This window comes from Candidatus Acidianus copahuensis (assembly GCF_000632495.1).
Lineage (GTDB): Archaea > Thermoproteota > Thermoprotei_A > Sulfolobales > Sulfolobaceae > Acidianus > Acidianus copahuensis.
Window position 1 is genome coordinate 57,672 of record NZ_JFZT01000017.1, and the last position, 57,671, is coordinate 115,342.

The window sequence follows — 57,671 nt, forward strand, 5'->3', positions numbered from 1 at the left end:
AATATTTAATAGACTAATTCCAAGTAAAATTAAATCATTCAACTCAATTCACTGAGAAATAGGAAATTATACTTTGTTCTATATATACTTTGCCATTAGTTTTTTATCAAGTAGTTAAAAATGAACATGTATAGTTTTCTTGAGTATTAAAGAAAAATTTATAATTGGTTTTAACGTGATATTCTTATGCTAGATCCTCTAGCTATACATGCAATAGAAGTAGGTCTTAGTCTCAATTTGGGCCTATTAATTCAAGGGCTCATATCGGGACTATTGAACCTACTTGCTGGTGTGGGAGGCCTCCTCCACGGCCTATTGGGGATACTCTAACCGAGTAGCCGGAAGGAGAACACTCCCTACAAGTTAATTCTTTTTTTAGATGAAAAATCTTTCTGACAATTATAACGATAATGTCCCTATCTGCTTAACCATATTACCCAACTAACTAAGGGAAAATTATATGTCAAGTTGAAGATATATTTTGTATTCTTATTGTTGTCATTAAGGTATATATCTATAACTTCGTAAAATAGATGCTACTTATATTTATGGAGATTAGAGGGTAAAGATTTAGTGGAGACTGATGGTCCTTAAGGTAAATAGTATCAATTTCGTAAAATAAATTGATACATATTGTATCTTTCATAATTCATACATGGTAGTGATGAAACTCTAAGGTTAATAACTTGGTTTAAGTTATTATGTGTGAGATATATAATATACTGCGTTAAGTATTTGTCTGCTTATATGAAAGAGATGGAATAAGCTAAACAAGATCAAACTAGACAATTAGTCTTAACAGCGGAAACTAGATTTTGCAACTTCTCTTTCAAGTTATTCAAAATATTCAAGTCAATGAGTTTACGGACTTAAGTCTCTTTGTTTCAGAATGAGGAATTACTTCATGTGTACGTGATAACAACAGCTGTTCATTGATTAGTTCGTAAAATTTTGTCTATATAGTTTTATATAAGATTTTTATAAAATTGTTTCCAGTTCCGAGGAGAAAGTTTTTAACGCAAAAGTTATCTTGGATTAATATATACTTAGTTACTAGGGAAAAATCGAAGCAAATGTTTAGCGATGTCTAATGTAAGATTTAATTTTGTATGTGTTGTATATGAATTGTATATTAAAATTAAAGTCTTTCCTTGTAAAATTTCTACTTCTACTCCATTACTAAAGTAAAAATTCTCTTCTTGATTTACTCCAAGGTAATTTGATTTATTGACGTATGTAGCATTTTGTTTTATTTTAGTATAGAAATTATTAAATAACATACATGCAACTTTTCTTGAGCTAACATTAAAAATGATTATTGTAATATTATTTGATGTATTCGAATATCTTGCATAGTAATAGTTAAGAAAAGTTGAATAATTTAAGATTTTAGTATAACCTGATTCGTTATTAGTACTGTTCAAGGTCAATCCGTAAAGATTTTTAGGAAATAGTTCTTTGTAATTTATAGCATTATTTTGCATTGTTGTAGAGAAATAGACCAATATCGAGGCTATTACTATAAGGATAATGCCTAAGGCTATAATTAATTTACGCATCATTTATGCCAGTTACGAAACACTACTAAAATTTTTTCTCATAATTTGTCTATTATATAGAACGTAAAACTATCTAAGAAATCTCTTTTACCATAATAAATTAATGTCGTTCTTGTAAGGTATATAGCACGGTTTAAACTTTATACGCATCAATTATTATACCAGAAATGAATTTAGATCTCCTACACGTGTTGAAATCATTAAATTTTAAACATCATTAAAACATCTTTCAGCCCTTTCACAAACCAATTATTTATAAATATTTTTAAACCTTGTGAATCAGTTAAATGATGAATGTATAAGAGAAGCTTGCTAATAGCTGTTTTAAGTATACTAATAATTATAGGCATTCTTATGGGAGGAATGAGACTAGTAGATGTTCATCACAGGATAGTAGGTGAAACGGTTGATAATACAGCGCGCGTTCTAATAGCCAAAATAGGAATATACAATTTTAGTGTACCTATAAATATTTCAGATACTCATGTATTATTGAATAAAAGTCTAATAATTATATATAACAATAGCGTAGAAGGGCTATCTAGAACTAATTATGGCGATTTATTACTTCTTTACTTATCAACTAAATTTCATTTAAAGGAGAGTGAGAATAATTCGGTTTTATATTTATATAATTCGTCTTTAGCTATTGGATATAATGGGAAGTATATTGGTTTCGTATTGGATAAGGAGAATTCTAGTAACTATACAATATCGCTTCTTCTAAATCTATTTAACTCGATTAATTCAAGTTTGTTCACTTCTCCATATAAACTGCAGGGAAACTTTTGGATAGAGATGCCTAGATTTAATATTTCTGGAGAGATATACAATAAAACAGTTATAATTGATATTCCAGGTAATATCACTGTTAAAATTCCTAGCTTCTTCTATTTATATGGTAAATTAGACGGTCATAGTTATATTTTAGAAAGTGATAATACCTTTTCGTTATTGCTTATTCATATTAATGGGACAACAGAGTTGATGTTTGGAAAAGAAACTATAGCGAATATTCTCTCATTAGCGAAAGCTATATTGTAAAGTTTAATATGATAATCTAGACTTAGATAGAAAAGTTTATTATTGTCAAAGCACAAATAGTAAGATTTGTGAATCAAGATGAGTGAAGTTATATGTTCACCAGACAAAGTTGTCTTTGACGAGGATCGTGGAGAGTACATATGCACAGAAACAGGAGAGGTTATAGAAGATAAAGTAGTAGATCAGGGACCAGAATGGAGAGCTTATACTGAGGAGGAGAATAGGGAAAGAAGTAGAGCTAGTACTATAAATATTGCTGTTCATGATATGGGATTATCAACGTTTATGGATGTGAAGGGAAAAGATAGAGCAAAGGCAATGAGATTAAGAAAACTTCAACTTAGGTCAAGAATTGGTACGTCAGAACAAAGAAACCTTGTAAAGGCAATGACAGTTCTCGAGAGAATCGCCAATCAATTAGGGCTTCCAAAATCAGTAAAAGAGGAAGCATCAATAATTTACAGGAAAGCACTAGATAAGAAGTTGATTAAGGGGAGGAGTATAGAGGAAGTAATGGCAGCGTCCGTTTACGCTGCATGTAGAAAGAATAAGATTCCAATAACTATAGACGAGATTGTTCGAACCACTTCAGTGAACAAAAAGGAAATAGCGAAGGCATACAGACTACTACTTAAGGAGAATGTAACTGATGTTCCTGCTAGCGATCCAAAGTATTATGTAGTGAAGATAGCCTCTTTACTTGGGCTAAGCGGTAAGACAATGTCAGCAGCCTTAGAAATAGTAGATAAGGCAAAGAATTCAGGGATCACTTCAGGGAAGGATCCTGCAAGTATAGCTGCAGCATCAATATATATTGCCTCTTCGCTTAATGGTGAAAGGAGATCGCAGAGAGAGATATCTGAAGTTTCTGGCGTAACACAAGTTACTATTAGGAATAGATATAGAGAAATTGCTAAAGAAGTAGGAGTAGAAGTAGAATCTATTAACTAAATTTTACTCTTCCTTATTATGGCTAAGAAAAAGCAAAGACAAAAAAAGAATAATAATTTAGTTAAATTATCCTCATTAATATTGGGTATTTCCACCTTTCTAATGGTAGGCGTATGGTTAAGTGCTTTTGGAAAGCTTTACGTTTCATTTGATTTTTTGTTTATTACCTTTTTTTATTTACGGTAGGATTATTTATTAGAGTGATATCGAAGCGTTGAAAAACTTTTTTCTTAAAAGGTTAGGTCTAATTTTTCATCAATTAAGTTAACTTTATTATATGGATAAGCTAACCACATAATATGAAATGGAATATTATCGGTATAGTTGTGGCTTTAATTATTATAGTAGGGCTAATTTCCTTTGAGCTTTACTCAAATATCCAAAAATCACCACCTTATGAATCATCAACTAATAGTGGCAGTAAAATTAACTTAAGAGTAATTTCATTGTCTCCAAGTGACACTCAAATCCTAGTTAGCTTGGGTTTAGGGAAATACGTGGTAGGAGTTGATTCGTACTCTTACTCCCTCCTAAAATCGTTAAACGATACATCACTTCTTCCCTATAATATAACTATTTTTAATCAGATATCTCCTCCTAATATTTCTGGGTTAGTTGAACTAAAACCATCTGTAATAATTGGCGAAGAAGGTTTAATAGGGAATTATTTTACTCAAATGAAAGAAGCTGGACTTAACGTTTATTTGACTAATGACGACTTTGCAAGCAATTACTATGAAATTGAACAAAGTATTATGAATGTGAGTAGGTTATTCAACTCGTCAAATGAAGGTAATCAATTGAACCAATGGATGAATCAGAAGTTACAAGAGTTCTCAACAACCGGCAATATTTCTGTAGCGGATATAATCTGGATATGTCCTAATTATGACTTTTTTACAGCTGGTGGTAATGTTTTTATTAATTCCATAATTTCCCTATCAGGTGGAATAAATGTTTTTGGCTCTCAATCCGGATATCCACTTCTTAATCCAGGTCAACTATTATTAGCAAATCCCGATGTGATATTTGTTCAAGTAATTTATAACTTAAGCTATACAGAATACTTAGTTAATCACATGCCTGGGATACAAAATGTATCAGCTTATAAAGATCATAGGATTTATTTTATTTCAGAAAATGCTATAAACCTCGTCAACGAACCTGGACCTCTATCAGTTTACGCTATACCGATGATTCATGACATAATTTACGGAGAAGCTCCAGAATACATTAACTGGACTTGGGTAAAACAGAATATAAATCCTACATTACCGGTGTACTAGATTGAAGGGAATAAATCTAATTTTTTTATCACTTCTTATTATCTCGTTTTTCCTATCTTTAGTTTACGGTCAAGTGTATGTTCCCTTTGATAAAATCTTCTCCCTTCATGGCGTATATAAGACAGTTATCTTGGATATAAAATTTCCAACTACGTTATCTACGTTATTGATAGGTATATGTTTGTCAATTTCTGGCGCAATAATGCAATTACTCTTGAGAAATCCTTTAATGGATCCCTACATTAGTGGGACTGCATCAGGAGGTGCATTTGGTGCGGTTTTAGCATATTATTTACTAGCATTTAATCTTCCGTTTTCATGGATAATCTACATTTCCCCAGTCATAGCATTCATGTTTTCTCTAATAGCCACAGGGTTAACGGTATTGATAGGCAGAAAAACGGGAGTATATGGGATTATCGTAGGGGGTGTGGTTATATCATATATCTTTAGTTCATTAATAACCGTCATGATAACTGAAATGTCAATAAGGTTCCCTCAAGTTCCTCCTCTTATATTTTGGTTACTTGGAAGTATACAGATAGTTGGTTATACGGACGTTGTTATCTTATCGTTGCTCGCTTTGGGATTAGTTCTAGTATCCCTAAGATACTCTAGGAAAATAGATCTTGTTTCAATAAGTGATGAAATGGCTTACTCAAAAAGAATAGACCCCAATAAGTTTAGAGTTTTCTGGATAGCTCTAGTTAGCGTTATCGTTGGATACGTGGTATCTCAAGTAGGTATAATAGGTTTTATAGGTATAATAGTTCCCCATATTTTGCGAAGATTTTATGGAGGTAACACTAAGTCATTGATTCTAGGATCTATAACATTGGGTTCAACAATTTTGCTTTTTAGCAATTTGATAGCTGATGGTTCTCTAGGTTTTGAAATACCCATCACTGCAATTACATCATTAATTGCCTCCCCCATCATAATTTATGTCTTGGTGAGACGAAATGCTCAGGAATATTAGCGTTGAAATAAATGGTAAAAGGATTTTAGATAATGTAAGCTTTGAACCTAACAGAGGAATTAATGTTATCCTTGGACCTAATGGTTCGGGGAAAACTACTTTGTTAAGAGTAATTATTGGAATGGTAAAAAAGACGGAAGGTAAAGTGAGCCTAAAAGGGAAAATATCTTACGTGCCAGCTGAGTTTTTTTCTGCTCAAATGAAAGTTTCTGATGTAATGTTGGCAGGATCTAGGATAGAATTAAATGAATATACGAAAGTTATGAAAAAAATGGAAATTCAAGGGCTAATTAATAGAGACTTTTCCACGTTAAGTAGCGGAGAGAAAAGATTGGTTTTGATAGTAAAGTCCCTAGTTGAAGGAGACGTCGTCCTTATGGATGAACCACTAGGAAATCTAGATCTGGCAAATAGGGCTAAAGTTTTAAGGATACTAAAAGAATATGATAAAACATTCATTATCACTTCTCATGAAATTGAGGTATTAGACTTTGCCTCGAAAGTCCTCCTTCTGAAGAATGGAAAAGTACTTTATTCTGGGAACCCAGCAGACGTTAATGAGAGTCTGTTGTCCGAACTATACAATGTTAAGCTAAGAAGAGGAAAAGATGGGTGGAGTAACTTTAGGTTTGACTTTTAGCCTTTAGTCTTTGAAACATAAGCCATGAGTAATATGAGGAAGAGTAAAGCGAATTAACTGTGGGGAATAGTTCCCACTCTACCTCACCGTGGGCTAAAAGATTTCTTACGTTTATAGCTAATCTAAAAGCAAGACTTGTTTTATTATCCATAAATCTTTCAGCCCATGACAGAAGGCTACCTTGAGAGAAGGGAAAAGCCTCTCCATTAACCTTAACCTTATATTTACTCCATCCTTTGTTATGGATAAGTAATTTTAGTCTTCTATAATCAATATCCTTTGCTTTAATTTTCTTCTTACCATATTTAATTTGAGTAACATCACCTAACCATAAGGAATAAAGGGATCTTAGGGCCATTTCAATTACAAGGTATATTTCTAAAGTAGCCAGTTCATTAAATCCTCCAATTTCCAATAGCTTTAATGCATCCCTTTGAACTTTTACTACTTTTTCTGGCAAGTCCCATTTGATCTCTCCTTCTCCTAAGATTATCAACGGTATATTAGCAAGTATCGCCCCTATAATATTTTCTTTCTTTTCTAATGGAATTTCAAAGTTATTAATTATCAATTTTTTACTTTTATATTCTACATTTTCTAGGGACTCTATCAGGACTTCTTCATCTCCTTTTTTGCCGTATTGGAAAAAGTCATTAATGATCTTAATGATTCTTTTTTCTAGGCTCTTCTTCACAAATCAAACTTATTTTAATTTAATTTAAAAAGACTCTATGCCGGGTGGAAGAGGTAGAATAGGTCTAATTGTACCGTCCAATAATGCTGCAATAGAGTACGATTTCTGGAAAATGCTTCCAGATGGAGTAACAGTGCATTCTACAAGAATGAGACCAACTAAAGGGTGCGAACCAGAAGATGTAGAACTGTTTACGAGAGAACTTAGAGAGGTTAGTCGTCTATTGCAAGAAGTGTCAGATGTTATAGTTTATGGAAGAACTTACGGAACTCATAAACATGCCTCGGTAATTAGGCAAACTATTCCGAATGTTATACTCCCTGGAGAAGCTGTTATTGAAGTTTTAAAGAAGCTTAATGCAAGAAAAATTTGGATAGGTACACCTTACATTAAGGAAAGAACATTAGAGGAGGTTCAATGGATGAAGTCTCAAGGTTTTGATGTAATTGGATTCGACGGGTTAAATAAAATAAAAGGAGTAGATATTTCAAATACGCCAGTTTTTACAATTTATAGATTAGTAAAGAGAAACCTTGAAAAAGTAGTTGAAGCTGATGCTATTTACTTAGCTTGTACTGCCCTATCTACGTTTGAAGTTTCTAATTACTTGACTGAAGATTTGGGAATTCCAGTAGTGTCAGAAAATGCTGCAGCTATGTGGAGAGCTTTAAGAACATTGAGGATAATACACAAGGTTCCAGGTTTCGAAATCTAATGAAATGATTTTATAATTGATGAAAGTAGTATACAGCTGTGGACATAAAGTTAATATCTGGGATATTGATAATGATAGTTGCTGTTGGATTGTTTGTAGACGTGCCAAGTCAACACCCAAAGTTGTTGGAGTTATCTCCTTATGATGGAAAAATAATTAAGTTAAATTATCCTATTTCATATTTAATTTTTAAGGCAAATTCCTCTTCTTTATCGTTAAATGTAATAAACGGTAGTTATACTAAAGTATTTAACTTGGATGATAAGACTATTTACCTTATAAAGCTAAATTCCACCAAAGGAGAAGCAATCATATTAAACAATGGTTCTTCAAATTCATTTGTCTATTATTCCTTAGATGAGCTCTACTCTCCTTTTCTGATTCATTTTATGTTATCAATTATTTTATTCATAGTAGGTGGAGTATTGGTATTATCTTTTATTAAAAGGAAAAACTAATAGGTGAGTTTTCTAGGTCTTGATATAATTTGTTTCTTTTTGAATATGTTTGGACGGAAACCTCATATTTTTACAAAAAGTTAAATTTAGTAATTCCGAATAAATTTAGATACTAGATTTAAAATGCCTACAAATAAGGCAAACCAATACTGAATTGACGGATAGCTCTCTATTAGCATCGTAATCTTATATTGATATTGAAAAGTTGCAATTTCTTTTCCTATTATGAAAAAATTATAATGAAAAGGTATAAAATAGGAAACTAAATAGTTAAAAGCAAAATACATTATAATAGGATCAAGAATGTAGAATATGGATGCCCAACTGATTAGTAGATAGCTAACCTTATTTCCTCTAATAGTCGAAATCAGGAGACTTATAGAAATCACTATTACATATACTCTAAAAGCGAAAAGTAACATGTTTATTACTTTAATTATCTCAATATTGTTGCCTAAAAGATTTATATTAAGGTAAAATAGCGAATCTTTTACAATTATTATATTTCCAACGGAGTAATACCACCAATATCCGGGCAATACAGCAACTATAATATTGAATAAAAGAGATATGATTGTAAAATATCTAATTGTCATTAAATCACCTGTTTAATAGATATGTTTGTATTAAATATCCCTAATTCAATACAAATTGAATAGTTATTAGATCTAATGTTTGATACTAAGTAAGTAGCGTTTGTCACTATTGCGGAAATGTTCTCAATCGAATTAGGCGGGATTACTTCTTTTTGTGGTAGATAATTATACTTTCCAGTTATATTGTATATAATAACCGGAAAATTATCAGTATTATTAATTGATATTATTAAAGTTGAACCACGAACAAATAATCTCATATTAGGAGAAGACAAATTGATATTATTAATCTGTCTCATTCCAGTCTCTAATATATCTCCTATATGATAGAAATATAATTCTAGTATTAGGGTCGATATAAACAATATAGCCGCTATAGTTTTAGCTTTCACAAATAATTAACTGATTGAAAAAGTAATAAGCTATATATTATCTTAATTAGATTAAGGTAGAATGTTCCTTATAGGACTGAGGATAGATGATTCCCTATGAGACATATAAAAACTAGATTTTCCTCAATAGTGTACTTGGTATCTAAAGGATTTGTTGTCATGGAACTCCCTAAAGCAGTAGTGGTCTTATAGAACATGGTATGTCTTAAGCTGTTGTCAACAGTTTAGCTTAAATCGTGACATTTTTACACATTTCATAATTTTTCATCTTCTAAAATTCTTAATTCCAAAAACAATATTAACTTGTCTCGCATGTGAGTAATGTAGACCTAAAGGGACTACAAAGGAGTGAAGGATTAGAAACTAAAGAGTAGTTTTCCCACAGCTTTGGTAGTGTAGGTTGGATTAGCCCGCTAAAGGATCGTGACGATCAGCTTTGTTCAGAACGTAGCGAACCTAAGGGTTTATAGACATGACAATAAATGTCCGTAAAGCCCAACCAGTATGTACTCTAGACTTTTGCCTTCACCCTATATAGTTTCAGAAAAAGTCTTACGAAGGAAAAACAACGTTCGTTAAGATTTGAAGTATTAACTTGAAGATCAAACCTAGATCTTGAGGGTATTTCACTAAATCATCTTATAGTTTAGGTTATTCAAATACAAGATTCTAGATTCCTAGGTAATAAAGATTTTACTGTTAACTTTTCATCAAATTATTAAGTGAAAAGTTTAGAAGAGAGATTGGATATGGTTAATCCTTTAGTAGTTTTCCAGCCATTAACTACACTAGAGGTAACTAATTTCATAGGTATAGTAGCCTTCTCAATAGCTGGGTCGATTAAAGGTATAGAAAAAAGGATGGATTTACTTGGAATTCTAACGTTAGGTTTTTCATCATCTTTAGCCGGAGGAATTATAGCGGATATCCTTTTAGGAATACATCCGCCTGTAAACCTAGTTTACATCCCGTACCCTACTGTAGCCTTTCTCTCGAGTTTATTTACTTTTTTCCTATACAGAAAAATTACAATAAAGAATCCTTTACTTTATGCTGATGCATTAGGTTTAGGAGCTTTTACTGCTTCTGGGGCATCATTAGCTTACTCTGTAGATCCACGACCTCTTCTTGTAATAATAGTTGGTACGGTTACTTCAGTCGGAGGAGGAGTTTTAAGAGATATTTTAGCTAATGAAATTCCACTAATTCTTACAAAGGAATTCTACGCTTCCGCTTCAATTGTGGGTTCTTCTGTCTACTTTTTGCTTATGTTAGTGAGATTCCCTCCGGGAGAAGCATCTATTTTAGTTTTATTTTTAACATTTTTGCTTAGAATTATAGCGATTAGGTTTAAGTGGGAATTACCTAGAATTAAATCGATATAATTATTATAGAAATTAATATAACCAGAGTACCCAGAATATCTCGAATGTTAAGTAATTGATCTAGAATAAAAAAGGCTAATAGTATAGTGAATACTGGCTCAAGTGCCGATATAATTGATGCAGTTAATGAATCAGATTTTCTCATTCCTTTATAGAAAAAATAATATGGAACAAATGTAGCGAATATCCCCATGTATAATCCACCTTCTATAGAGGGAATGGAAAAACTTCTAACGAATAACGCAGTAAAAGGTAAAGACCAAAAGGACTGTGAAGCTATTAACTCCCAGTCACGCACTCCATTGATCTGCAATTTTCTTGAAATTAAAATAACTCCGGCATATGATAATCCACAGGCTATACCTAGAAGGAATTTTAACAAATTAGGAAATCCAAGGTAAATAATGTATAAACCTATCACTACAAGGACAGACCCTAAAATTTTCCTTGAAGTAACTTTTTCTCTCTCCACAAAAGGTAAAACTAGTATTATCCAGACGGGAGCAGTATAAAGAAATACAGCGGAAAGGGAAGGTCCATCTATTGGTATTGTAATCAAGTAGATTTCATAAAATATAGAGGTAATAATTCCCAATAATAGCGCCCTTATGTTTATTATTTTTCTAAAATCTACTAAAGGAATACAAAGAAAAGTAGATATTAACGATCTTATGAACACGATCGAAAATACACTCCCTCCAATAGAGTAAGATATTTGATCTACTATCCCAATTGTCCCCCAGAAAAAGGAAGAAAGGACTAATTCTATGAAGCCCTCCCTTATTTTCACCTATATCCCCTAATCAAACCCCCTCTCTACCATTTTCTCCTCTACTTCAATCCAAAATTTTTTCATGAATAGGAATGGTAAAGCTAGGAATAACATAATCAATCCAGAAATAATAGACGTCTCTATCGTTGGGAGAAAAGCTGGAACGAATAAAAGTATCCATACAGGAAATGACAAGATAGCTACAATATATTGATCTAACGTATATGTAAAACCAGGCATATTTTCATCTTTTACCTGAAAGGGATTTACTCTTGCTTGAATCGCGGACAAGTATATGAAAGCTGAAGGTACTCCTATCATCATGCTTATTCCTATCCCTATACCACGAGGAATAAATAGGGAAGCTATTGCTATTGGAAGAAATATCAGAAAAGTTGAAATAGCCTTTCCTATTAAGTAATAGTCTGCATAACGAGCAGGTTCCATAATACCTAAAGATAACCAAAGTGGATCAGAGCTAAAAGTTGAATAAGCTAAATTAAACAAGGCTATTATTTCAGCGAGAGGAACATAAAATGATATTAATGAGAAAGGAACGTACTTGGATGCAATATAATATGCAATCGCTATAATCGTACTTACCGCTATTACTTTATATATTTTTATTCTTGCGGTCTTAAAAGTGGAGCTTCCCATATAATTAAATCTAGCCGCAAACTCGAGGAAAGATAATGACCTAGATAAAATAGCCATAAATGGGCTCATTCCAGAAAATGACATAGCGCTTTTAACGTAGCTACTTTTAGGTTGATCAAAGACTGCAAATCTAACATTGTTTAAATTCTTCAAAGCCAAGTAAGTTGCGCTTATAAACATTAAAATAAGGAAAACATAGCTAATGTAATTATCGAAAAACATACCAGTTGGCGAGTAGGTAAATCCAAAAAGAGGAGATATTGACCACAAGGCAATCAAAGAACCAAATAGTGCTCTAAATTTTATACCAACATTAGAGAGTGCAATTGACAGCGATACAGCTAATAGAGAAAAAAGAAAAAGGACTGCAACTCCTAGTAGACCTAAAATTTTTATTGCAAATATTCCGAAATATAGCGAAAAGAAACTACTTATTAAAAAATTGGCTAAATAGAGGGATATTGATATTTTTTCTTGATCTATAGGAATTGTTAAGAGAAAGTCTGCATCAGATTTTGTAACTACCATTCCTGCATTTATTGAATAAATAAGAATAGTTAATGAGAAAAATATTACAGTATCGTCAATAAATGAAGGATTTAGAGGTGCGGGAATTACTGCACTTATAATAAAGAGGATAATTAGAAAGTTTATGATAATTACACTTTTTCTTATTCTAGATAAGATAATGAACTTAATTAACTTACCTAACATTTGTCATCATCTTTGCTACTACGCTCTCAATAGGTTCGTTTTCTTCTCCCAATTTTTTAAGGTCAAATATAGTACCTTCCCAAATTACCGATCCGTGAGCAATGATTATTACGTGATCCGTTAGTCTTGTAGCTATAGACATAATATGTGTAGATACTAGAAACGTTGAATTCATAGAATTTAAAAGAGAGATAATTCTTTCCTGAGTAGGTATATCAAGGTAATTTAAGGGTTCATCCAAGAGAAGTATGCTTGGATCATGTATAATTGCCATTGCTAAAGCAAGTTTTTGTCTATTTCCCCTTGAGAGTTTGCCTGCCTGAACTCTATCATATTCCTTTAGATCTAACAAATCCATTAGTTTTTCTGCTCTCTCTTTAGAATCTATTAGTCCTCTTAATGAAGCTATATACTCAAGGTTTTCTCTAACAGACAATGTTCTATAAGGTAAAGGGTCCTCTGGTAGATAACCCATCATTTTTCTGGCCTCTTTACTCTCAGGAGGATGACCGCCTATATTCGCTCTTCCCTGATCCGGTCTTAATAAACCTGCTAAAATTTTCATTGTGGTCGACTTACCGGCTCCATTAGGACCTAGTAAAGCATATCTACCTTGACAAGGAACTGAAAAGGAAAGGTATTTAAGAGCCTCAAAGTTTCCGTATCTTTTGGTAACGTTCTGCAGGACTATACAATCCATATTTATGAATTGAAATGCGGATGTAATAAGTATTTTCAAGGATTTTCCTAATTTTGATACAGAACAGTTTTTAAGGGCTAAACATAAATTAAAAAATTAAATGACGGAGATTACAGAAGCAAAAAAAGAGTTTGAGAGTGGTAATCTGGGATATGCATTGAAATTGCTTGAGAAAGTTATTACTGTAACCCCCTCAAAAGAAGCTTACTCTTTAATGGGGAAAATCCTTCTTGAGATGGGTAAGGATGATGAAGCTTTAGAGAACTTCAAGAAGGCCGATGATAAGTTAAGCCAGGCTAAAATATTGTCTAATAAGGGTAAATACGAAGAAGCCTTACTTCTTATTGAAGATGAATCGACGGATGAGGCTAAAGTACTCAGGGCTATGATTCTTATGAGATTGGAAAGATATGCGCAAGTGAAATCAGAATTGGACAAGTGCCTTACATACTCTCCACTATTTTATAAGATAAGGGGAATTTCGGAATACTATTTAGGAGAGTACTATGAGGCGTTAAGAGATTTGTCGAGAGCTATAGACGAGTATCCGCTTGATGCAGAACTTTTTTACTATAGAGGTTTGACTAAAATAGCATTGGGTATGGATGTAGAAGGTGAAAATGATATAGATACAGCTATTAATCTCAATCCATACTATGCAGAAGCATATTTTAGTAAGGGTGTATTAAGGGAGAAAAGAGGTAATTTGACTGAAGCTGAAAGCTATTATACAAAGACAATTCAGATTAATCCAAATATAGTGGAAGCGTATGTTAGGAGAGCAAAAGTTTACATGAAGAGCGGAATGGAGGAGGAGGCATTTAACGATATAAAAATAGTTAAGGATTTAAAGAAGCCAAGGATTTCAAGCGCTGGACAACAGTAGCCATGTCTGGCCTTTTTTCTGGAGAGGGATCAGTTAATTCCTTAATAAGTAATTCCAAGTTACCCTTTACTTGAAGTGAATTATAGTATGATAAATATCTTAATCGCGCACTCTCAAGATATACTTTGAAAGGGGAGCCTTTAAGAAAACTTTCTACTGCCTTATCCATATAGCTCACTATTTCGCTAGGGTTAAATGTCCTTCCCTCCAACAGTTTGTAGATAGAAGCTCCAAGGGCATATACATCCATTTTAGGATTCGCTCCTTTCCCAACTAGCATTGCTTCAACTTGTTCTATTGAGCAGTACTCAGGAGTGTATTCCAGAAACCTTTCTCCAATCTTTCTCGATGAACCTAAATCACCAAGCTTGACTATAACTTTTCCAGATACCAGGTTTCTATAGACTTCGTCCCCAAATTTTCCCGGAAAATTTGAGAAAAATATATTCCTAGGTTTAACGTCCAGATGAACATAACCCTCAGCGTGAAGAACTTCAAGGGCTTGAGAGATCTGAAGAGCTATTAACGTGACTATATTTTTCCACTTATCCGATAGAAAAATATTTTGTTGGTTTAGCAGTTCCTCAGCTGTCCCACCTTCCATTAGTTCCATTACAATTGCAGGCGGAGAAGAATAATATAACTGTGTGTTACCGTTTGTTATTGATTTTATATTATTTACATCTATAAACATTCCAAATAGTTTTACCATATTTACTGATTTATCGGATATGTCTTGAAGTCTTGAAGATTCCTTTGACAAGTCTTCAAATGTTGAGAAGCTAGTTCTAGTTGAGTCATTAGTAGAAGAGGAAATTTTAGGTATCTTAATTGCAAATTTCTTGTTTTCCCTTTCTCCTTGTAGGACATACGACGTTCCACCTATTCCTAGAACTTTTGTTATATTATAACCGTAAAGTTGTTTAGAGATCCAAATATCAGGCTTCCAATCATTCATTCTAGGTAAATTCACAGTTTCTTCCTTTGCAACGTTTTTAGTATCTAGAAGCTGTATCAACCTAGTTTCGGCATTTTCCCTTATTATTTTATTTGGATTTTTCGATATTATGAAGCTAGCTAATCTCTTTGCGCTTTCTTTATCTCTTGAAGCTAAAATATCTAAAATCTCCAACACAGTAGTTGGAAATTGAGATGAAGAAATAATGCAGTCCGCTATTACACTCAAATTTTTACAGAACCCAAAGTCTATTTTATACTTGGAACTCAACCATAATGAGACGTCACATCTATGCTCATCTAGCGAATCGCAAAAGATTCTTGTCGGAGTATAACCGAGTTGAGAAAGACTTCTTACATAAAGCGTTGCCTCTCGAAATGTGCCTTCCTTTACTGTATCGTATAGCTTTTTTTCTAACATTCTTGCACTAATTATTCCGCGTGGTGAGGTAACGGAAGATAAAGATAAAAATAAAAATGCTACTGGTATGGATAAGAATTTTGTAACTAATATGAAATTTTGAAATAATATAAGAATAGCAGTTAAGAACGAAATAGATGAAATAAGTATACCAAACTGTGAAGCGTAACTTAAGTCCTTTTTACTTGATCTTAAAAAGTAACCAGTTAATAGAACTATAAAGCTGGAAATCTCTAAGTAAAATACGGGGTTAAAATTAATACTAATGTTTTTGAAACTGAAGCCGTTAACATCGCTAATAAATAAAGGACTTATACTGTGAAATCCAATTAGCAAGGAATATTCTAAAGGGATTAATGAGACTAGGAAAAAAGGTAATGATACATTCTTAAAAGGTAGGAAAAGTTCGGTTTTTCTTGTCCTGGAAGATAGAGTAATGAATCCTACAATACCCATAATTGAGGCAAAAAGCCCATATTCGTTAATTGGATTAGAAAGATTAGATATTAACGAAATATATGGTAATGGAATGGATGAAAAAGATTGAATGTTAATTATGGAATAATTCAATAACGGCATTAAAAATAATGCTGATATAATCCCTGAGGCTATTTTGGACTTTATGTTAGTATGAGTAAAAAAAATTAAAAAAAATACTGAAAATGAAGCTAAATATACTATGTAAAACACAAGAGAGATTGAAGGTGTTGATAAACCTATGATCGAATTAAAGTTACTGCTAAAGGGAAATATAAGAAATGGCACAACATCTATAGCGATTAAAGTACTTATTCCAAAAGCTTTAAGTGAAGGGCTTATACAGAATACTAATGCGTAAGCAAAGAGAGATTCTATCTCAATAAAATTGAGGAAATTAGACTCTGTAATGTTCAATGAGGGGAAAAAATAGGAGTGCAGGAGAAAATATCCTAGAATTACCGCAAGTATACCAGAAAGAGATCTTATTATAATACCAAATTTTCTAGGTATATCGGCATTCATCTCTATTTAAATTTTAATGTTATTTTATAAGTCTTTAGCCCATATGCTTTGTAAGTTAAATTTGGGCTATACACTCTTAGCAATAATTCATTACTGCACCCTGATATCCAGATCCCTTATAATCTTCGATTAATATTTTTCCTAGTCGATTATTTTAGATTAAATAACATAGTTAAAATATTTCCTCCCTTTTGGCAAAAAGGCACTTCATTAGTTTTTCTTCTGGTAAATCTCTCAAACTTTTTCCAAGTTCCTTTAGAATATAATCCCTCTCATCAAACGTTATATTTGTCAATCTAGCTATCCCTCCAATTACAGCCTGATATCCAAAATAAATTGGGACTCCTAACACTTCAAGTTTTTCTCTAATTACTTTTGATCTCATAACCCCACCAATTAGTGAAACTCTACCTCCTGTTGTACTTAATCTTCCAATAATCTTTCTAATGTAATCTGCAGTCTCTTCCATGATTTTTAGCGCTAAATCATCTCCTTCTACAGCTAAAGCGTCAACTCTAGCGGCAAAACTGGCTATTAGTCGTTTATCTTGTTTTTTAGAAAGATACGCTATAGTTTCTCTAAATGGGAGGCCAAAGAACCTTTCAACTTCTTCCGGGAGTTTACTATCTTTTTCTATTCCATCCTTGACTCTTGTAGAATAAGTAATAGCTGTTCTAGCTATCCATGAAGCTGAACCTTCATCACCAAAGAACCATCCCCATCCACCCAGTCTTTTCATTATTCCATTTTTCCTTATGAACCCTACGCTTCCTGTCCCTGGAGCAAAAATTCCACCATCAGAGTAAAGATTGGCAGCCATATATGCTCCTTCTCCATCGTTTATAACTACTGAAAAGGGAAATATTCTTTCAGCTATTTTTTTACCTGTTAGTGTGTCAATATTTGAGTCACCTATTCCAGCTAGAGCAAAAATTGCCTTATCTGGTATTTTTCCCCTAAGGGCCTCGTTTATTGCTTCCTTTAAATTCTCTTCTGCAATCTGTTCTCCTACTGCAGTGAAGTTCGATGATTCTGAAAGTCCTACGCCTAATACCTTAAGATTATTTTCATCAATTAGTAATGCAACAGTCTTTGTAGCTCCACCATCAACTGCGAGTATCATTAGACGTGTTATTTATATCTAATAAATAACTCTTTCACCAAACCGATAAGATTGTCTGTTACCATAATAACATCTTAGGTGCGTTTTAGATTTATGATAGCTAAAACTTGTTTGCCATGATTATTTTCTTTGTTTTAGAAGGATGTGCGTCAAAAATCCTTTACTGGGAGGGATAAATTGATGCAATGTTCTTAGGCTGTAGCGTAGAGATTAAGACAGTAATATTTTGATCTCAACCAAAGGTAAGATCTCTCTCCCAAAAGTAAGAAAGATCAATACTTGTTACCTTAATGTCATAAGCAAAAAAGTGCATAACTATTTTCTTACTCTAGTAATTCAATTTTTATTGAGAACTGGAACCGTGAATTAACGTTGATGGATAGTTCGAGTGCAAACAGGACTATCTACAACGAGAATCAAAGGGCTATCCCAAGGAGATCTTGGAATATACGATTAAACAATGGGTGGTTTTCTCTTAGTTATCGACGAGTATAGTACCCGTGTGTATGATCTAAGAGTGGTTATAGTCTCAAGAAAGTGTTACTGATATGTTTTCAATTTTAATTAATCTTTTTAATTAACTAAAAAAAGAAGAGTTTTTTTAAAATAATTATAAAAATTATAGGTCATTATTTAAGGACTTTTAAGCATTGCAATAATTGAATCTCCTAATGAAGTTAGATCTCCTTTTTGAAAGGTTAAATCCCCATTTTTAAATGTTAGTTCAACCATATTTTTCTCATCAGAGAGAATAAGAATGACTTCGCCCTCGGCGCTCTCTAGCATGGAGTTTTCTATAACCTCTTCTAGTTCACTTTTATTTATCTTTTTCACGAATAAAGTTTTCATCAGATATATTGGTTTTGCGTTGTTATTTACCACGATTTCCCTAGAATTTTCCAAAAGGACACTATTCTCACTCTCCTTATCTGGTATTTTCTTAAAGTTTTCTATATCTTTTGAAAATATATCTTTTCCTCTCTTATAAAAAAGGTCTGCTTGCTTCTTAGCTAATCTTTCAAAAGGTCCTTGATAGAAGAAGATTAACTTTAGTATAGTTTTCCTATTAGTAGGCAATATGATAAATCTTAAGTATGCATTTATTTTAATCAAACCTTTGACTTTCTTAATCAAATATGTGATTTCATCTCTAGTAGTTTGCAAATTTACCTCAAGTTTAATTGTAAATAACCATTTTACATCGAGCTCAAATTCATTGTTTATCTTCTTAAGATCTTTAAAATTTGGAACATATTTCATTAAATTTTTGGGATCTTGTAGGTACTCCTTTATCGTTTCTGGAGAGGCATAAGTTTCGAAATCGTAAGATGTTTCCATAATTATAAAATATATTAGAAGAAATTTAAAACATAATTGTTGGACTTTTACCATCTATGAATAATTAAAATCTAACATATAGGTAAAGTTAATTAACCCACATAAGAAGTTTTTAGATTACTTTTTAAATACTATATTATAGAATATAATTGAGTTATGAAATAGACATGAATTATTTATTTATTGTACTATTTTCTTTTTGTAGTAATTAAAAAATGAATAGAAATAAAATATTCCTAATCTTGGATATTAATTCTACTAAAGACTATCTAAAGAGATCACTTTCTTTGATGTGATGAGAGCACCATATATTAAGTGAGGACTACTCTAACATCAACCGCAAAAGCCCCTTGTTCATTAACGATTAATGGATTTATATCCATTTCTTTAACGTTTAAGTCCACGAGGAGCCTAGATACAGCGACTATAGTCCTTATCAACGAACCTTCATCATATCCTCTTTTTCTAGCCGTTAACATATCATGAACTTTACTGCCCTTAAGCATTTCCAGGGCCTCATCCTCATAAACTGGGGCAATCCCATAACTAACATTTTTCAGAACTTCTACATATATTCCTCCACTACCTACCACAACAGCATGTCCAAATGCAGGATCCTTAATTCCTCCTACAAAAATCTCTAGTCCAGATAGTTGTTGCTGTATCATAACTCTCTTTGATATTTGGCTTAATTGTTTATATACCTCTTTTATGTTCTCTTTTTCGACATTCATGATAACCCCTTTCAGCTCCGTTTTATGAACGGGTTTATCAGTTGAGATTTTCATAACTACCGGATACCCTATGTTGTCTGCAACCTTTTCTGCATCTTCCTCTGATTGAGCAATTCCCCATTTTGGTGTTCTTATTCCATAGATCTCCATCAGTTTTAATGCATCATAATCTGGTAGCTCTGATTTTTCTTTAACTAATTCTATTGCAGAATTTATTGGTTGTGAAACTCTTATCTTTTTCCTAGGGATAGGTCTAGATGTAAGATACTTGATAGCCTTTACAGCGCTTTCAGGAAAATTGAAAGCCGGAATTGAAGCAGACTCTAGAATTCTTAGTGCAGATTCCTCATCTATTCCCATTGTAACGCCGATGATCCCCTTTCCCTTAAAATTTAAAAGTACCTTAGCTACTTCGCTACAACTCACTACCGGAAGAGATTGCACTATAACCAGTTTAGTACAGTCAAGATCTTGAATTATTTTTAAAGCATCGTTATATCTATCTCTTTTAGCGTCTCCAGATAGGTCTAGTGGGTTTTTAGGCAAACTTGTTTGAGGTAGGATCTTGAGAAGATCATCCTTTATTCTAGAGGGCAACTCTATCATGTTTAGGTTAGATCTAGATATCGCATCGGAAGTAAGAACTCCATGACCACCTGAATTAGTTACTACTAAGATATCCTCTTTAATAGGTTCTGATGAGGTTACTAGCCTAGTCAAGTTTAGGAAATCGCTAAGATCGTCAACTAGTATCCCACCTCCAGTTCTGATAGCAGCCTTAAATACATCGTAAGAACCAGCTAAGCTTCCAGTATGAGTTTTAACGGCCTCTGCACCTTTTCCGGTCGTTCCCCCTTTTATGAAAATAACTGGCTTTCTTTGAACTACTTCAGGAAGAGTATCAAGTAATTTTTCCCCGTCCGAAACTCCTTCTAGATATACAAATATCGCTCTTGTTTCTGGATCTCTTGAAAGGTAATCTATGACTTCATATTCTTTTACGTCAGATTGATTGCCCATACTAACTAGGAAGCTAATTCCCGTCCTAGTTCTTTGAGCCCAATCTAGCATATAAGCTCCTATTCCTCCACTTTGAACTACTAGTGCAACCTCCCCTCTAGTTACATTTGCATAAGCAAATGTCCCATTATAGTCTGGAGAGATAAGCCCCATTGTATTTGGTCCCAATATCCTTATGTTTCCCTTTCTAGCTATAGATATTAGTTGTTCCTCAATCTTAGCCCCTTCTTCTCCTACTTCTTTAAATCCTGAAGTTATTACAATTGCTGTCTTAACACCTTTTTTTACCGCATCTTCCATTACCTCTATAACTCCTTGTCTAGGAACTGAAATTATGGCAAGGTCAACAGACCCCGCTATATCGTTTAGTGATTTGTAGGCTGTTAACCCCTCTATGCTATCTGCTTCTTTGTTAACTGGATATATCTTACCTCTGAACGTAGATATTAAATTCCTTACAATAATGTTTCCTATTTTTTCTCTATTTCTTGATGCTCCAATAACCGCTATAGAAGTCGGTCTAAAGAGTGTATCTAAGCTCATAGAGTTATTGTTAAATTATGGATTAAAATATCTTTGTCATGCTATAATATGTTTAGTCCATTAACAATGTTAATACCAACAGTTTATAGTTTTTTAATTTCTAACTATAAAATTATAAAGAAACTTAATTATCTTGTTATGTCAGTGAAAATCGTTGAATTTCCGAACATCTTTTAAACCTTATTGAGTATTATTGGATATGCCATGTAAAGGGATTCATGAAGTTCCAGCTGGGCCAGTAGAGTTCCCAGAGTTAGTTTACTCGTTTGTTATATGTGATGAGAAAACTGTAATGATAGATGCAGGAGTCGCTAATAGTGTAATGGATGTGAGTTTTTTAGACAAAATAGATTATATTGTCTTAACTCATATTCACCTAGATCATATAGGCCTTCTCCCAGACATTATATCTAATTATAAGCCTAAGATCATAATTAAAGAAGGATATACAAAATTCTTGGAGGAACCAAGAAAAATAAACGATGATGCTAGAAAAGTTCTAGGAGACTTGGTTGACATATATGGAGAAGTAAACCCTGTTAAAGGGGAATACTTAGAAGTAAAAGGAGGAGAAAAGATCAAGATTGGCAATAATACAATGGAAATAATATCTACGCCAGGTCACTCTAGACATCACATATCGGTTTTTGTAGACGGTGTTCTATATAGTGGAGACTCAGTAGGTGGAAGATATAACGGTGTTCCTTATGTTACTACCCCTCCACCACTAGATCTTCAAGAATATAGGAGAAGCCTTTCTCTACAGCTTTCATTAAGACCAAGACTAATTGGGCTGTCTCATGGAGGTTTTGTACAATCTAGTCATCTGGAAGAAGTTATGAAAATCCTAGAAAATGGTAAAAAGCCAAAGATAGAAATAGGTGGAATAGCAGAATCTATCCTTGAAAAACATTTAGACATAAACTATACTGAATTAGAGGAAAAAAGAAGGAAGAAAAATTAGATCTCTTTTGTTCTTTCTATTATATCTTCTATTGTATCCGTCCTAAACCCAGAAATGGTAGCAATATAGTGAAATATTAGTATGGCAATAGCAGCAACTAAAATATCCCATGGAAAAGCTATTATTGGCATAGGACCAAGAGATCCGAAATATGACAGAATAAATATCACAAAAATAAATACTAAAAGCCAGTAACTTGCTTTTATCTCTCTCTTAACAGTATCAATCTTTGAATAAATATTTAACATAAGAATATTAAATGCAATTAAAGATCCCATAATTAATAGATAAATTAATAATGCAATATTGTTTGCAGCAGAGAGACCAGACGTTCCTATATCAAAGAAGAATGCAACTGCTAATGTAATTGCCAGGTCTAGTATACCTAACAGATAGCTTATATTTTTCGGCATACCTAGTCTTATTGCATAATATCCAAAAAACAGAGGAAGTCCAAGAAATATCGCAGTAATTACGTAAAATAATGTGGGAAATCCAGCCCAATACACTATTAAGCCCGCTGCTAATGTAGCTAGCGGTGCAATGATTGCAGCACCTTTCACTTTATAGTTTCTTTTTAAATCTGGGGCAGTTCTTCTAAGAGTTGCTAATCCTATACCTCCCATTATATATGTAAATACTGTTGCTAGTGATATGAATCCTACAAGCGACTCCCAAGATGGGAAAGGAAGCATGAACAGTGCTGCAACAATTGTTCCAGCTATCAAGGAAAATATGGGAACTTTTGTTTTCCCTACTTTCAGAAATAGCTCTGGTATGTATCCGTTAGAGGCGAAACCATATAATGTTCGTCCTGCAGTTCCAGTATATATCCAACCAGTTCCACTAGGTGAAATAACGGCATCAATAAGGAGTATTAAACTCCATATGGAGAATAAGGCAAGTATCGGTCCTATAACGCTTGATTTAGTTAGCAACTCGTAGAAAGGTCCTTGAACTAAGTTAGATTCACCAAGTGCCGTCCAATTTCCTGGAATCACAGTTGCATTATTGACTCTCACTATGGCCCAGTTTATTCCCCCAGTGAATGCTACTTGAAGCAATGTATATATAATAATTCCGATTATTAAAGATCCCAATACTGCAAAGGGTATGTCCTTTTTTGGATTCTTTCCCTCACCGCCGTACTCTATTGCCTGTCTAAATCCTAAATAAGAGAAAATTACTCCAGTAACGGGTATGGCAAAAAGGACCGGGGCAAATCCACTGAGTCCAGAGGCGTTCATATTAGCTGATGGGAAGAATCCTCCACCTAGACTAAAGTTTGTAGGGTGAAAATAGAAAGCTAAAAATATTATAACAGTTATTGAAGGTATTACTAATTTCCACCATCCGGCGAAGTGAGTTACTTTTCCCATTATATTAACTCCTATATATTGTAAAAAGAAGAAAAATATCAATAAAAGATACGCCCCAAAAATTCCTAATGGAGTAAGCACGCCATTAGGGTATGTCAATCCTGGAACTAATGCAGCCAAATAGGTTATACTTGCAGTAGCTTCTATTGCCGGTACTGATGCTGCAGATAAGAAATAGTCCCATGTTATAATATAGCCTACTATTCCTCCATGCGTATAGTGAGGATATCTTACGATTCCACCTGTCTTAGGAATTGCTGATGAGATTTCTGCATATGCCAACGCAATAAATATTATTAGAATTCCAGCAATTATCCAAGAAAGTACTCCGGAACCCCCTGCATATGCAGCTGTATATAATGAACCGAAAAGCCAACCAGATCCTATAACTCCTCCTAGTGATAGAAACAGAAGTTCCCATTTTCCTAAGGATCTCCTTAATTGCTTATCTGAAGATTCCCCTAGATCTTTCATTTCTGGTGATCTATCAGCCATATTTAAATCAATTTCATGAAGTATTTAAAAATCTTTCGTTTATCCACACATTATATTTTATCATTGTATATATCTTAGGCAAACTTCTGTATAAAGAGGATAAAGTAAATGATAAATTATTTACTTTTTATAATATCATTGTTTAGATATATATAGAGGATGTAAAATGGATATTTTACAATAAAAAGCTCCATATTTTACGATCCTGCACTTAAAGTGCTCAAATAGATAAGGACCTAATTAAATTGTAAAGTATATAATTTTGAGTATAGAGTTATAAAATAATGATAATATTGTTTTATTTAATTTATCAATATCAATAAATTTTTTGCCTTTCCAAGCTTAAATGGTCTCACAGAGACATCTTCGCGGTAGTTATAGGAGACTAGTCTCAATTTGAACTAGAAAGTTCTAACCTAAAGGTCGTGATATTTCACCATTAGATCGCTCTATTAGACCTAGAGAATTTTCCATAATTGAACACGCAAATCTACAAGTTTCTGGTATTCTTATTATTTGAGCTATTATACAAATAATAAAATAGATTTTCTTAAAAAACTAATTTTCATGAATTAAGCAATTATTTTCTATCATTTTAACGATCGGTTTGTAAGATGGAACAGTAAACCTTAACTAAGAGATTAAGAGAGTATACTCTAATTCTTCATTGTGAGCTATTTTTAATACTTAGTGTCCAGGTTAATATTATGAAAGCAATTGTCGTAAAGCCTGGAACAAAAGGATTTGAGCTTAAGGATTATGATTTAAGGGAAAAACTTGGTGATCATCAGGTCATGATTAAAACATTATATAACGGCATTTGTGGTACAGATCGTGGAATAGTTTCATCTAAACTTAGTTTTTCTAGACCTCAAGACGGATTTTCGGAACTTATTTTAGGACATGAGGCGATTGGTATGGTAAAGGAAGTAGGGGATAATGTTGTATCATTTAGGAAGGGAGATTATGTTGTACCAATAGTAAGACGGGGCTGTGGTGAGTGTCTAAACTGTAAGGTAGGCAGATCGGACTTTTGCGAAACTGGTAAGTTCGTAGAGGCCGGAATAAGGGGAAAAAATGGTTTTATGAGAGAAGAATTTGTTGATGACGAGGCTTACCTAGTTAAAGTTCCTGAGGCCATAAAGGACATAGGAGTACTAACTGAACCATTATCTAATGTAGTAAAAGCAATTGATGAGCTATTTCAAGTCCAAAGAAGAATGATCTGGAACTGTGAAGACGGAGCTTATAGCTGTAGGAACGCTTTTGTTATTGGAACGGGACCAATAGGAATTTTCTTTTCTTTAATGTTGAAGACCTTTGGATTTAATGTTTATTTACTTAATAGAAGAGACCCTTCTCCCAAAGAGGAATATATATCTAGGAAGATTAACGCAACTTTTATAAACACGTCTAAAGGATTAAGCGACCTCCCTAAGGTTGATGTAATAGCGGACACTTCTGGATTTCCATCTGCCTTTATACCTTTATTAAATAAAATGAATAAGAATTCTGCGTTAATACTGTTTGGAACGCAGTCTGGAGACAAGACACAAATAGATGCAGACCTTATAACTTTCTTCGTAGAGAATAATATTGCTTTATTTGGTAGCGTAAATGCAAATAAGCTAGACTTTAAGGAAGCAATAAATTATCTTACAATGTGGAAGGAAAAGTATGGTGACGCACTTAGTTCCATGATAACTACTAGGGTAAAACCAGAAGAAGCATCAAAAATTCTTCTAGAAAAACCCAGTGGTGAAATAAAATCTGTAATTGAATGGTAGTTAATCCTCTTTTTCTTTATCTTCTACTATCTTAGACTTCTTCATTTGAGAATTAACAAATTCCGATATTATATTATCAGTGACTTCACCAATGGTCGCAACTAAATAGTCTCGCGACCACAGTTTACCCCCCATCACTTCTCTTAATTCAGGGAATTTCTTTAGAATAATTCTTGCAGATTTTCCCTTAAAATAATTTGCCATGTAAGAAGGTGCAAGTCTTGGTGGACATGAGACAATTAGATTAATTTTATTCTTTTCTATTTTAAGATCTATTAATTCGCATTCTAGCTCTTTACATATATTCTTTATAACGTCGCTAATATATTCTGAAATGCCCTCGTCTACTATTTCCTTTACCTTATACGTTGTCCAGACAAAATGATAATTACATAAATAAGTGGAGTGTCTACTATTCCTTAGTCTCATTATACTTTAGAGTGTTCTAAAAATTAAATATTCAACTGTTTACTATGAATTTTAATATAGTGTAGTTCTCTATCTAAACTATAGTGAGTGAGTAACACTTTTTAGTATAATATAAGTATACTTATATGGTTTGAGATGTCACAGGAATTCCAAGAGGGGCAACAGAATCTAGAGGAGAAAGTTGATTATAATTTAAGGTATTATAAATATCTTTATAAAAAAAGTGTAAGCGAACCAGCAAAATTTTGGGAAGAATATGCATCCAGCCTAATTTCATGGTTTAAGCCTTGGGAGCAGACAATAACGCAAGACGACCTGATCACTAAATGGTTTGTAGGAGGTAAGCTCAATGCATCTTTTAACGCTGTAGATAGGCATACAAGAGGAAACGCTAAGTTTAAGGCTGCAATAGTTTGGGAAAGCGAAAGAGGAGAGAGAAGGACAGTCACATATCAAGACTTATTTTATGAAGTGAATAAATGGGCTAATGCGTTAAAGGAATTAGGTATAACAAAAAATGATAGAGTAACAATTTATATGCCATTAACCCCAGAGGGGATTTTCGCTATGTTAGCTTGTGCAAGGATAGGAGCAATCCACAGTGTTGTATTTGCAGGTTTTGGATCTCAAGCCTTAGCTGACAGGATTGAGGATGCGGGGTCAAAACTTGTAATAACCGCTGACGCTTATATGAGAAGGGGAAAAGTAGTAGATCTCAAAAAGACAGTAGATGAGTCATTGGACATTTTAGGGAGTAGATCACCTGTATCACATGTCCTTATCTTTAGGAGGCTAGGAGTAGAGGTTCCAGTAAGAGAAGGGAGAGACGTTTTCCTGGAAGAAGTTGGGAAGTTTAAGTATATTGAGCCAGTGGAAGTGGAATCAAGCCATCCTCTATTCATTCTATATACTTCTGGTACTACTGGAAAGCCAAAAGGAATAGTACACTCTACAGGAGGATATATAACTGGAACTTCATTAATGCTGCTTTGGAGCTATGGTTTATCCCAAGAGAATGATGTATTATTCAATACATCAGATATAGGCTGGATTGTTGGGCACTCATATATCACATATGCTCCTCTTGTTATGGGAAGGACAATAGTCATTTACGAGAGTGCTCCAGACTATCCGTATCCCGATAAGTGGGCTGAAATTATAGAGAGATACAGAGCGACCACTTTTGGAACTTCTGCAACAGCTCTTCGGTATTTTATGAAATATGGGGACGATTACGTCAAGTCTCATGATTTATCCTCATTAAGAATAATTGTGACTAATGGAGAAGTCTTAAACTATGCTCCATGGAAGTGGGGATTGGAAGTTATTGGTGAAGGTAAGGTGTTTATGTCTCATCAATGGTGGCAAACAGAAACTGGTGCTCCTAACCTTGGATATATTCCTGGCCTGGTATACTTACCCATGAAGTCTGGCCCCGCTTCAGGATTCCCACTACCAGGGAATATAATAGAAGTTCTTGACGATAATGGAAATTTAGCTAAGCCAAAAGAAAGAGGATACTTAGTTATGAGACCGCCATTTCCTCCAAATATGATGATGGGAATGTGGAATGATGTAAACAGCGAAAGACTGAAGAAGACATATTTCGGAAAGTTTGCCGGCTTATACTATCCAGGGGACTATGCAATGATCGATGAAGATGGATACATATTCGTGTTGGGGAGGGCTGATGAAACAATCAAGGTAGCCGCTCATAGAATTGGAGCTGGAGAAGTGGAATCTGCAATAACCTCCTATCCTTCAGTCGCTGAAGCTGCAGTTATAGGTGTTCCAGATCCGATAAAAGGAGAAGAAGTTCACGCATTTGTTGTATTGAAACAAGGATATCAACAATCTGATGCTATGGCTAAGGAAATTCAATCTCACGTTAAAAAGATAATGGGGTCAATAGTTTCACCACAGATTCATTTTGTTGAGAAGTTACCTAAAACAAGATCTGGAAAGATAATGAGGAGAGTAATTAGAGCCGTTTTAACAGGCTCGAATACGGGCGATATTTCAACAATGGAAGATGAGGCATCTATGGATGAGATAAAGAAGGCAGTAGATGAGTTAAAGAAGGAGTTAAAGAGCTAGTAAATTTCCTTATATAAATATTGCTATATTGAACAAAATGATTTCCGTTTATAACTGAAAACTTCGCCTTTTAAGGCTAGGATGATAAAGTAGGATTAACAAAGTACTAACCTAGCCTACACTTCTAGGGCTTGTCCAAGTCGGAGTTACGCGAAAAGTGGGATTCCTCACAGAGGACTTTGCTTGTTAAATCTGTGGTTTCATTCAGACCTTAATTTAGTTGGTTCTCTTAACGTTTTTCCCCGCTGGGAGTCACCTTAGTGCATGTGGAGTTACCCATCTACCTTGGTTGAAACCAAGGCTAGGATTAACGATGAGGCAGGAACCTCACACTTCAGCGCATGTAGTTCACATTTACTTCTCTTGTAACCTTCAGGGTATAAACATCTTTAGGAAAAGGTTGAGAAAATGCTATGCAAGGAATTGAGGGCAAGCTCCCTATATTTTTCTTTGAAATCTGTTAGGTCATAACTACACTTTCTCTTGATGTAAGTTCTACGTTAATTATCCTTAGTATATATTCATGGAGAGGAATAGAGTTTTCCTCAGATACAACAATATCGTTAACTGTTTCTACTTCAGTCACTTTCCACTCTCTGCCTTTGAATTTAACTACAATAAGGGCTCTTCCCTTTAATGGGAACATGGTAATAAAATCAATTATTTTCTTTATCTGTAATTCTTTTACTTTTACTTTTTTCTCCCAGGTACTCTTTACTTCAATTGAAAGAAGGTTTTTTCCATATATTGCGAATACATCAGGTAAAGGATTTGATGAAGAATTAGATGTAGGAATTCTAACAGATTTAAATCCATAATTTCTAAGAATATTTACAAGTTCTCTCTCTGCCCTTCTCCCTATGTCTTTATTCATAGATTTTTGTTACTTAGATTATATTATTTAAGATAGATTGCGCTTTGTCTATAGGACACTCTGCTCTTTTAATCTGGGCGTCCTACTTTATATCAAACTGTTGCTATGCTAAGGTAAAGGAAGTCAGCTCCCACAAGATCTAAGGAGTTCCCCCTTGGTGCTATAAAGAAATATAGGGAGACTGTCTCCTATTAACTATTGACAAGAGGAACACTCCCATATTTGTAGCAAGGATCTGACTTAGAATGCCTTTGAAAGCAGTTTCGCTTAAACTGTTTACATATTTTATTATATTCCTCCTTTTCAAAATGCCCATATTTTAAAAACACAATATTAACTTGTCCCCGATGTGGGTAAGGTATACCCAAAGAAGAGACTGTAAAAGAGTAAGGGAGGAACTAAGGATGTGCGGTTTCCCACAGCTTCGATGGTGTAGGTTGGATTAGCCCGCTAATGAATCATGACGATGATCTTTGTTCAGAACGTGGTGAAGTCTAAGAGTTCTAGGGCAATAAGTGTCCGTAAAACCCAAACCCCAATTTTATTACTACAAAGCAATAAGGGACATCAATAGATCTTCTGGAATTAGAGATTAAACATAAAAAAAGTTCAACGAAAAAGGCAAGAATAGATCAGAACAAGTCTGAGGATCATCTATTTTTACTCAACTTTAATATCTGACTGGATACGGTTCATCAGATCTATCCAATCATACATTATTTTATGTATTGACTGGAGTAACTTTATCTATTAACCTCATCCTCGGTTGATAATCCAAAAAGATTGCTGTGTTGCTTTTAACTTAATGTAATTATTTTATCACATATACTAATTATATCTTCGTCATGTGTAGCTATTATAATTCCTCTCTTTTCCTCTCTGAGTAACTTTATCATCTTCACAAAGGAAACTAAGGCTTCTCCATCCATTCCTACGCTTGGTTCATCTAATGCAATAACCCTTTTCTTAGACGCATATGCAGCGGCTATTAAAACTCTCATCTTCTGTCCATAGCTAAGGGTATATGGGCTTCTTTCAGCCAAATCTCTGATTCCGAAAAGATCTAATACTCCTCTATCCTTTACCTCTTCCAGAACTGTAGGGAAAAAGAACTGTAGATCTGGATTTTGGAACACAACATACACTTTACCTACTAACTTCCTTAACGTAGTTGTCTTGCCTACGCCGTTTCTTCCTACAAGACAGAATACCTCTCCTTCTCTAACTCTTATATTCGTCTTTTCGGTATTGATGTTAATTATTTCCTCTCCTAACTTACTTTCTTCCCTTTGTATCGGGAATCCTCGTAGACCTTCCTTCTTGAGAAAATCAAAGTCAGTAAGTTTTTCTTTGCCCTCTTCTCGTATTTCTCCATCTGATATTATATAGATTCTATCTACTATATCTCGAAGTTCCTTTGTCCTATGTTCAGCAATTATAGATCTCTTAGGAATTACTTCTTTAACTTCTTTTACCGCCATCTGATCAAGGTTAGCGAATGGCTCATCTAAGAGTACATATTTGGGACAAGATGCTAGAATGGTAGCTATAGAAAATCTTCGCTTGAATCCATCGGATAATTTAAAGAAGTTCTTATCATAATAATCACCCATTATTTTCTTAGCTATCTCCTCATTTACCTCATGAAATCTACGAATGATTTTTATTTCTTCCTTAACTGTCTCACCAAGGATCTGAGAGTACGGTTCTTGTAAAACAATAGAGACCTTTGAATAATCTGCTTTGGCACAGAAGTTTGAGCTGTCTATTTCTACTGTATTATCAGATTCACACAATATCGAACGCAGTATTGTGGTTTTTCCACTTCCATTTTTACCTAGTAGACCAACTATCTCTCCTTCTTCTACCTCTATCCTACCAGAGGGAATTTTAGCAGTAATGACAAGCAAATTATGAGAACCCCCAAAACAATTAAAATTGAATCAGATATATTGGGCTTTAATTTTCTTTGCCAAGAGTACTTTCCAAATAGCTTAACAGTGTATGCTACGTAAAGGTTTTCTGCCACTTTTACCATTTCAACGAGAATTGGTCTACTAAGCTTTAAAACGTTGAATCGTATACCTCTTGATCTCGCGTAGAATGCCACTTCGGTAGAAAGAGAGTAAAAGTACGGATAATAAGAAAGAGCAATAACTACAGGTACCCCCTTTTCACCTAAAAGATCGAGGATAGTTGACTTGTCTACCATTGAAGAAACTATAAAGTAAAGATTAATGTATGTTAGAGCTCTAACAGTAAAAACGTAGAGGTAGGGTTTTCCAGCGTAGATAAGTAGGATCATAGATATTGTGGCTATGATAACCTCTGTAATTATCATTGTCTTCCTTCTCAGAAGGACTATGGTCAAAATCATTGCATAAATTCCCAGAGATATGTACGTTGATAAAACTATAAAAATAGAAAAAATCATAGAATATAAAAAAGATGTTTTCATTTCTTTTCACTTTCATTATTTTCTTTCATACTAAACGAGCTTTTATTTTCTTTTTTAGGATTTTCTTCTTTTTTTTCTCCTACATCTTTTATTACTCCTGATTTAATTAAGTAGGAACCAAGATAATACGATATACCACCCATTATTGTACTTTCTACTAAATAAATCCCGGAAAATGCAGAGAGGAGAATAACAAATGTGGAGAATGGAAGTGCCTTGGGAGGTATAAATAAAACTCCAAAAACGACGCTAAAAATACCTGCTAAACTCCCAGCTAGGATCGTGTTTATCATCACGGCCTTAAAACTCCTATATCCAATCAACCTTGAAACAAGTTCAACTACTATTCCTGCTATCATAAATGTAGGGACTAGAAATATGAGTCCGGAGACAAGATATAGTAATGCACTTATAAGTAGTATTAGAAGAGGCCCGTTTTTCTTATTTATTGCTTGTACGCCTATTGAAATAATTATTAGAGGAATTGTTAATGTAACAATTGGATCAGTGAAAACGCTTATAGCGTAAGCAGCAAATGCTAGTGCTAATCCGGCAGCCACTGCATAGGATGCGACAGAGAAAATTACAGCATAGATTATTGTTCTTCTACTCATAAGACTCTATAGTAAAACCCAAAAAATAAAGAGTTCTAGAATTTAGTCATTAAGGAAGCAAAAAGAATTTATTAAAGACAATATAATAATTTATCTTCTGAAATCAATGGAAAGTTACGTCTGAGAGCCTTGCAATTTATTGGATTTTTAGCAGGTAGTTTTAAGAGTATCCTTATCTAACATTTATATTATTATTTCGTTTTTTAAGGATATTATAATTATAGCTTAAGTGAAACTACTATCAACAGTAACAAAAAATCAATAATAATTAAATAGATTCCTTATAAATACGTTAAAATCTCTCTTAATTAGTAATTCCTTAGTAGTTAACTTTCTTCTACTCTGAAAGTCATTAGATATCCTACGTAGGCCAAGAAAGAGAAGAAAACCATTATTATAATAAAATTTATTATTTTAATTAAATATGAGGATAAATCTGTTCCAAATATATTTATTTTTAGATTCATGAAAAATATTTCAAATGACATTATTATAATTATTATAGAAAACAGTATTAGTGCTATGCCGATTACCTTATACTTTAGCATTTAGGACATCCCTTACAGCCATTCTTACTGAATCATTAGAAGAATATTTTGGTATCCAACCTAATGAGTTTAGCTTTGAGCAATCGAGTAACATAAATCTTACATCACCTGGCCATCCTCTTCCTTCTCCCGTATCTATATAAACATGCTTCGGTTTAACTGCCATTTCTTCCTCTATTATATTAGCTATTTCATTTACAGTAGTCCAATCATTATTACCTACGTTAAAGACTTCATATTTTCCTTTGAATTTTATTACTGTGTCTACGGCGTTTAAAAGGTCTGTAATATATAAGTAACTTTTTCTCTGTTTTCCATTACCTAATATTTCAAGAGTTTCAGGATTTTTTTTAAGCTTCTTAATAAAATCAATAACAACTCCATGAGACACTCTACCTCCAGTTATATTTGCTAACCTTAATGACACAGAATTTATATTATAGACATTAGAATAATAATGAGTCATTTCTTCGCCAATTAGTTTGAATAACCCGTAGTTAGAAATTGGAGAAAGTTGAGTATTCTCTGGTGTTGGTATCTTAGCTTCTCCGTAAACTGTGGATGATGAAAAAAATATGAATTTATTGGCATCGTACTTTCTTGCCATTTCTAGTACATTTAATGTAATTTTTACATCTCTATCAAAGTGATCTTCTAAGTCTTGCATAGAGGTTCTTACATCTGGGTTTGCAGCTAGATGGAGAATTGTTGAATTCTTAGGTATTTCTGGGATTTCTCTTCTTAAATCTGCTCTTATTACTCTTGACTTTTGATTGATATATTTTCCATAGCTAAAATCGTCTATAGATAATACATCTTCTCCTATTTCTACAAAATGATCTATGACATGTCCACCAATATATCCTGCTCCTCCTGTAACGATCATTACCATTAAGAAGTAAATAACACGAAAAGATATAATGAGATTTTCTATAGCATAAATTAACGCTAAGGTTTCTCTTCTTATGGAACGAATTAGTTAGTTCAAACTTTAGAAAATATTATACTAGAAATTGTTAATTATCCTTATAATATTAATTTTATGTACTTAGTACACTAAAAGAGATATAAAAACATGGAAAATATTACCGAAGATATTCGGGGGAGAGTTCTTTTACTAAAGAAATAAATTAAAGCTGGTGAGTGGATGGGAATAGATCCAAACTTTAGAACGTCTAAACAGGTTGTAGGGGAACATGAAGGACATAAGGTCTATGGTCCAGTAGAACCACCGAAAGTTCTTGGCATACACGGAACTATTGTTGGTGTAGATTTTGACCTATGTATAGCGGACGGTTCATGCATAACTGCATGTCCAGTTAATGTATTTCAATGGTATGATACACCTGGACATCCAGCTTCAGAGAAGAAGGCTGATCCAATAAATGAACAGGCATGTATATTCTGTATGGCATGTGTTAACGTATGCCCAGTAGCATGTATAGACGTTAAGCCTCCATAATCTTTTTAATATTAAAATTTTTTAAATCCGTATATTTTTAATGGACAAGTTTATCTCAATTAATCTCTTGTTCTCTTATAATTATAAGGAAGTGTGGCGGGCCCGCCGGGATTCGGACCCGGGACCTATGGGTGGCTTCCTATATGCACGGACTGCAGTTAAAAGCCCACCGCTCTTCCTGGCTGAGCTACGGGCCCACAACAAATACATTCTGCATCATTTAAAAAAATTTTCTGAAATAACTCATTAAGTTCTTCCTATTCTTCTAGTTAGACGAAACGAATAAAAATACGCTATTGAAGATGGTCTCCCATAATACTGCTATCTTGCACATAAGTAAATTAGTGTACGAATTCCTAATCTAGGAATATATATTTTGCTTTGTTAGATATAAGATATGGGTTATAGGTCAAGGATTTATGTATTAAGGAAAAGACCTTTCTTCTATAGATATACCTTTTTGGTAAGTAGAAAGTATCTTCTTAAACGTGTCAAGAGTAATATTAAAGGAAGATAAGATTTAGAGCAGAACGTATATTATACTCTTAATCTTAAATTGAAAAAGTCCAATATTTTATTGATGTTAAAAGAAATTTTGGGGGATTATGAACCAAAGGGAAAAATGGTACAGCAAGTTGGAAGGTTTATATTTGCTGGGCTTGATGATCCTCTTCACATAACTACCGTATCTGGTCTAGCTATCTATGGAATAGGAAAGATGATAGAAAGAAGAAGTAATTATGGAATTAGAAGAGCCAAAGTTGATCTAGAGTTAATTAGAAGAGATTTTTCTCAAAATATAAGAGAAATAATGTCCCTAAAGCTTTGAATGTAATTTAAGCAGATTTTGTCCGTATTAAAAGATCAGTCCATATTCATAAAGCATTTATTTATTTTTTGATCATTTTTTCTGTGCTAGATGAAATCCTATTGGCAATAAGTGCACTAGTATCGTCATGGAGTGTATATAATTCGTTCCTTGCTATAGTAGGCGTAAGATGGAATGAGCAGGAATACAAAACTACCTCAGGCCATTCTTTTTCTATTGTTGTTCCTGCTAAGAATGAAGGAAAAGTACTTGGTCGTCTTTTAGACAGGCTTGAGAACCAGGAGTACGACAGATCTAAATATGAAGTTCTCGTAGTTGAAGATGGATCTAAGGATGATACACTAAACGTTTGTAAGTCATATGAATCAAAGTATGATAATGTGAGATGCATTCATCTTGAACCGTCAAGGGTAGTCAATGGAAAGAGTAGAGCTCTAAATCAAGCAATTAGATTAGCTAAAGGGGAAATAATAGGTATTTTTGATGCTGATACTGTACCAAGATTAGATACTTTATCGTATGTCTCTACAAAGTTTATGAATAATAAGGTTGCTGGGGTTCAAGGTAAATTGGTACCAATAAATATAAGGGAAAGTGTAATGGCAAGATTTGCATCTCTTGAAGAGTTGTTTTATGAGTACTCGATAGCTGGCAGGGCTAAATTAGGCTTTTTTGTACCCTTAGAGGGAACTTGTACTTTTGTAAGGCGTTCAGTTTTAGATGAGTTAGGAGGTTGGAATGAAAACTCTTTAACAGAAGATCTAGATCTAAGTCTAAAGATAGTATCCTCTGGGTATATAATTACTTATTCTCCTTCAGTTTCTGTCTGGCGTGAAGTGCCGGTATCGCTGAAGGCTTTAGTTAAGCAGAGGCTCAGATGGTATAGAGGACATTTTGAGGTAACGTTAAAGGTAAAAAAATTAGGCATGAATTGGGCTTTTATAGATGCTATGTTGATTGTGGCTACTCCTATATTTATGGCCTTGAATCTTGTAAATTATTCTTTAGCATTAGTTTATCCATCTCAGTTCTATTTTGTTGTAATAAGTCTAATATCGCTCGCATCTTTTTTATCTTTATTATTAGGAATAATGATATCCAGAAGACATATGATCGAACTATTTTATCCAATTTTATCTTTAATTTATATGAATATGGTAGTCGTCTTAAACGTTATAGCAATATTTTTAGAAATGTTAAGATTTCCAAGAACTTGGGTAAAGACTGATAGAACTGGAAACGTTACGGTAAGGATTAACGATCGTTAGTTTTTTACTAAAAATCAGGATTTTTTTCCTTAAAAGAGGAAAATAATAATTTCTACATTACAACAGAAAGCCTCGCTCTTTATGTTTGTCCCTGGAGGTATTGAGAATATAATTACTACGTCTTTTCAATTATCTGTCCAAGGTTTAAAGAGATAGAATTAGTGAAGTGTAGATAGAATATCATATTTAAGATAACAGTTATATATAATATTGTATGGAGTGTGACGCATCTGTGGTCTTAATTTTTAACGAAGGTAGATTTCTACTCATAAAAAGAGCCGAAAGAGAGGGAGATCCATGGAGTGGAGACATGGCTCTTCCAGGAGGTCACAGAAAAAAAGGAGAGACGTGTGAAGAGACAGCAATCAGAGAATGTAAAGAAGAAGTTGGCATAGAACCTAAACTAGTTAGATTTCTAGGTTATTACTCGCCAAATAATAAGCAGTTAAAGGTTGCTGCTTTTTTAGGAAAAAGCGAAAAGATGGATATTATAATGGACGATGAGGTATCTATGTACTTTTGGGCTAAACCTGAGCAACTTAATGAAGATAAAGAATGCTACTTCTTAAACGGGTTTAGAATTTGGGGTATGACCTATAGAATACTTAAAGATTTTTTAAGCCAAGGATTTAATATTATCTAATTAAGAATATTAGTAGAAAATTTAGATTGATTGCTATTATCTAATCTAAATTTCTTAAGAGCTCTATCGCTATGGCTGTAGATCCTCCCGTACCATGACATATACTTGCGATTCCTCGTTTTCCGTCCATTTTTGACATGACATTTATAAGTGTGGTGATTATTCTGGCACCACTGGCCCCTATTGGGTGGCCAATAGCTATAGCACCTCCAAAGACATTAAGTTTATCGTAAGGTATACCTAAATACCTATTAGCTAGCACGCTGTTAACTGCAAAAGCCTCATTGTTTTCAAAGTAATCAAATTGCGTTATCTCCATGTTAAGTTTCTTTAATAATTTTTTCACCGCAAATATTGGAGCCTCTGTAAATTTCCAGCTCTCTATTCCTACCCATGAAAATCCCATAACTCTCGCTAGGGGCTCCACTCCATATTTTTTTACCGCGTTCTGACTCATGATAACCATTGCTGATGCTCCATCTGATATTTGTGAGGAATTCCCGGCAGTATGAAATCCATCCTTGGAGAAGGCAGGCTTTAATTGTGCAAGCTTTTCTGGCGTTGTATCCCACCTTATTCCTTCATCTTTATCTAGCATTTTTCCGTTTACCTCTACTGGAGTAATCTCAGACTTCACTAATCCTTTCTCTGTAGCTTCAGCTGACCTTTTATGACTCTGATAAGCAACTTCGTCAAGTTCTTGCCTAGAGAAATTATGAGACCTTACAACCATATCTGCTTCTTCTCCCATAAGCTTCAAGTTTAACGGATCAGTCAGACCATCGTAGAGCATTGTGTCAGTAAATTCAAGAGCTTTTCCCATGAGTGATTTCACTCCCCATCTAACAGAAGGTGGAAGAGCTAAAGATGCTTGACTCATACTCTCCATACCTCCGGCAACGACAACATCAGCGTCTCCATTCTTAACCATTTGAACAGCATTCATCACGCTCATCATTCCGGAAGAGCATACCATATCTACACTATATCCATCTACTTCATAGGGAACACCTGCTTTTATTGCAGCTTGTCTAGCCAAGTCTTGCCCATGACCTCCCCTTAATACATTACCCATAATTACTAGTTCCACATCTTTCGGTTCAATTCCTCCTCTTTTCATAGCTTCTTTTATTACTATAGAACCTAAGTCCGTTGGATGAACATCTTTAAACATTCCTCCAAATTTTCCAATAGGAGTTCTTACAGCTGAAACTAAGTATGCTTCAGTCATATGTATAACTGTTTTTTCATACCTTTTAAATTTTTTAAGCAAAACTTCCCGATAGGTCAAAGAATGAGTAATCTGTTATCTGAATATCATACCACTCACCGAGTTTAGCTTTATCCTTTATTACAACAGGGATGTAGTTCACTGTTCTCCCTATCATTGAATCTCTCTTTCCAACCTCAGTTATAATAATCCTGCATTTTTTACCAACGTATTCCCTATGAATCTCTTTCGCTATTTCTTCGTAAGTTTTGTACGCTATTTCCATCCTTCTCTTTTTCTCTTTATCTGGTATTTGGGGCATTGATGCGCTTCTAGTATTAGGTCTCATAGAGTACATTGCAAGATGCACTCTCTCGAACCTTAGATCTTCCATAAGTTGTAAAGTGTTATTGAACGCGTTTTCATCTTCCCCTGGGTGGCCTATAATTATGTCTGTTGTAATGTTTGATAATGGAAGCTTACTTCGAATCTCCTTCACGATCTGTTTATATTCATCTACTGTATACTTCCTGTTCATCATTTTTAGAACATTATCGTCTCCGCTCTGAACAGGCAAATGTAAGAACTTATAGACCTTTTTTCTCTTCATTGCATCTAATAATTTATCCATATCTCTAACAAACTGTTCAGGAGTCATCATACCTATTCTTACCATAAATTCTCCTTCAAGCGATGTAATTTGTTCAATTAGATCTGGAAGCTTTATTTGACCTCCTAAATCGAGGCCATAAGCAGCTACATCCTGTCCTGTTAGCTCAATTTCTACTGCTCCGCTTTTTATCGATTTTTTTGCAGCATCTACGATATTACGGGGAGAATAACTTCTTAGAGTTTTTCTGGCTAGTTTCGTAATACAGAAGTTACAATTTCCAGCACAGCCATCCGCTACAGGGATTATAGCTATCTTTCCTTCAAATACTCTAGGAGTTACTTCTGTTCTGTCTGAGGAAATATCAAACTTGATTTTTCCCTCTACAGCATCAACTATTTTTCCTATAGCTTGGGGGCCTATAACCGAAGCGTCTGGGGCAAGTTCCTTAACAATTGCAGGTTCTGCTCCCGCAAAGCATCCCGCAACAACTAGCCTTTTATCCATAGACTTGAGTTCCTTAATTCTAGACTTCATTCTTTCTCCAGTCTCTAGCCTAACGTCACATGTATTTATAACAATGACATCTGCATCATGTGGAGAATGAACTACTTGATGTCCACTTTCACTTAATAAGGTCATCATTATGTAAGTATCTCCTTTATTTAGCGCACATCCGTAAGTTTCAAAGTATACCTTCTTCATAATTACACATTTAAACCTCTTTTCCTTTTATAGTCTTTGTGGAAAGGAGTGTCAAAAGAATATACACATTTACTGGATAGGCTTTACACTAAGCTTCCTAAGAAACCTCAAGAGAAAGAGACTCAGAATCTTCCTACGCTGATAATACTAAATGTAGGTAACTCTACTATTATAAGGAATTTTAGTGAATATTGTGATAGAATTAGAAGAGAAGATAAGCTCTGTATGCGGTATTTATTAAAGGAGATAGCGGCAGCAGGATCATTAGGAGATAATGGACAGTTAGCAATTCAGGGAAAGTTTTCTTCATCAATTATAAACACTTTAATGGAGAGATTTCTCAAGACTTACGTTCAGTGCAGTACTTGCAAAAGTCTAGATACTATACTAGAAAAGGAAGGAAAAGTGTGGTATATAAAATGCTTAGCATGTGGGGCAACAACTCCGGTTAAGCCTTTGTGATACTCATGCAGGTTGTATTAAACGTCATAAGAGCAGATAGTAACGTCCTTGTGAACGTATGTCAAAAAGATTTACTAGGTAAAGAATTTAGGGATGAAAGAGCAATACTCACTATCAACCATGAATTTTATGGTGGAGAAGAAGTAGACTTGGAGTATGCTTTCTCGTTATTTGATGAGGCTACAGTTGTGAGCCTTGTAGGTAATGGAGTTGTAGACGAGGCTATTAGGAGAGGCTACGTTCATAAAAACGGAGTATTGGAAGTACAAGGAGTTAAGTTTGCCCAGATATATAATCTGTGATAAGTATGCACAAGTTCTGCATAGTATGTGGTAAAGAAGACGTTGATCTAATAGACAGAATGTGTTCAGACTGCTATGTACAAAGGAGAAATCCAGCTAATTTGCCTAAGGTTATAGAAGGGAAAATATGCAAGCTTTGCTACTCAGAGTGGATTAATGGAAGATGGGAAAGAGGCGCTGAGAGTGAAGATGAAGCTGTAAACGACGTTATATTACACGAATTGGCAAAGAGCATCAAGGTTGATCCCAACATTAAGAATTTTAGGATAGAACCAGGCGAAAGATGGATGGATAGGGGAGGGAGATCTTATGTTAGAATTAATATGGAAGGAATGATTGGAAATAAAACTATAAACTTCTCTCAAGATGTAGAACTAAAAGTGATAAAGGTAATTTGTGAGTCATGCATAAGGAAAAGAGGAAAATATTATGAGGCAATAATACAGTTAAGGGGAAAAGAAAAGTTCTCTCAAGAAAAGAGAGTTCTATTTGAGTCTTTCTTTTCTAGAGACGCAGCTGAAGCTGTAAGTGATGTAGTTGAGAGTAAGGATGGAATAGATTATTACTTCATTAATAAGACAGTTGCAAAAAGGTTAGTCTCCTCATTTACATCGATGGTTAAAGCTGAGGTTGTACAAAGTTTCGAAAAGGAACGTCTTAAGGATGGTAAAAGAGACGCAAAACTTGTTATATCGTTGAGGGTATGAAAAAGCTAGGAATAGATGAAGCAGGTAGAGGTTGCATCATAGGTCCTATGATAGTAGCTGGTGTACTAATTGAAGGTAATAAAGAAAACTTACTAAAGGCTGTTGGTGTTAGGGATAGTAAAAAACTTACAAGGGAAAAAAGGGAGCATCTTCTACACATAATTACTGAGTCAGCAGAGGCTGTTGTAGTGACCAAGGCTTTTCCAGAAGAAATAGATTCAATTAACTTGAATGATATAACTTATTCTAGAGTTATCCAGGTTATAGATATTGTAACTTCTAGTTTTAAAGTAGATTTGATAAGCGTAGATAGGGTTGGTAAGGAGGATATTGTAATACGTAAGATTCAAGATCTAGGAATAAGCGAAAATGTAAAGTTTAAAGCAGATGAAAGATTTACCGAAGTAAGTGCTGCAAGCATAGTAGCTAAAGTTTTTAGAGACAGAATTATTGATTCGTTAAAGGAAAAATATGGTGATTTTGGGAGTGGTTATCCATCAGATCCGAAAACTAGGAAGTGGATTATAGATACATATTCTTCCACATCTCAGCCTCCAAAAATTATAAGGAGGAGTTGGAAGTCTTTAATTGATCTAGCTCCAAATTACTATTCTAGAAAGGGGATTTAATGTGGTCACAAATTTACCTGCCGAAGCTAAGGCCAAGTGGATAAAAGTCATGGATGCTAAAACTCCTGAAGAAAAGATTAAAGCTATTCAAGAATTTTTGAGCTATGTTCCTAAACACAAAGGGACAGAGAACTTAGTTTATTGGGCAAAGAGAAGATTAGCGGAACTTAAGGAGGAAAGCGAGAAACAACGAAAGAAGTCAAAGAGTGGAGGAGTGTCATTTTTTGTAGAAAAAGAAGGAGCTGGTCAAGTAGTTGTTTTAGGTAGATCAGAACTTAAGGATCCGCTGATTAGAAAGCTAACAAACGTTAAACAGGATCCAAGAGACTTACCCGTTCCTTCCATGACTTTTTATGAAGATGTAGGGATTCAACTAGTTAATCCACCATCTATTATTTTGGGTTCTAGGCTGATCGTTGGTAAAATAATGGGTCTAATTAGGAACGCTGATTCCATTTTCATGGTCGTGGCAGATGAGAATGAGTTTTTAAGGTTTAAGGATTTCTTGGACTCTAATAATGTAATTCTTGGGAAACCTAGAGGTAAGGTAGCTATAGAAAGGCTAAGAAGTGGAAAAGAGGGAATAAGAATCATAAATATGGGAAAATTGATTGGAACAAATGAGAATGAGATAAGGGACTATATAAGGGATTTTGGGATAAAGTCAGCTATAATAAAAATAATGGGTGAAGCTAGCTTGGATGATGTAGAGAAGTCATTATTTGAGGGTATTTCATATAAACCTACTGTTGTTTTCTCTTTGAGAAAATTTTCTGTAAATAATATTCCTGTAATTACACCTTATGAGATAGATTATCTGAGTAAGTATCTTTTTGATAGTTTAGACGTGATAAGAATATATACTAAGGAACCATGGGAGGAACCTTCTAAGGATCCAATGATACTAAAGGGAGGTTCAACTGTTTTAGATGTCGCTAAAAAGCTACATAGTTCTCTTTTCGAGAATTTCAAGTACGCAAGGGTTTGGGGAAAATCAGCAAAATTTCCTGGTCAAAAAGTTGGAGAAGAACATGTGTTACAAGATAAGGATATTGTAGAAATTCACGTTAAGTGATTAAATAGTTCATATCGTTATACATCTGTTTAATTATTTGATGTTGATTCCATACAAACTTATTTACAATTAGGTTATATATTATATTATGATTCTAGTTGGTGTAGATGCAGGTGGAACTTCCACTGCAGCCTTAGCTTATACATGTGACGGGAGATTTGTAGGAGAAGCTGAGACTGGTCCAGGAAATTTTCATAACATAGGCCTAGAATTGGCAGTTGAGAACATTAGAGACGCCGTATATACTGCAAGTGGTGGTGTAAAGCCTGAAGTAGCTTGTATAGGTGTAGCTGGTTTAGATTCTAAATATGATTACGAGATACTTGTTCCCGCGTTAAAGGAAATAGGTAAAAAGACAGTTGTGGAACATGATGCGTTTGTCTCTCTCTATGCAGAGACTAAGGGTGAACCTGGAATAATTGTAATTTCAGGGACAGGTAGTGTAGTAGTAGGATATGATGGTAAAAATAGGATAAGAGTAGGAGGGGCTGGATGGCTTCTTTCGGATGAGGGATCAGGTTACTGGATAGGAAGAAAGGCATTAAGAACATTGGTAAAAATGTTAGACGGAAGGATAAAAAGAACAATAATGGGAGATTTACTAATGGACAGAATAAATGCATCTAGTATTGATGAGCTTATTAGATGGGCATATTATGAAGGCCATAAGGTCAATGAGATTGCATCTTTATCTGTGGTTGTTGACGAGGCAGCATCAAAGGGAGACGAGGTAGCTATAAAAATCATTGAGAGTGCGGCTCGAGACTTAGCTAATTCAGTAACTTTCATGTCTATGAAAATGAAAATAAACGAGGTTTATATGAGCGGTGGAATGTTTTCCTCGAGTTTATTCTTGAAATATTTCTCAGAGTTCTTGAGTCAATCAGGAATAAAAGCAATGATGAAGAAATTCTCACCAGAATATGGTTCTTTATTGATAGCATTTAAAGAAGCTGGCTGCCTTACTATACCGGAAGAGCGACGCCTTCGCTTCTAGGATCTGCTACTCCTATAGTATAACTTCCTTTTCTCTTTATTGCCTGCACTATTCCCACATCTGGTACCATAAAGTCTAGTTTTGGGAAAGGAATCTCTAATCTTTTTTCTACCATAATTTTATCGCCTGTCATAATTAGTCGAGGAGAGTGTACTGCTTCATCAATCTCCATTCCATAATCTGTATAATATTGAAAAACTTGAGAATGTATTTGCGGTCTTAGATCTCCTCCTGCACATCCAATTAATAGTTCTTCACCCTCTCTTTCAGCGTAAAGAATTGACAGAGTATGCATTGGTCTTTTTCTACCTTCAGGTTGATTATGTCCCGTTGTAAAGCCAAATCCTCTATTGTTGAAAACAATATCATTGACAACTATACCTGAACCAAAAGGGTAGAATAAGCTTTGAATAAATCCTACAAGGTTTTCTCCATCAGAAATAGCGAAGAAAGTTGTATCTCCATCAGATAAAATATTAGTCTTGGCTTTTCCCTTAAGGGCATTTTTTAGCCTTATCTCATCAAGCAGATCGGGTATTTGGTAAAATCGTGGGTCTGCTACGTAATTGTCTCTATCAGCATAAGCTATTGAAAGTATTTTTATATAATCATTAACTCTTTCGTAATCAGTATAAGGTCTCTTCCATAATTCTTTGATCTCTGACATTTTTAGTATCTCCAATGTCGTAATACCTTGACTGTTTGGAGGAAACTCATAGACGTTAAAGTCTCTATACGTCGTCCTTATCATTTTAACTTTTTCTCCATGAAACTCAGAGAAGTCTGATATTTCCATTGTAGATCCGTTAGATCTTAAACCAATAACTATTTCCTCAGCTAATTTCCCTTGGTAAAAATCTCTGGGATCTCTAGAGATAATCTTAAGTGCATTACCTAGTCTAGGCAACTTTAGTTTACTTCCAAAAGTTTTATCCCCAAAAGTCTTTTTCCAAGTATCTCCTAGTCCACTAGATGATAAAATAGACTTATACAATGATTTACCTAAATAAAAACCATTAGTCGATAGAGCTATAGCTGGAGATAAAAGACGGGATAAGTCCATAGTAGCATATTCATTATATATAAAGTTCCAGGCATCAACCAAGCCTGGAACTACAATTGAATTAGGATCTCTCTCTCCTATTTTTTCTTTCTTTAAGTTCTTTGGTGACCAACCAGAAGAGTTAAACGCTATAATTCCTTCTGGCGTAAGAGCGAATAAAAATCCGTCTCCACCCAATCCACTAGTATGAGGTAAGACAACGGACAAAACAGCACTTACTGCAATAGTAGCGTCAAAAGCGTTTCCTCCATCTTCAAGAACTTTTGCGCCTACATGTGTTGCGAGGTAATTCTGAGAGGTTACTATTTTTTCCCCAACAGCAACTTGCATAGATCTTTTTATTTTTGAATGTTAATATCATTAATGCTAAACATCCCTGATGATGTTAAAAACAGTATTAAGGAAGATTCTTGTATAGTTTGTTGTGATAGCTTTGTTCTTTGTATGACTCTTGATTTTCCTAGAAATTCAAATGCTCAAGCGGATCTTGAAATAGACAGAACTTCAGGAGACATTGTATTAAGGAATATTATAAAGGATAATCCTCAGAATCCGTTATATATAGAATATTTTGTGTCGAAAAAGTTTGTAGAAAAGATTACTAAAGAAGGGAAAATAAAGGTAATCTTTGTAGATAGGGAATTCAATGAAGAGATGGAATATACAGTTAAGCTAGAAAAAGAGGATATAAATATAATAAGGAGGGAAGCTGGACTTGGAAATTAAGGAAATTCAAGAAGAGATTAAACGAATGTATTTAAATAAGGATAGAGAAAGAGGAATCTTTGCGACATTTACTTGGCTTACTGAGGAAGTTGGAGAACTTGCGGAAGCTCTCCTTTCGGGTAAAAAGGAAAGCATTGAGGAAGAGCTTGCTGACGTAGTAGCGTGGACTTTGTCTGTGGCTAACTTGGAGGGAATAGATATAGAAGAAGCTTTAAGGAAAAAGTATAATTTAAGTTCGAATGAAAAGGGAAGAATTCCTTAAACAGTTAGCTAACGCCATACAAGATTCTATGCAAAGATATTATAGAAACCTAGTTTTTATAGAGAGTGAAGATTATATAAATGAAGTAATTAACGTTCTTTCAACATATTTTAGTATTAGACAAGAGAAAGAACTAAGTATTATTTACGCGTTTCACCCCTGGGTAGTTCACTCTAAGGAAAGGAGAGATAAGATTAGAGAGGTAATTGAAGAACGGGGATTATCTTTTATTGATGTAGATTATTCTTCAACTGATGAAATTCTAGGGAACACCTATGATGTCGTAATTATGGATATGGTTGATAATTTTCAACCTAACTATATAGGAAGATTAACCGACCTAGTTAGAGGAGGGGGGTTAATAATAATGTATACTGATGATCTTATTAACAATAAGCTCTTTAGAAGTACTTTAGTAAGAAAGGGGAAGGTATTAGATTTTTACGAGGAGAGGTTCAAGAGAGAGTTGATGAATCACAAGGGTATTTTCTGTTTAATTGGAGGAGAATATTATGCAAACTCATTTGATGGCGAAATAGTAAAAACTGAGAAGAAAAATCCAACAAAACCACTTATGCCTTCTATCCTTCACCAGTTAGCTTTAAGCGAGGACGAAAGTAACGTTATAGATTCCATAAAATTTCTAATTAGAGGAGGAAAAAGAATTGTTACAATTACTGCAGCTAGAGGGAGGGGAAAGAGCTCAGCAACAGGTCTTGGTTTAGCAGGCTTAATACACGTAAATCTTCAGGAAGATTATCCGACAAGGGTTATCGTCACTGCTCCTTCTTTGGCTTCATCATCGCAAATAATGTTATTTTTAATGAAAGGTCTTGAAGCGTTAGATTTACAATATGAAGTCAAGAACTCGGATACTGGCTTACCAGGATCAGTCTTTGGAGATGGCTTTAAGGTAGAATATAGGTCTCCCGATGCTGTAATAGAAGAAGAAGGAGATACACTTGTTGTTGACGAGACTGCATCCTTAGGAATGGCCTTTTTAGAGAATGTGATAAGGAATTGGAAAAAACTAGTCTTTGTCACAACAGTACATGGGTACGAGGGTTCCGGAAAAACCTTTCTTAAATTCTTAAATGAGGCGATAAGGAAGAAGGAGATAGCGGTAAAATGGGTTACTATGGACAAACCAATTAGATATGGTCAAAACGATCCAATAGAGAAATGGCTATACGATACACTCCTATTGGCAGCAGAACCAAAGGAGGTATCATCGCTTGATACTGTAGTTTATGAGACTGTTAACAAAGAAATGGTTTTTACTAATGACGATTCGTTGTCTCAACTTTATGGAATTCTTGTTACTGCACACTATAGAAACAACCCAGACGATCTCATGATTATGGGGGATGGCGTTCATCATATAATAAAGGCTCTATCAGCTCAAGATTCATATATAGGCGTAGTTCAAGTCGCAGAAGAAGGAGAATTAGACGGGGATAAAATAAAATTCTGTCTAAATGGTGGAACATTTGATGGAGATCTCATTCCAGATAGATTACTAAAACACTCTAGAATTATAGACTTTGGAACTATGAAAGGATGGAGGATAGTTAGGATTGCTATAACAAAGGATCTTCAAGGAAAAGGATTAGGAAGTAAACTTCTAGATATGGTAGTTAATGATGCAAAAGACAAAGGGTTAGATTGGATAGGATCATCTTTCATGGGAGATCCGAAAGTGTTAAGCTTTTGGATAAAAAACGGATTCATACCAGTTCATGTATCTCCTAAGAAGAACGAGAAATTTGGAGATTTCCCAGTCGTTGTTGTAAAGCCAATTTCTGAGAGAGCAAGGAGATCCGTTTACGTTGCATCTTATATCCTTAAGGATAAGATGCTTAACACTCTTCACGACGTATACTTTAACATGTCTCCGGAACTTGCTTCCATTCTAATAAGTGGAAGTGTTGCATTTAAAAAATTTGACGTGAATAAGGTCTATCTGTCTAAGGCTTTAGCCTTTGTAAGAGGGATTAGCCCATACGAGTCTTCCGCAGATGCTATCCACGCTCTTGTGTTAAAATATTTCTGGGAGAAAAGGGATTGGAGTCTTTCTAGAGAAGAGGAAATGATGCTAGTAGGAAAAGTGTTGCAAGGTAGACCATGGGGTTATTTGATATCCTCCATAGGTATAAGTAGGTCTCAAGCTAGTGAGATGATATATCCTTCAATAGTAACTTTGCTAAAAAATTATTATAACTTGGAAGTAGATATGGACTTAGAAGTTAGTGTAGACGATTTCCGTGATGAGTTCACAACACGATGATCTGTGATAAGATGCACCTCAACTGATCAGATAGCAGCTAATATAAGAGATGTTACAACTAGTATTGAGAATAATTGATGTAAGCCTATAGCAAGCCCAGGCTTTCCAGGATTTTTATTTGATGAACTATACACCCATAGGCCAACTCCTATTTCCGCAATAGTAAAAAGTAGTGCTAACCATAAACCCTCAATTATTAGCGCTATAAAGAATATTGCTGCCAGTATTGAGTGGATATACCATGCTGCCTGAAGCTTATTTTTTGGTTTCCTAACATCACCTATTTCGAACTTCATTTTTCTCATTCCAGTAACTACTCCACCCATAAATATAACGAAATAAAGGAAGTGAGGAGGTATTATAGCATAAACAAAAAAGTCAACTATGTTGAAATTAAATCCTTTCAAGAATATAAGAAGATATGTAGCGAACACGCTATATGCGGCAATATCATGAAGACCTTGGAAATAAGAAGGAAGTTTACCTGCCAGTACATAAAGCGTTGCCATACCTAAAAGGGCTGTGGCTACTACACCTAAGAAACCAATTACCGTAATAAGCGAGAATCTAAGTATTAAGAAGGAGAGAGACACTAAACCCACTATGGTTGCACTTATTCTATGAATTGCCTCAGGATCCTTTTTCATGGCTGTCTGAAGTATATCTCTTGTATATGGCCAATTTGTACCCAAGGATAGACCATATCCGTATCCTTCTACAATCCCTCCTAATACAATAGTCATTCCAGCTAGAATTGCTGCTATTAAACTTATTATTCCATATATCATATCATATCATCCTGTGGATGGGTTTTAAAACCTTCTTAAGAGTAAGTTAAGCTAAGTCCTTTAACAATTATTATTCTCTGTTCTTATTAGTTATATTTTTATAATTTTGTTTCTGGTTTCAATGGAATTATTCATTTCTTTTATTGAGGTTTATATTACTAAGTAATTCTAACGCTATTTCCTTCTGCGGATTTATAATACTAATATCCTTTACCATTTTTTTAACACTCGACAGCCTTCTTTCAGCATCATCAGAATTTACTATTACTACCATTTTTGCATCTTTAGCTATATCCCCTAAGATAAGAATCACGTACACTGCATCTACAGGATTGTTCATGTCTATTACAATAAGTTTTGCTCTATCAGGATGAAGTTTCTTTATTTCTTCTTCTGAAAGAAGATCCATTTGAACTACCTTAAATCCATCTCTTTGAAGCTTATCAGCTATAACGCTGTCAGACACTGCAAAAATGTATTTAGTTTTGTTATTTTTTAATTCATTAGCAATTGCAGTATTAACATATCCACTTCCAATAAGGAGAATTTGCTCCTTAGTGAACTCCTCCTCAATTGACGTTAGCTTTGTAGAAAAATCAAGAATTCTTCTACTAGCTATATCTCCTGAGATACTCGTTAAAGCTGTGAGAAAGGCCCCCATACCAAAAACTATTAGTATAACCACAAATAGTTTAGCTATTGGTGTTATTGGAACTATGTCACCGTATCCAACTGTAGAGAGAGTTATAATTGTAAAATAAATTGAATTTACCAAATCCATTTTCTGATTAAAGTTATGACCAAACTGTCCAAGTATATAGCTTCCTAAAACTCCAAAAATTACTACAGCTAAAAGTAACCCTAATGCTGCGATAGATCTATTTGATAATAGCATAATATCTGTTTTAATTCCAAAAATTAAAAGTTTCTTAGTTACTGCTATAGGTTCATAAGCATATTAAGCTAGCTAAAAATCGAAAGTCAACCATCAGTCTGATTTTAGAAGAAACATATTATCATTATTGTAAAATAATATATAGCGTATTTATAGTATAACGTTTCCATCTTATCTATCTGAAGAACAAGCCTTTAGTTATGAGGTATTTATTACACTGAGTTATTTCATGAGAAGTCATACGATAGCGCTATCATTAGATCTGCATCCTCATCGAATTCTCTAAATTTGAAATATCTATCTTTAATATCTAAGAAGTTCTCTGCAATATTTACAAATATTCCAGCTTTCTCATCAGTTATTTGCCTAAAAGAGGTTGAAGAAAAGAACTTTTTACCCATTTCAATGTTCCTAGTAAATATTGCAAACATGAACATTTCCGCCTTAGCTATATCTATTATGGGTACTAGTCTAATAAGTCCTTTTCCTTCTAAGTATCGTAGATGTCTCCTAACGGTTTTTGTGGAAACTTTCATTAAATCAGCAATCTCAGATGCATCTCTTTGTGGGTCTTCCTTAAGTAAAGACACAAGTTTTATATCAAAAGAAGAAGGATTTAGAGGGATTTGAGAAGGAATATACATCATTGCTGGTTCTCCCATAACGTCAGACATTACCTTAAATTTAGAGTTTAGTTCCTCAAGAGTTCTGGCTTCTATTTCGTAGATGTTAGTTTTCTCTAGACAGTTTACTTTGAATATATATTCTCCCTTCCAATCCTTTGTATTCTTAAATGATACATAACCGTGATATTTTCCATAGAAATTAGGATTTATATATAACGAAACTTTTCTTATAATTCCTTCGCTAAAAAGTTTATTTACTCTATAATTTACGGCGGGAGACGAAATTCCTATGCGTGTTGCTATACTTCGCTGAGAAGCCTTAAAATCTTTCAATAAATAAAACAGAATCATATTATTTATTTTATCCATATCTAATTATCTGATAGTTCAAGATATATGCTTTAGTTAGAGAGTTTTTTATCACTTTTCCTCAATTTTTCTCTACACTTTGTGGATAATATCATGTCTTCTTGCTTAAATTATGAAGTAAAAAGCACTTTAACATGGCAAGGAGAACATGCCCTACATGTAAAAAAGTTGTTGAGGAAAAGTTAGAGAAAGAAGGAAATAAAGTAACTAAATCATGCCCAGAATGCGGTTTTATATTCGTGTCCTACGTCAAAGGTAAGGGCTATACCATTTTTAATAGCGTAGAAATTTCCGAAAATCGAACTTCTTCTAATTAAAAGCTTATTTTGAGTTAACACAATGTTGTAATCATGCCACAATCTCTTACAGAAAAAATTCTTTCCAAGGCTGCTGGAAAAGATGTATCTCCAGGTGATGTTGTAGAGGTTAAGACGGACATTGTAGCTTTCCACGACCTGACAGGTTATCATGTAATAGAAGTAATGGAGAAAGCTAATATGGAGAAAGTATTTGATAAGGGGAAGATAGTCGTAGCATTTGACCATTTAGCCCCACCTCCTGATATTAGAAGCGCTGAGATCCAAGGCATAATAAGAAACTTTGTTAAGAAAATGAATTTACCAAATTTTCACGATATAAATTTTGGTATACTTCATGAACTTCTCTTAGAAAGATATGCTTTGCCTGGCCAGGTGATAGTTGCAGCGGATAGCCATACTACGACATCCGGTGCCACTGGAGCATTTGCTCAGGGTATGGGTGCATCTGATATAGCTGCAGCAGTCGTTACAGGAAAAACCTGGTTGGTAGTTCCTCAGTCATTTAAGGTTACGTTAAGAGGAAAGCCCGCAAAGTGGATAACTGGTAAGGATGTTGCTTTAGAACTTCTAGGTAAATTCAAAGCAGACTATTTCAATGGTATGTCAATAGAGGTCTACGTAGAAAACCCCATTACTTTTCCGATGGATTATAGAGCTACTACCTCTAACATGGGAATAGAAATGAACGCTGATGCTCTGATGTTTATTCCAGATCAAGAAACGGCAAATTACATAAAGTCAATGAGAGGCTACGAACCACAAATGATATATCCTGATAAGGCCGCAAATTACGTAGATGAATATACAATAGAATTAGATAAGATGGAACCTCTTGTTGCCGCTCCCTATAGTGTAGATAACGTGAAGACAGTTAGTGAAGTTGAAGGGATTCCGGTTGATCAAGTTTACATTGGTTCATGTACTAATGGGAGGTTAAGCGATTTTGAGATTGCCTCAAAGATACTAAAGGGGAAGAGGGTAAAGGCAAGAACTATAGCCATTCCAGCATCTTACGAAATGTTTAAGAAATCAATGGAGTTAGGATACATAGAGACTCTGGTTAACGCAGGTGCTATTGTGACGTATGGGACTTGCGGACCATGTTTAGGAGGTCATTTTGGAGTTGCTGGACCGGGTGAAACAATTGTCTCGACCAGTTCAAGAAACTTTAGGGGAAGAATGGGAAGTACTGATGCGAAGGTATATCTATCAGGTCCTTCTGTTGCAGCAATGTCTGCCTTAGAGGGAAAAATAACTTACCCGAGGGATTAAACATGATATTAGAAGGTCCTGTGGTAAAGTTTGGAGATAAGATAGATACGGATATAATTATTCCAGCTAGGCATCTTAAGTATACAGATCCTCAATACTTAGCTCAGCATGCTATGGAACCACTAGATCCTGAGTTTTACAAGAAGGCGTCTAAGGGAGTTATAATTGTTGCAGGAAAGGTTTTCGGAATGGGTTCATCAAGGGAACAAGCAGCAATAGCTCTTAAGGCTGCTGGAGTGAAAGCAATAGTTGCAGAAAGCTTTGCTAGGATATTTTATAGGAACTGTATAAATAATGGACTTCCAGTTATAGTTCTTCCTAAAGCTAGAGAGGAGATTGAGGAAGGATCTAATGTCAGGATAAATGTTGAGACAGGAGAAATAGATGTTGATAGTAAGAGGCTTGTTGGTAAGGGAATAACTGGTATGGCACTAGAGATTTTAAGGGCTGGAGGAATAATGGAATATTTAAATAAGATAAAATAATTTTAGTTATTTTCTTTTTAAAATCTAAAATACATCTATTAAGCTAAGTACCAGGAGAAAAATGACTTTTGAGGCATCTAGATTAGTATGTATAATTGTATATTGGAGATTGATCTTATGAATTGGAAAATTTTCCTTCCATATAGCTTATGATTTAAGATGACAGAGTTTCTTGAACTGCCTTTACTCCTTCTCCAAATCTTATTGGTTCCCCTAAGACCTTTAGAACTCTCTCCAAAGCTGAAATAGTTGAAATAACATCGTTTTCATTTGTCCAACCCATATGCCCTATTCTGAAGTATTTGCCAGCTAAATCCGGATGAACTCCAGGAGCCAATTCTATTCCTTCAGAGACCATTCTAGTTAGGACGTCAGATGGGTTAACCTTATTAAGCATTACACCTGTGACAGTATTGCTATAAGCTTCAGGATTTTTAGCTACTATATCCAATCCCATGCCTTCAATCCCAGCTCTAATTGCCGAGGAGATCTTTTCATGTCTACCTATTCTATTTTCTATTCCTTCCTTATCCATTAGTTCGAATGCTTTAGCTAACATAAATATAAGATGAACTGGTAAAGTGGAGAAATAAGCTGATTTTCCTTCGTCAAATGCCTTCATAACTGGTAACCAGTTTCTTAAATCTAGATAGAAACTAGATATAGATTCGCTAGATAACCTTTCTAACGCTTTATTTGATACCACTAAAAGACCTGCACCGGGCGGTGCACCTATAGCTTTTTGACTAGCAGTTAAATAAACGTCAGCTTTCCAATCTTCTGCTCTAACCTCTTCTGCTCCTATACTTGAGACACCATCTACTACTACTAGATCTACGTAATCCCTTATTTCCTTAATTACACTTTGGATAGGCTCCCTTACTCCTGTGCTAGTCTCAACATGAGTTAGTGTAACAACATTGATTTTACTCTTCTTTACTTCATCTAAAACTTCCTCTGGTTTTATGTAATAGCCTGCTTTTGCCCTTAATGTTTTTAAGTTCACTGGGTATCTTGAAAATATCTTTTCCCATCTATCCCCGAAAACACCATTGCTAACAACTAGTATATTTTCCCCTTTTTTTATCAGCGAAGATATGCTTTCCATCGCTGATGTTCCTCCTCCTGGAATTATGAATGCTTGGTAAGAAGGCGCATTTGTCAACTTTCTTAGAAAGCTGAGACTATATCTCATTACATCGGTAAACTCCTTTGATGTAAATCCGACATCTCCTCTAACTCCTGCTAATAGAACTTCATAATCAATCGTTTCAGGTCCAACATGCATGAGAATTTTTCTTGTCATAAAGGAATTGATCAGAAGCAGAAAAAAAGCTTGTCAGACGTTTTTCTTTTTCTTCATCAGTCTGTGTGAGCTGAGCTCATCATTTCCTCTAGCGCCACTAATACCTGGGCATGAGTAAACATTTGTGGAAAGTTTCCCGTAAACTCTTTCCTTTCTATATTAACATGTTCACCTATTAAACCAAGAGGACTAATGTATAAATTCTTTAATAATAACTCCGCTTTTTCAATTTTACCTAATCTGATATACGTTCTAGCCAACCATGCTGAGGCTAAGGTAAAAGGGTGCATTGCCTCTCCCATGAAATCTGTTCTGTACCTCTTAACGTAACCACTCACGTAAAGATCATTTTCTATTTTTTTAAGAGTCTGTAAGAACGTTTCGTCTTTTGCTTTAACAAACCCATACAGTGGTAGAGTTAGAAGGCTTGCATCTACCTCATCTGTCCCAGCGTATCTTGTAAAGCCTGAATTTACGCAGTTTTCCATTATCCACGATTTTATTTGTTCTTTAGCATCTGACCATCTGTCTTCTTTTCCTATTTCTATGGCCATCTTTCCTATTTTATCCAAGGCAACCCACATCATCACCTTAGAATGAGTATAATGCCTCTTTACACCCCTCTCTTCCCATATTCCAGAATCTCGCATCCTCCAATTTTTTGATTCCCAATCTGCTATATGTTCCAATTTTTCCCAATGCGAATTAATAAATTTCTTATCCTTTGTTCTTCTAAAGTATTCATAAATTGCATTTATGAATATACCCTCTACATCAAGTTGAACTTGCTCCGCTGCAGCGTTTCCTATTCTTACAGGCCTAGATCCTTTAAATCCATTAAGCCAAGTTATTTCTCTTTCAGGTGGAGGATTCCCTCCATCAACTGTATAAAGAGGATGTAAGAAAGGTTTTGAAGTAAAATTAATCAGACCAAGGAGAAAACCTAAAATTCTTCTAGCTTCAACTATATAATCAGCATAAAGGAGACCCTCGCTAATAATTGAGGAATCTCTAATCCATGCAAACCTATAGTCCCAATTTCTTTTTCCACCAATAACTTCAGGTAAAGATGTGGTGGGTGCAGCTATCGGTGCACCAGTAGGTTGATATATTGAAGCTAAGAGGACTGTTAGCGAAGTATCATATAACTGTCTTAGAGTTGGATCACTTATTCTATTCTTTTTCTTTATAACTGTTTGTTTCCAGAATTTTACGCTTAATTTAAAGGACTTGTTTACAGATCTTCTAAATGGCTTGTGAAAAGGACCAAATTTCGTATCAGCCGAATAAACCATGTATATAAATCCCTTCCCTTTATCTACGATCCATGTGTCCGGAGAAGTTCTATTTAGTTTTAGATTCGAAAATAGAGCTATACAGTCCGTTTTTCCCGGATCATTAATCTTAATTCCTTCTTTTTTCTCTTCTATAATTCCTCTTCTTAAACCATAATCGAAGACAGGATCTAGTTTGAGTCGTAGTTTATCATCAGAACTAATATGTCTTATTATTCCTGCTTCACCTAATGGCATTACATCTATGATTACAGATCTTTTACCGTTCTTTGAGAATTCTGTTTTTAGAACATTTGATGATATATAGCTTATTTTTACCTCCCAATCGTCTTCTATAGGTAAAATGGAAAATTCCCCGCCATAATTATCATCAAGTAGTCTGGAGAAAACTGAAGGAGAGTCAAAGCGAGGAAGAGGCATCCACACTATCGAACCTTTATCTATTATTGTTGACGTTATACCATTACTTAGAAACGCTAGCATAAGTTTAAGAGAAAAAATAGCTTAAAAACTAACTACAGAATATCCTTGATCTATCCTTTTTGCAGTCTCAACTCCTCCCATAACTTCAGGTATTCCATCGAAGATCTGATCCTTTGAAAGCCCCATATTCTTTAACGATATTCCGCAATAATTAACCTCGATACCAGCCTTTATCATATCTTCTATTACTTTTTTCATTTGTTCCGCATTTCCAGCACCTTTTAGTAAAGTCTCAACTCCTCTTCCAAGGAACATGAGTGCTACGGTAGCATTAGCGTTTTTTTTGGCTCCTAATGCGAAGTTCATTGCCATCATTGCTTTATTTATATCATCTTTTCCAGCTGTTGAAATAACAAATATTTTTGCCATACATCAAAGAGATCGGACACAATTAAAAGATTAATGAATAAATACTTTTTTAAGTAGTAAAAACTAGTCTTCTTCCTTTTCTTGTTGTTCCTTTGCGATATCTATCACCTCAGCTACGAGAAAACCGGAAATTATACTAGACATAAATAAATAGACTAGTACTGGAGAAGAGGAAGCAGCAGATTCAAAAAGTATATATAACGAAAAAATAAGAGCTATAGAACCGATAGTAATCTGGCTAATCCTTCTTCTATACCTTTTCGCTGATACTCTTAGAAGTGATGAGTTAGACGTTATATGAACAAAAAGATTGGCCAGTAAAGAACCTCCTCCTATGAACTCAAAGGCAGAAAATACGTGACCACTGCTTAGAAAGAGGGAAGCAATAACTATAGCAAAGTAAACTATTATAGTAATAGTTGTAGCGTTTACTGGTCCTCTTTTCTGATCAAGTATTGCTAAAGACTTTGGAAAGAAGCCGCGATATGCCATGGAGTATGCTGTTCTGGAAGAAGCTAGAATGAAGGTTAAGCTCGCTAGTATACCATCATTTGCTGCTGCAAATAAAACAAAGGCAAGTGTTAGTAGACCAAATCTACTTTCTATAAGGCTAATGAGATTTAGTTGTTGGTCTGGTAGATGGAAAAATAAAACATGATCTGAGATGGCATAAATATCAAAAGCTGCTAGTAGACCTCCAAGTAAAATTACTATAATAATAGCTCTTGGTACATTTTTCTTTGGGTCTTTTACCTCTCCAGCCAAAGGCGTTATTGAACCGTATCCGGTAGGTATGCTAGATCCAAATAATATAGCTAGAATTATCTCGCCAATAGGGATATGTATACTAAAAGGATTATAAAAGGTAAAGTGAGTTGATTGTAAGAATAAAAAAGCCAAAATAGTCATAATAGAGATTTCTATGATACTTGCAAACATTGCATATTTTGCAGAGGGTCTAATACCTAATAACGCGAATAAGGATGAAATTGCTAATATTACAAGAGCAGTAATC

The 57,671-nt window shown here is 34.4% G+C and carries 56 protein-coding genes and 1 tRNA gene (1 of these 57 only partly in view); 28 read left to right on the forward strand and 29 right to left on the reverse strand.

Annotated features, from left to right (window positions below; translation table 11 throughout):
• Positions 1-1,046 precede the first annotated feature (1,046 nt).
• A complete protein-coding gene (locus tag CM19_RS02005) occupies positions 1,047-1,559 on the reverse strand; it encodes a hypothetical protein (RefSeq protein ID WP_150111355.1) in 513 nt (170 codons plus the stop codon).
• Positions 1,560-1,853: 294 nt separating this feature from the next.
• Between CM19_RS02005 and CM19_RS02010 the strand changes: the two genes are divergently transcribed.
• The 5 genes from CM19_RS02010 (at position 1,854) to CM19_RS02030 (ending at position 6,459) form a co-directional block, all read left to right on the forward strand.
• Positions 1,854-2,603 carry a hypothetical protein gene (locus CM19_RS02010; RefSeq protein ID WP_048098777.1) on the forward strand — a complete coding sequence of 250 codons (750 nt, stop codon included), beginning with the start codon at positions 1,854-1,856 and terminating at the stop codon, positions 2,601-2,603.
• A gap of 78 nt (positions 2,604-2,681) precedes the next feature.
• The gene (locus tag CM19_RS02015) at positions 2,682-3,554 is read left to right on the forward strand and encodes a transcription initiation factor IIB (protein WP_048098778.1); all 873 of its coding nucleotides are present in this window, start codon (positions 2,682-2,684) and stop codon (positions 3,552-3,554) included.
• A gap of 299 nt (positions 3,555-3,853) precedes the next feature.
• The gene (locus tag CM19_RS02020) at positions 3,854-4,840 is read left to right on the forward strand and encodes an ABC transporter substrate-binding protein (RefSeq protein WP_048098779.1); all 987 of its coding nucleotides are present in this window, start codon (positions 3,854-3,856) and stop codon (positions 4,838-4,840) included.
• A gap of 1 nt (position 4,841) precedes the next feature.
• Positions 4,842-5,819, forward strand: coding sequence for an iron ABC transporter permease (locus CM19_RS02025; RefSeq protein WP_150111356.1), 978 nt, complete (start codon positions 4,842-4,844; stop codon positions 5,817-5,819).
• Positions 5,803-6,459, forward strand: a complete 657-nt coding sequence (locus tag CM19_RS02030) for an ABC transporter ATP-binding protein (RefSeq protein WP_048098781.1) — start codon at positions 5,803-5,805, stop codon at positions 6,457-6,459. Before CM19_RS02025 ends, CM19_RS02030 begins: the two co-directional genes overlap by 17 nt.
• Here CM19_RS02030 and CM19_RS02035 read toward each other — a convergent pair.
• On the reverse strand, positions 6,443-7,153 hold the full coding sequence (locus CM19_RS02035; protein WP_048098782.1) for a hypothetical protein: 711 nt from the start codon (positions 7,151-7,153) through the stop codon (positions 6,443-6,445). The two genes, CM19_RS02030 and CM19_RS02035, sit on opposite strands and share 17 nt — an antisense overlap.
• Positions 7,154-7,190: 37 nt before the next feature.
• On the opposite strand from CM19_RS02035, the gene CM19_RS02040 reads away from it, so the two are divergent.
• Both CM19_RS02040 and CM19_RS02045 read left to right on the forward strand, forming a co-directional pair.
• Positions 7,191-7,868, forward strand: a complete 678-nt coding sequence (locus tag CM19_RS02040; RefSeq protein ID WP_048098783.1) for a maleate cis-trans isomerase family protein — start codon at positions 7,191-7,193, stop codon at positions 7,866-7,868.
• Between the two features lie 38 nt (positions 7,869-7,906).
• Positions 7,907-8,326, forward strand: coding sequence for a hypothetical protein (locus CM19_RS02045; protein WP_150111357.1), 420 nt, complete (start codon positions 7,907-7,909; stop codon positions 8,324-8,326).
• 86 nt (positions 8,327-8,412) lie between these two features.
• Here CM19_RS02045 and CM19_RS02050 read toward each other — a convergent pair whose 3' ends face one another.
• Positions 8,413-8,922, reverse strand: a complete 510-nt coding sequence (locus CM19_RS02050; RefSeq protein ID WP_048098785.1) for a hypothetical protein — start codon at positions 8,920-8,922, stop codon at positions 8,413-8,415.
• A 1,141-nt stretch (positions 8,923-10,063) separates the two neighbouring features.
• Here CM19_RS02050 and CM19_RS02060 point away from each other — a divergent pair.
• A complete protein-coding gene (locus CM19_RS02060; protein ID WP_048098875.1) occupies positions 10,064-10,699 on the forward strand; it encodes a trimeric intracellular cation channel family protein in 636 nt (211 codons plus the stop codon).
• Here CM19_RS02060 and CM19_RS02065 read toward each other — a convergent pair.
• The 3 genes from CM19_RS02065 to CM19_RS02075 are packed head-to-tail and all read right to left on the reverse strand — an operon-like array spanning position 10,686 to position 13,542.
• A complete protein-coding gene (locus CM19_RS02065) occupies positions 10,686-11,489 on the reverse strand; it encodes a DMT family transporter (RefSeq protein WP_048098787.1) in 804 nt (267 codons plus the stop codon). The two genes, CM19_RS02060 and CM19_RS02065, sit on opposite strands and share 14 nt — an antisense overlap.
• A gap of 9 nt (positions 11,490-11,498) precedes the next feature.
• Positions 11,499-12,842 carry a hypothetical protein gene (locus tag CM19_RS02070; protein ID WP_048098788.1) on the reverse strand — a complete coding sequence of 448 codons (1,344 nt, stop codon included), beginning with the start codon at positions 12,840-12,842 and terminating at the stop codon, positions 11,499-11,501.
• Positions 12,832-13,542 (reverse strand): ABC transporter ATP-binding protein, encoded by a 711-nt coding sequence (locus CM19_RS02075; protein ID WP_048098789.1) that lies wholly within the window; start codon positions 13,540-13,542, stop codon positions 12,832-12,834. The genes CM19_RS02070 and CM19_RS02075 overlap by 11 nt, the downstream gene beginning before the upstream one ends.
• Before the next feature lie 100 nt (positions 13,543-13,642).
• On the opposite strand from CM19_RS02075, the gene CM19_RS02080 reads away from it, so the two are divergent.
• Entirely contained in the window at positions 13,643-14,428 is a 786-nt protein-coding gene (locus CM19_RS02080; RefSeq protein ID WP_048098790.1) for a tetratricopeptide repeat protein, read from the forward strand.
• Here CM19_RS02080 and CM19_RS12480 read toward each other — a convergent pair.
• The 4 genes from CM19_RS12480 to CM19_RS02100 all read right to left on the reverse strand — a co-directional run bounded on the left by CM19_RS12480 (position 14,382) and on the right by CM19_RS02100 (position 21,566).
• The gene (locus CM19_RS12480) at positions 14,382-16,808 is read right to left on the reverse strand and encodes a protein kinase domain-containing protein (protein WP_052349414.1); all 2,427 of its coding nucleotides are present in this window, start codon (positions 16,806-16,808) and stop codon (positions 14,382-14,384) included. The two genes, CM19_RS02080 and CM19_RS12480, sit on opposite strands and share 47 nt — an antisense overlap.
• A gap of 172 nt (positions 16,809-16,980) precedes the next feature.
• Complete coding sequence (locus tag CM19_RS02090) at positions 16,981-17,931, reverse strand: BadF/BadG/BcrA/BcrD ATPase family protein (protein WP_048098791.1); 951 nt, start codon at positions 17,929-17,931, stop codon at positions 16,981-16,983.
• A gap of 633 nt (positions 17,932-18,564) precedes the next feature.
• Positions 18,565-19,269, reverse strand: coding sequence for an SRPBCC domain-containing protein (locus CM19_RS02095; RefSeq protein WP_048098877.1), 705 nt, complete (start codon positions 19,267-19,269; stop codon positions 18,565-18,567).
• A 311-nt stretch (positions 19,270-19,580) separates the two neighbouring features.
• Positions 19,581-21,566 carry an acetate--CoA ligase family protein gene (locus CM19_RS02100; protein WP_048098792.1) on the reverse strand — a complete coding sequence of 662 codons (1,986 nt, stop codon included), beginning with the start codon at positions 21,564-21,566 and terminating at the stop codon, positions 19,581-19,583.
• A 199-nt stretch (positions 21,567-21,765) separates the two neighbouring features.
• Between CM19_RS02100 and CM19_RS02105 the strand changes: the two genes are divergently transcribed.
• Positions 21,766-22,530: an MBL fold metallo-hydrolase gene (locus CM19_RS02105; RefSeq protein ID WP_048098793.1), complete on the forward strand. Its 765-nt coding sequence runs from the start codon at positions 21,766-21,768 to the stop codon at positions 22,528-22,530.
• On the opposite strand, the gene CM19_RS02110 is transcribed toward CM19_RS02105, so the two are convergent.
• Positions 22,527-24,404, reverse strand: coding sequence for an APC family permease (locus CM19_RS02110; protein WP_048098794.1), 1,878 nt, complete (start codon positions 24,402-24,404; stop codon positions 22,527-22,529). The genes CM19_RS02105 and CM19_RS02110 overlap by 4 nt on opposite strands.
• 707 nt (positions 24,405-25,111) lie before the next feature.
• Here CM19_RS02110 and CM19_RS02115 point away from each other — a divergent pair.
• A complete protein-coding gene (locus tag CM19_RS02115; RefSeq protein WP_048098795.1) occupies positions 25,112-26,191 on the forward strand; it encodes a glucose 1-dehydrogenase in 1,080 nt (359 codons plus the stop codon).
• On the opposite strand, the gene tnpA is transcribed toward CM19_RS02115, so the two are convergent.
• Positions 26,192-26,620: an IS200/IS605 family transposase gene (tnpA, locus tag CM19_RS02120; protein ID WP_048098796.1), complete on the reverse strand. Its 429-nt coding sequence runs from the start codon at positions 26,618-26,620 to the stop codon at positions 26,192-26,194.
• Between the two features lie 135 nt (positions 26,621-26,755).
• Between tnpA and acs the strand changes: the two genes are divergently transcribed.
• Entirely contained in the window at positions 26,756-28,717 is a 1,962-nt protein-coding gene (gene acs / locus CM19_RS02125) for an acetate--CoA ligase (protein WP_048098797.1), read from the forward strand.
• 460 nt (positions 28,718-29,177) lie between these two features.
• Here acs and hjc read toward each other — a convergent pair whose 3' ends face one another.
• The 6 genes from hjc to CM19_RS02155 form a co-directional block, all read right to left on the reverse strand.
• Complete coding sequence (gene hjc, locus CM19_RS02130) at positions 29,178-29,591, reverse strand: Holliday junction resolvase Hjc (RefSeq protein WP_048098798.1); 414 nt, start codon at positions 29,589-29,591, stop codon at positions 29,178-29,180.
• A gap of 797 nt (positions 29,592-30,388) precedes the next feature.
• Positions 30,389-31,501 (reverse strand): ATP-binding cassette domain-containing protein, encoded by a 1,113-nt coding sequence (locus tag CM19_RS02135; RefSeq protein ID WP_048098799.1) that lies wholly within the window; start codon positions 31,499-31,501, stop codon positions 30,389-30,391.
• Positions 31,462-32,049, reverse strand: coding sequence for a hypothetical protein (locus CM19_RS02140; RefSeq protein ID WP_048098800.1), 588 nt, complete (start codon positions 32,047-32,049; stop codon positions 31,462-31,464). Before CM19_RS02140 ends, CM19_RS02135 begins: the two co-directional genes overlap by 40 nt.
• The gene (locus CM19_RS02145) at positions 32,046-32,663 is read right to left on the reverse strand and encodes a hypothetical protein (RefSeq protein WP_235185599.1); all 618 of its coding nucleotides are present in this window, start codon (positions 32,661-32,663) and stop codon (positions 32,046-32,048) included. The genes CM19_RS02140 and CM19_RS02145 overlap by 4 nt, the downstream gene beginning before the upstream one ends.
• Before the next feature lie 326 nt (positions 32,664-32,989).
• Entirely contained in the window at positions 32,990-33,211 is a 222-nt protein-coding gene (locus tag CM19_RS02150) for a hypothetical protein (RefSeq protein WP_048098801.1), read from the reverse strand.
• On the reverse strand, positions 33,198-34,103 hold the full coding sequence (locus tag CM19_RS02155; RefSeq protein ID WP_048098802.1) for an NAD-dependent epimerase/dehydratase family protein: 906 nt from the start codon (positions 34,101-34,103) through the stop codon (positions 33,198-33,200). Before CM19_RS02155 ends, CM19_RS02150 begins: the two co-directional genes overlap by 14 nt.
• A gap of 255 nt (positions 34,104-34,358) precedes the next feature.
• Between CM19_RS02155 and CM19_RS02160 the strand changes: the two genes are divergently transcribed.
• Entirely contained in the window at positions 34,359-34,673 is a 315-nt protein-coding gene (locus CM19_RS02160) for a 4Fe-4S dicluster domain-containing protein (RefSeq protein WP_048098803.1), read from the forward strand.
• A 94-nt stretch (positions 34,674-34,767) separates the two neighbouring features.
• Here CM19_RS02160 and CM19_RS02165 read toward each other — a convergent pair.
• Positions 34,768-34,870: transfer RNA gene (locus tag CM19_RS02165), tRNA-Lys, on the reverse strand.
• Positions 34,871-35,253: 383 nt separating this feature from the next.
• On the opposite strand from CM19_RS02165, the gene CM19_RS02170 reads away from it, so the two are divergent.
• The 3 genes from CM19_RS02170 to CM19_RS02180 all read left to right on the forward strand — a co-directional run bounded on the left by CM19_RS02170 (position 35,254) and on the right by CM19_RS02180 (position 37,413).
• On the forward strand, positions 35,254-35,502 hold the full coding sequence (locus CM19_RS02170) for a hypothetical protein (protein WP_048098804.1): 249 nt from the start codon (positions 35,254-35,256) through the stop codon (positions 35,500-35,502).
• Positions 35,503-35,585: 83 nt separating this feature from the next.
• Positions 35,586-36,770 carry a glycosyltransferase family 2 protein gene (locus CM19_RS02175; RefSeq protein WP_048098805.1) on the forward strand — a complete coding sequence of 395 codons (1,185 nt, stop codon included), beginning with the start codon at positions 35,586-35,588 and terminating at the stop codon, positions 36,768-36,770.
• A 214-nt stretch (positions 36,771-36,984) separates the two neighbouring features.
• Complete coding sequence (locus CM19_RS02180) at positions 36,985-37,413, forward strand: NUDIX hydrolase (protein ID WP_048098806.1); 429 nt, start codon at positions 36,985-36,987, stop codon at positions 37,411-37,413.
• A 40-nt stretch (positions 37,414-37,453) separates the two neighbouring features.
• Here the strand turns inward: CM19_RS02180 and CM19_RS02185 are convergent, their stop codons facing one another.
• Positions 37,454-38,644, reverse strand: a complete 1,191-nt coding sequence (locus CM19_RS02185; RefSeq protein ID WP_048098807.1) for a thiolase family protein — start codon at positions 38,642-38,644, stop codon at positions 37,454-37,456.
• A 34-nt stretch (positions 38,645-38,678) separates the two neighbouring features.
• A complete protein-coding gene (locus tag CM19_RS02190) occupies positions 38,679-39,938 on the reverse strand; it encodes a tRNA (N(6)-L-threonylcarbamoyladenosine(37)-C(2))-methylthiotransferase (RefSeq protein WP_048098808.1) in 1,260 nt (419 codons plus the stop codon).
• A gap of 36 nt (positions 39,939-39,974) precedes the next feature.
• Between CM19_RS02190 and CM19_RS02195 the strand changes: the two genes are divergently transcribed.
• From CM19_RS02195 to CM19_RS02220, 6 genes are all read left to right on the forward strand, one after another.
• The gene (locus CM19_RS02195; RefSeq protein WP_171714836.1) at positions 39,975-40,400 is read left to right on the forward strand and encodes a translation initiation factor IF-2 subunit beta; all 426 of its coding nucleotides are present in this window, start codon (positions 39,975-39,977) and stop codon (positions 40,398-40,400) included.
• A 5-nt stretch (positions 40,401-40,405) separates the two neighbouring features.
• Complete coding sequence (locus CM19_RS02200) at positions 40,406-40,702, forward strand: DUF424 domain-containing protein (RefSeq protein WP_048098809.1); 297 nt, start codon at positions 40,406-40,408, stop codon at positions 40,700-40,702.
• 5 nt (positions 40,703-40,707) lie between these two features.
• Positions 40,708-41,409, forward strand: coding sequence for a 60S ribosomal export protein NMD3 (locus CM19_RS02205; RefSeq protein WP_048098810.1), 702 nt, complete (start codon positions 40,708-40,710; stop codon positions 41,407-41,409).
• Positions 41,406-42,038, forward strand: a complete 633-nt coding sequence (rnhB, locus tag CM19_RS02210; protein ID WP_048098811.1) for a ribonuclease HII — start codon at positions 41,406-41,408, stop codon at positions 42,036-42,038. The genes CM19_RS02205 and rnhB overlap by 4 nt, the downstream gene beginning before the upstream one ends.
• A gap of 1 nt (position 42,039) precedes the next feature.
• Positions 42,040-43,113, forward strand: a complete 1,074-nt coding sequence (locus tag CM19_RS02215) for a TGS domain-containing protein (protein WP_048098812.1) — start codon at positions 42,040-42,042, stop codon at positions 43,111-43,113.
• Between the two features lie 88 nt (positions 43,114-43,201).
• A complete protein-coding gene (locus tag CM19_RS02220) occupies positions 43,202-44,110 on the forward strand; it encodes a BadF/BadG/BcrA/BcrD ATPase family protein (protein WP_048098813.1) in 909 nt (302 codons plus the stop codon).
• Here CM19_RS02220 and CM19_RS02225 read toward each other — a convergent pair.
• On the reverse strand, positions 44,079-45,503 hold the full coding sequence (locus CM19_RS02225) for a gamma-glutamyltransferase family protein (RefSeq protein WP_048098814.1): 1,425 nt from the start codon (positions 45,501-45,503) through the stop codon (positions 44,079-44,081). The genes CM19_RS02220 and CM19_RS02225 overlap by 32 nt on opposite strands.
• 33 nt (positions 45,504-45,536) lie before the next feature.
• On the opposite strand from CM19_RS02225, the gene CM19_RS02230 reads away from it, so the two are divergent.
• From CM19_RS02230 to CM19_RS02240, 3 genes are read left to right on the forward strand one after another with little or no spacing between them, the layout of a single operon-like run.
• A complete protein-coding gene (locus CM19_RS02230; protein WP_048098815.1) occupies positions 45,537-45,899 on the forward strand; it encodes a hypothetical protein in 363 nt (120 codons plus the stop codon).
• Entirely contained in the window at positions 45,889-46,161 is a 273-nt protein-coding gene (locus tag CM19_RS02235) for a MazG nucleotide pyrophosphohydrolase domain-containing protein (protein ID WP_048098816.1), read from the forward strand. Before CM19_RS02230 ends, CM19_RS02235 begins: the two co-directional genes overlap by 11 nt.
• Complete coding sequence (locus CM19_RS02240) at positions 46,139-48,448, forward strand: tRNA(Met) cytidine acetyltransferase TmcA (RefSeq protein WP_048098817.1); 2,310 nt, start codon at positions 46,139-46,141, stop codon at positions 48,446-48,448. Before CM19_RS02235 ends, CM19_RS02240 begins: the two co-directional genes overlap by 23 nt.
• Before the next feature lie 26 nt (positions 48,449-48,474).
• Here CM19_RS02240 and CM19_RS02245 read toward each other — a convergent pair whose 3' ends face one another.
• The 3 genes from CM19_RS02245 to CM19_RS02255 form a co-directional block, all read right to left on the reverse strand.
• Positions 48,475-49,236 (reverse strand): hypothetical protein, encoded by a 762-nt coding sequence (locus CM19_RS02245; protein WP_048098818.1) that lies wholly within the window; start codon positions 49,234-49,236, stop codon positions 48,475-48,477.
• Between the two features lie 127 nt (positions 49,237-49,363).
• Positions 49,364-50,131, reverse strand: a complete 768-nt coding sequence (locus tag CM19_RS02250; protein ID WP_048098819.1) for an ion channel — start codon at positions 50,129-50,131, stop codon at positions 49,364-49,366.
• A gap of 227 nt (positions 50,132-50,358) precedes the next feature.
• Positions 50,359-51,126, reverse strand: coding sequence for a winged helix-turn-helix transcriptional regulator (locus CM19_RS02255; protein ID WP_048098820.1), 768 nt, complete (start codon positions 51,124-51,126; stop codon positions 50,359-50,361).
• Between the two features lie 134 nt (positions 51,127-51,260).
• Between CM19_RS02255 and CM19_RS12715 the strand changes: the two genes are divergently transcribed.
• From CM19_RS12715 to CM19_RS02265, 3 genes are read left to right on the forward strand one after another with little or no spacing between them, the layout of a single operon-like run.
• The gene (locus CM19_RS12715) at positions 51,261-51,443 is read left to right on the forward strand and encodes a hypothetical protein (protein WP_081801180.1); all 183 of its coding nucleotides are present in this window, start codon (positions 51,261-51,263) and stop codon (positions 51,441-51,443) included.
• 33 nt (positions 51,444-51,476) lie between these two features.
• Positions 51,477-52,718, forward strand: a complete 1,242-nt coding sequence (locus CM19_RS02260) for a 3-isopropylmalate dehydratase large subunit (RefSeq protein ID WP_048098821.1) — start codon at positions 51,477-51,479, stop codon at positions 52,716-52,718.
• Between the two features lie 2 nt (positions 52,719-52,720).
• Complete coding sequence (locus tag CM19_RS02265) at positions 52,721-53,203, forward strand: 3-isopropylmalate dehydratase small subunit (protein ID WP_048098822.1); 483 nt, start codon at positions 52,721-52,723, stop codon at positions 53,201-53,203.
• A gap of 154 nt (positions 53,204-53,357) precedes the next feature.
• Here the strand turns inward: CM19_RS02265 and CM19_RS02270 are convergent, their stop codons facing one another.
• From CM19_RS02270 to CM19_RS02285, 4 genes are all read right to left on the reverse strand, one after another.
• Positions 53,358-54,509, reverse strand: a complete 1,152-nt coding sequence (locus tag CM19_RS02270) for a pyridoxal-phosphate-dependent aminotransferase family protein (RefSeq protein ID WP_171714828.1) — start codon at positions 54,507-54,509, stop codon at positions 53,358-53,360.
• Positions 54,510-54,565: 56 nt separating this feature from the next.
• A complete protein-coding gene (gene treH1 / locus CM19_RS02275; RefSeq protein WP_048098823.1) occupies positions 54,566-56,287 on the reverse strand; it encodes an alpha,alpha-trehalase TreH1 in 1,722 nt (573 codons plus the stop codon).
• A 21-nt stretch (positions 56,288-56,308) separates the two neighbouring features.
• Positions 56,309-56,656: a DsrE family protein gene (locus CM19_RS02280; protein ID WP_048098824.1), complete on the reverse strand. Its 348-nt coding sequence runs from the start codon at positions 56,654-56,656 to the stop codon at positions 56,309-56,311.
• A 63-nt stretch (positions 56,657-56,719) separates the two neighbouring features.
• A protein-coding gene (locus CM19_RS02285) for an APC family permease (protein ID WP_052349416.1) crosses the window boundary here: on the reverse strand, positions 56,720-57,671 show its 3' portion. 389 nt of this gene lie beyond the right edge of the window; the window shows 952 of its 1,341 coding nt (coding positions 390-1,341); its start codon lies beyond the right edge, outside the window; it ends in the stop codon at positions 56,720-56,722.

What these genes read in the sequence shown, in the direction of transcription:
- CM19_RS02150 (WP_048098801.1), bottom strand. Translation starts at nt 33,211, where the DNA reads ATGCTAAAGTATAAGGTAATCGGCATAGCACTAATACTGTTTTCTATA.
- CM19_RS12480 (WP_052349414.1), bottom strand. Translation starts at nt 16,808, where the DNA reads ATGAATGCCGATATACCTAGAAAATTTGGTATTATAATAAGATCTCTT.
- CM19_RS02265 (WP_048098822.1), top strand. Translation starts at nt 52,721, where the DNA reads ATGATATTAGAAGGTCCTGTGGTAAAGTTTGGAGATAAGATAGATACG.
- CM19_RS02050 (WP_048098785.1), bottom strand. Translation starts at nt 8,922, where the DNA reads ATGACAATTAGATATTTTACAATCATATCTCTTTTATTCAATATTATA.
- CM19_RS02075 (WP_048098789.1), bottom strand. Translation starts at nt 13,542, where the DNA reads ATGGATTGTATAGTCCTGCAGAACGTTACCAAAAGATACGGAAACTTT.
- CM19_RS02100 (WP_048098792.1), bottom strand. Translation starts at nt 21,566, where the DNA reads ATGAGCTTAGATACACTCTTTAGACCGACTTCTATAGCGGTTATTGGA.
- CM19_RS02105 (WP_048098793.1), top strand. Translation starts at nt 21,766, where the DNA reads ATGCCATGTAAAGGGATTCATGAAGTTCCAGCTGGGCCAGTAGAGTTC.
- CM19_RS02155 (WP_048098802.1), bottom strand. Translation starts at nt 34,103, where the DNA reads ATGGTAATGATCGTTACAGGAGGAGCAGGATATATTGGTGGACATGTC.
- CM19_RS02010 (WP_048098777.1), top strand. Translation starts at nt 1,854, where the DNA reads ATGTATAAGAGAAGCTTGCTAATAGCTGTTTTAAGTATACTAATAATT.
- CM19_RS02115 (WP_048098795.1), top strand. Translation starts at nt 25,112, where the DNA reads ATGAAAGCAATTGTCGTAAAGCCTGGAACAAAAGGATTTGAGCTTAAG.
- CM19_RS02180 (WP_048098806.1), top strand. Translation starts at nt 36,985, where the DNA reads ATGGAGTGTGACGCATCTGTGGTCTTAATTTTTAACGAAGGTAGATTT.
- CM19_RS02140 (WP_048098800.1), bottom strand. Translation starts at nt 32,049, where the DNA reads ATGAAAACATCTTTTTTATATTCTATGATTTTTTCTATTTTTATAGTT.
- CM19_RS02230 (WP_048098815.1), top strand. Translation starts at nt 45,537, where the DNA reads ATGCTAAACATCCCTGATGATGTTAAAAACAGTATTAAGGAAGATTCT.
- CM19_RS02060 (WP_048098875.1), top strand. Translation starts at nt 10,064, where the DNA reads ATGGTTAATCCTTTAGTAGTTTTCCAGCCATTAACTACACTAGAGGTA.
- acs (WP_048098797.1), top strand. Translation starts at nt 26,756, where the DNA reads ATGTCACAGGAATTCCAAGAGGGGCAACAGAATCTAGAGGAGAAAGTT.
- CM19_RS02040 (WP_048098783.1), top strand. Translation starts at nt 7,191, where the DNA reads ATGCCGGGTGGAAGAGGTAGAATAGGTCTAATTGTACCGTCCAATAAT.
- CM19_RS02270 (WP_171714828.1), bottom strand. Translation starts at nt 54,509, where the DNA reads ATGACAAGAAAAATTCTCATGCATGTTGGACCTGAAACGATTGATTAT.
- CM19_RS02160 (WP_048098803.1), top strand. Translation starts at nt 34,359, where the DNA reads ATGGGAATAGATCCAAACTTTAGAACGTCTAAACAGGTTGTAGGGGAA.
- CM19_RS02240 (WP_048098817.1), top strand. Translation starts at nt 46,139, where the DNA reads ATGAAAAGGGAAGAATTCCTTAAACAGTTAGCTAACGCCATACAAGAT.
- CM19_RS02030 (WP_048098781.1), top strand. Translation starts at nt 5,803, where the DNA reads ATGCTCAGGAATATTAGCGTTGAAATAAATGGTAAAAGGATTTTAGAT.
- CM19_RS02280 (WP_048098824.1), bottom strand. Translation starts at nt 56,656, where the DNA reads ATGGCAAAAATATTTGTTATTTCAACAGCTGGAAAAGATGATATAAAT.
- tnpA (WP_048098796.1), bottom strand. Translation starts at nt 26,620, where the DNA reads ATGAGACTAAGGAATAGTAGACACTCCACTTATTTATGTAATTATCAT.
- CM19_RS02015 (WP_048098778.1), top strand. Translation starts at nt 2,682, where the DNA reads ATGAGTGAAGTTATATGTTCACCAGACAAAGTTGTCTTTGACGAGGAT.
- CM19_RS02245 (WP_048098818.1), bottom strand. Translation starts at nt 49,236, where the DNA reads ATGATATATGGAATAATAAGTTTAATAGCAGCAATTCTAGCTGGAATG.
- CM19_RS02255 (WP_048098820.1), bottom strand. Translation starts at nt 51,126, where the DNA reads ATGGATAAAATAAATAATATGATTCTGTTTTATTTATTGAAAGATTTT.
- CM19_RS02185 (WP_048098807.1), bottom strand. Translation starts at nt 38,644, where the DNA reads ATGACTGAAGCATACTTAGTTTCAGCTGTAAGAACTCCTATTGGAAAA.
- CM19_RS02225 (WP_048098814.1), bottom strand. Translation starts at nt 45,503, where the DNA reads ATGCAAGTTGCTGTTGGGGAAAAAATAGTAACCTCTCAGAATTACCTC.
- CM19_RS02250 (WP_048098819.1), bottom strand. Translation starts at nt 50,131, where the DNA reads ATGCTATTATCAAATAGATCTATCGCAGCATTAGGGTTACTTTTAGCT.
- CM19_RS02200 (WP_048098809.1), top strand. Translation starts at nt 40,406, where the DNA reads ATGCAGGTTGTATTAAACGTCATAAGAGCAGATAGTAACGTCCTTGTG.
- CM19_RS02190 (WP_048098808.1), bottom strand. Translation starts at nt 39,938, where the DNA reads ATGAAGAAGGTATACTTTGAAACTTACGGATGTGCGCTAAATAAAGGA.
- CM19_RS02005 (WP_150111355.1), bottom strand. Translation starts at nt 1,559, where the DNA reads ATGCGTAAATTAATTATAGCCTTAGGCATTATCCTTATAGTAATAGCC.
- CM19_RS12715 (WP_081801180.1), top strand. Translation starts at nt 51,261, where the DNA reads ATGGCAAGGAGAACATGCCCTACATGTAAAAAAGTTGTTGAGGAAAAG.
- CM19_RS02205 (WP_048098810.1), top strand. Translation starts at nt 40,708, where the DNA reads ATGCACAAGTTCTGCATAGTATGTGGTAAAGAAGACGTTGATCTAATA.
- rnhB (WP_048098811.1), top strand. Translation starts at nt 41,406, where the DNA reads ATGAAAAAGCTAGGAATAGATGAAGCAGGTAGAGGTTGCATCATAGGT.
- CM19_RS02020 (WP_048098779.1), top strand. Translation starts at nt 3,854, where the DNA reads ATGAAATGGAATATTATCGGTATAGTTGTGGCTTTAATTATTATAGTA.
- CM19_RS02145 (WP_235185599.1), bottom strand. Translation starts at nt 32,663, where the DNA reads ATGAGTAGAAGAACAATAATCTATGCTGTAATTTTCTCTGTCGCATCC.
- CM19_RS02070 (WP_048098788.1), bottom strand. Translation starts at nt 12,842, where the DNA reads ATGTTAGGTAAGTTAATTAAGTTCATTATCTTATCTAGAATAAGAAAA.
- hjc (WP_048098798.1), bottom strand. Translation starts at nt 29,591, where the DNA reads ATGAATAAAGACATAGGGAGAAGGGCAGAGAGAGAACTTGTAAATATT.
- CM19_RS02110 (WP_048098794.1), bottom strand. Translation starts at nt 24,404, where the DNA reads ATGGCTGATAGATCACCAGAAATGAAAGATCTAGGGGAATCTTCAGAT.
- treH1 (WP_048098823.1), bottom strand. Translation starts at nt 56,287, where the DNA reads ATGCTAGCGTTTCTAAGTAATGGTATAACGTCAACAATAATAGATAAA.
- CM19_RS02095 (WP_048098877.1), bottom strand. Translation starts at nt 19,269, where the DNA reads ATGGAAACATCTTACGATTTCGAAACTTATGCCTCTCCAGAAACGATA.
- CM19_RS02170 (WP_048098804.1), top strand. Translation starts at nt 35,254, where the DNA reads ATGTTAAAAGAAATTTTGGGGGATTATGAACCAAAGGGAAAAATGGTA.
- CM19_RS02260 (WP_048098821.1), top strand. Translation starts at nt 51,477, where the DNA reads ATGCCACAATCTCTTACAGAAAAAATTCTTTCCAAGGCTGCTGGAAAA.
- CM19_RS02220 (WP_048098813.1), top strand. Translation starts at nt 43,202, where the DNA reads ATGATTCTAGTTGGTGTAGATGCAGGTGGAACTTCCACTGCAGCCTTA.
- CM19_RS02090 (WP_048098791.1), bottom strand. Translation starts at nt 17,931, where the DNA reads ATGATACTCGCAGTTGATGGTGGAGCTACAAAGACTGTTGCATTACTA.
- CM19_RS02080 (WP_048098790.1), top strand. Translation starts at nt 13,643, where the DNA reads ATGACGGAGATTACAGAAGCAAAAAAAGAGTTTGAGAGTGGTAATCTG.